The sequence below is a fragment of the Natronocella acetinitrilica genome (assembly GCF_024170285.1).
GTDB lineage: Bacteria > Pseudomonadota > Gammaproteobacteria > Nitrococcales > Aquisalimonadaceae > Natronocella > Natronocella acetinitrilica.
Window position 1 is genome coordinate 1 of the sequence record NZ_JALJXV010000012.1, and the last position, 57294, is coordinate 57294.

General features: G+C 64.6%; 52 protein-coding genes (1 of these 52 only partly in view). 29 read left to right on the forward strand and 23 right to left on the reverse strand.

Features of this window, described 5'->3' with window-relative positions; translation table 11 throughout:
* Window positions 1-117 precede the first annotated feature (117 nt).
* Complete coding sequence (locus tag J2T57_RS20035; protein ID WP_253484309.1) at window positions 118-879, reverse strand: SIR2 family NAD-dependent protein deacylase; 762 nt, start codon at window positions 877-879, stop codon at window positions 118-120.
* 90 nt (window positions 880-969) lie between these two features.
* On the opposite strand from J2T57_RS20035, the gene serB reads away from it, so the two are divergent.
* The 9 genes from serB (at window position 970) to J2T57_RS20080 (ending at window position 12437) form a co-directional block, all read left to right on the forward strand.
* Window positions 970-2190: a phosphoserine phosphatase SerB gene (serB, locus tag J2T57_RS20040; RefSeq protein WP_253484312.1), complete on the forward strand. Its 1221-nt coding sequence runs from the start codon at window positions 970-972 to the stop codon at window positions 2188-2190.
* A 124-nt stretch (window positions 2191-2314) separates the two neighbouring features.
* Window positions 2315-4210 (forward strand): molecular chaperone HtpG, encoded by a 1896-nt coding sequence (gene htpG / locus J2T57_RS20045; protein ID WP_253484315.1) that lies wholly within the window; start codon window positions 2315-2317, stop codon window positions 4208-4210.
* A 186-nt stretch (window positions 4211-4396) separates the two neighbouring features.
* Entirely contained in the window at window positions 4397-4834 is a 438-nt protein-coding gene (locus tag J2T57_RS20050) for a type 2 periplasmic-binding domain-containing protein (RefSeq protein ID WP_253484334.1), read from the forward strand.
* Between the two features lie 13 nt (window positions 4835-4847).
* Window positions 4848-6077 carry a hypothetical protein gene (locus J2T57_RS20055; RefSeq protein WP_253484337.1) on the forward strand — a complete coding sequence of 410 codons (1230 nt, stop codon included), beginning with the start codon at window positions 4848-4850 and terminating at the stop codon, window positions 6075-6077.
* A gap of 3 nt (window positions 6078-6080) precedes the next feature.
* Window positions 6081-8915 carry a bifunctional diguanylate cyclase/phosphodiesterase gene (locus J2T57_RS20060; RefSeq protein WP_253484340.1) on the forward strand — a complete coding sequence of 945 codons (2835 nt, stop codon included), beginning with the start codon at window positions 6081-6083 and terminating at the stop codon, window positions 8913-8915.
* A gap of 105 nt (window positions 8916-9020) precedes the next feature.
* Window positions 9021-10037, forward strand: a complete 1017-nt coding sequence (locus J2T57_RS20065) for a histone deacetylase family protein (RefSeq protein WP_253484343.1) — start codon at window positions 9021-9023, stop codon at window positions 10035-10037.
* On the forward strand, window positions 10030-10680 hold the full coding sequence (locus tag J2T57_RS20070; RefSeq protein WP_253484347.1) for an HAD family hydrolase: 651 nt from the start codon (window positions 10030-10032) through the stop codon (window positions 10678-10680). The genes J2T57_RS20065 and J2T57_RS20070 overlap by 8 nt, the downstream gene beginning before the upstream one ends.
* Before the next feature lie 13 nt (window positions 10681-10693).
* A complete protein-coding gene (locus J2T57_RS20075) occupies window positions 10694-11899 on the forward strand; it encodes a UbiH/UbiF/VisC/COQ6 family ubiquinone biosynthesis hydroxylase (RefSeq protein ID WP_253484350.1) in 1206 nt (401 codons plus the stop codon).
* A gap of 55 nt (window positions 11900-11954) precedes the next feature.
* Window positions 11955-12437 (forward strand): hypothetical protein, encoded by a 483-nt coding sequence (locus J2T57_RS20080; RefSeq protein WP_253484353.1) that lies wholly within the window; start codon window positions 11955-11957, stop codon window positions 12435-12437.
* 4 nt (window positions 12438-12441) lie between these two features.
* On the opposite strand, the gene J2T57_RS20085 is transcribed toward J2T57_RS20080, so the two are convergent.
* From J2T57_RS20085 to J2T57_RS20095, 3 genes are read right to left on the reverse strand one after another with little or no spacing between them, the layout of a single operon-like run.
* Window positions 12442-13155 (reverse strand): pseudouridine synthase, encoded by a 714-nt coding sequence (locus J2T57_RS20085; protein ID WP_253484355.1) that lies wholly within the window; start codon window positions 13153-13155, stop codon window positions 12442-12444.
* A gap of 43 nt (window positions 13156-13198) precedes the next feature.
* A complete protein-coding gene (gene cueR / locus J2T57_RS20090) occupies window positions 13199-13600 on the reverse strand; it encodes a Cu(I)-responsive transcriptional regulator (protein WP_253484358.1) in 402 nt (133 codons plus the stop codon).
* Window positions 13597-16116 carry a heavy metal translocating P-type ATPase gene (locus tag J2T57_RS20095; protein WP_366519134.1) on the reverse strand — a complete coding sequence of 840 codons (2520 nt, stop codon included), beginning with the start codon at window positions 16114-16116 and terminating at the stop codon, window positions 13597-13599. Before J2T57_RS20095 ends, cueR begins: the two co-directional genes overlap by 4 nt.
* Window positions 16117-16268: 152 nt before the next feature.
* Here J2T57_RS20095 and J2T57_RS20100 point away from each other — a divergent pair, with 152 nt between their 5' ends.
* From J2T57_RS20100 to minE, 4 genes are all read left to right on the forward strand, one after another.
* Complete coding sequence (locus tag J2T57_RS20100) at window positions 16269-16832, forward strand: CAP domain-containing protein (protein ID WP_253484361.1); 564 nt, start codon at window positions 16269-16271, stop codon at window positions 16830-16832.
* A 158-nt stretch (window positions 16833-16990) separates the two neighbouring features.
* Entirely contained in the window at window positions 16991-17710 is a 720-nt protein-coding gene (minC, locus tag J2T57_RS20105; protein ID WP_253484364.1) for a septum site-determining protein MinC, read from the forward strand.
* A 63-nt stretch (window positions 17711-17773) separates the two neighbouring features.
* Window positions 17774-18583: a septum site-determining protein MinD gene (gene minD, locus J2T57_RS20110; RefSeq protein ID WP_253484365.1), complete on the forward strand. Its 810-nt coding sequence runs from the start codon at window positions 17774-17776 to the stop codon at window positions 18581-18583.
* 8 nt (window positions 18584-18591) lie between these two features.
* Complete coding sequence (gene minE, locus J2T57_RS20115) at window positions 18592-18852, forward strand: cell division topological specificity factor MinE (RefSeq protein ID WP_253484736.1); 261 nt, start codon at window positions 18592-18594, stop codon at window positions 18850-18852.
* Window positions 18853-18922: 70 nt separating this feature from the next.
* On the opposite strand, the gene J2T57_RS20120 is transcribed toward minE, so the two are convergent.
* Together J2T57_RS20120 and gloB are read right to left on the reverse strand one after the other, a co-directional pair.
* On the reverse strand, window positions 18923-20584 hold the full coding sequence (locus J2T57_RS20120; RefSeq protein WP_253484366.1) for a lytic transglycosylase: 1662 nt from the start codon (window positions 20582-20584) through the stop codon (window positions 18923-18925).
* A gap of 111 nt (window positions 20585-20695) precedes the next feature.
* Window positions 20696-21466 (reverse strand): hydroxyacylglutathione hydrolase, encoded by a 771-nt coding sequence (gene gloB, locus J2T57_RS20125; protein ID WP_253484368.1) that lies wholly within the window; start codon window positions 21464-21466, stop codon window positions 20696-20698.
* A gap of 118 nt (window positions 21467-21584) precedes the next feature.
* On the opposite strand from gloB, the gene rnhA reads away from it, so the two are divergent.
* From rnhA to J2T57_RS20150, 5 genes are read left to right on the forward strand one after another with little or no spacing between them, the layout of a single operon-like run.
* Complete coding sequence (gene rnhA / locus J2T57_RS20130) at window positions 21585-22025, forward strand: ribonuclease HI (RefSeq protein WP_253484739.1); 441 nt, start codon at window positions 21585-21587, stop codon at window positions 22023-22025.
* Window positions 22026-22027: 2 nt separating this feature from the next.
* Window positions 22028-22759, forward strand: coding sequence for a DNA polymerase III subunit epsilon (dnaQ, locus tag J2T57_RS20135; protein ID WP_253484376.1), 732 nt, complete (start codon window positions 22028-22030; stop codon window positions 22757-22759).
* On the forward strand, window positions 22756-23475 hold the full coding sequence (locus J2T57_RS20140; protein WP_253484379.1) for an HAD family hydrolase: 720 nt from the start codon (window positions 22756-22758) through the stop codon (window positions 23473-23475). Before dnaQ ends, J2T57_RS20140 begins: the two co-directional genes overlap by 4 nt.
* Window positions 23472-24233 carry a competence/damage-inducible protein A gene (locus J2T57_RS20145; RefSeq protein WP_253484382.1) on the forward strand — a complete coding sequence of 254 codons (762 nt, stop codon included), beginning with the start codon at window positions 23472-23474 and terminating at the stop codon, window positions 24231-24233. Before J2T57_RS20140 ends, J2T57_RS20145 begins: the two co-directional genes overlap by 4 nt.
* Window positions 24234-24797 (forward strand): gamma-glutamylcyclotransferase, encoded by a 564-nt coding sequence (locus J2T57_RS20150; protein WP_253484385.1) that lies wholly within the window; start codon window positions 24234-24236, stop codon window positions 24795-24797.
* Here the strand turns inward: J2T57_RS20150 and J2T57_RS20155 are convergent, their stop codons facing one another.
* On the reverse strand, window positions 24798-25364 hold the full coding sequence (locus J2T57_RS20155; protein ID WP_253484388.1) for an NnrU family protein: 567 nt from the start codon (window positions 25362-25364) through the stop codon (window positions 24798-24800).
* A 43-nt stretch (window positions 25365-25407) separates the two neighbouring features.
* Window positions 25408-26502 carry an NAD(P)H-dependent flavin oxidoreductase gene (locus J2T57_RS20160; protein WP_253484391.1) on the reverse strand — a complete coding sequence of 365 codons (1095 nt, stop codon included), beginning with the start codon at window positions 26500-26502 and terminating at the stop codon, window positions 25408-25410.
* Window positions 26503-26570: 68 nt separating this feature from the next.
* Here J2T57_RS20160 and J2T57_RS20165 point away from each other — a divergent pair, with 68 nt between their 5' ends.
* The 4 genes from J2T57_RS20165 (at window position 26571) to J2T57_RS20180 (ending at window position 31851) form a co-directional block, all read left to right on the forward strand.
* Window positions 26571-27542, forward strand: coding sequence for a threonine ammonia-lyase (locus J2T57_RS20165; protein WP_253484395.1), 972 nt, complete (start codon window positions 26571-26573; stop codon window positions 27540-27542).
* 113 nt (window positions 27543-27655) lie between these two features.
* Entirely contained in the window at window positions 27656-29986 is a 2331-nt protein-coding gene (locus tag J2T57_RS20170; RefSeq protein WP_253484398.1) for a hypothetical protein, read from the forward strand.
* A 156-nt stretch (window positions 29987-30142) separates the two neighbouring features.
* Window positions 30143-30892 carry a PRC-barrel domain-containing protein gene (locus tag J2T57_RS20175; RefSeq protein ID WP_253484402.1) on the forward strand — a complete coding sequence of 250 codons (750 nt, stop codon included), beginning with the start codon at window positions 30143-30145 and terminating at the stop codon, window positions 30890-30892.
* Window positions 30893-30906: 14 nt separating this feature from the next.
* On the forward strand, window positions 30907-31851 hold the full coding sequence (locus J2T57_RS20180; protein WP_253484405.1) for a ribose-phosphate diphosphokinase: 945 nt from the start codon (window positions 30907-30909) through the stop codon (window positions 31849-31851).
* On the opposite strand, the gene J2T57_RS20185 is transcribed toward J2T57_RS20180, so the two are convergent.
* On the reverse strand, window positions 31823-32842 hold the full coding sequence (locus J2T57_RS20185) for a hypothetical protein (protein ID WP_253484408.1): 1020 nt from the start codon (window positions 32840-32842) through the stop codon (window positions 31823-31825). The two genes, J2T57_RS20180 and J2T57_RS20185, sit on opposite strands and share 29 nt — an antisense overlap.
* The gene (locus tag J2T57_RS20190; RefSeq protein ID WP_253484411.1) at window positions 32839-33516 is read right to left on the reverse strand and encodes a phosphoribosyltransferase; all 678 of its coding nucleotides are present in this window, start codon (window positions 33514-33516) and stop codon (window positions 32839-32841) included. The genes J2T57_RS20185 and J2T57_RS20190 overlap by 4 nt, the downstream gene beginning before the upstream one ends.
* Before the next feature lie 165 nt (window positions 33517-33681).
* Here J2T57_RS20190 and J2T57_RS20195 point away from each other — a divergent pair, with 165 nt between their 5' ends.
* Window positions 33682-35025 carry a nicotinate phosphoribosyltransferase gene (locus J2T57_RS20195; protein ID WP_253484414.1) on the forward strand — a complete coding sequence of 448 codons (1344 nt, stop codon included), beginning with the start codon at window positions 33682-33684 and terminating at the stop codon, window positions 35023-35025.
* A 6-nt stretch (window positions 35026-35031) separates the two neighbouring features.
* On the opposite strand, the gene J2T57_RS20200 is transcribed toward J2T57_RS20195, so the two are convergent.
* Genes J2T57_RS20200 through J2T57_RS20230 form a run of 7 tightly spaced genes read right to left on the reverse strand, consistent with a single transcriptional unit; the run spans window position 35032 to window position 41622 of the window.
* Window positions 35032-36279: a CaiB/BaiF CoA transferase family protein gene (locus tag J2T57_RS20200; RefSeq protein WP_253484417.1), complete on the reverse strand. Its 1248-nt coding sequence runs from the start codon at window positions 36277-36279 to the stop codon at window positions 35032-35034.
* A gap of 14 nt (window positions 36280-36293) precedes the next feature.
* A complete protein-coding gene (locus J2T57_RS20205; RefSeq protein ID WP_253484420.1) occupies window positions 36294-37697 on the reverse strand; it encodes an FAD-dependent oxidoreductase in 1404 nt (467 codons plus the stop codon).
* Window positions 37698-37702: 5 nt separating this feature from the next.
* On the reverse strand, window positions 37703-38629 hold the full coding sequence (locus J2T57_RS20210) for a polysaccharide deacetylase family protein (protein WP_253484423.1): 927 nt from the start codon (window positions 38627-38629) through the stop codon (window positions 37703-37705).
* Window positions 38626-39573 carry a polysaccharide deacetylase family protein gene (locus tag J2T57_RS20215; RefSeq protein ID WP_253484426.1) on the reverse strand — a complete coding sequence of 316 codons (948 nt, stop codon included), beginning with the start codon at window positions 39571-39573 and terminating at the stop codon, window positions 38626-38628. Before J2T57_RS20215 ends, J2T57_RS20210 begins: the two co-directional genes overlap by 4 nt.
* Entirely contained in the window at window positions 39573-40250 is a 678-nt protein-coding gene (locus tag J2T57_RS20220) for an isochorismatase family protein (RefSeq protein ID WP_253484428.1), read from the reverse strand. The genes J2T57_RS20215 and J2T57_RS20220 overlap by 1 nt, the downstream gene beginning before the upstream one ends.
* On the reverse strand, window positions 40237-41157 hold the full coding sequence (locus tag J2T57_RS20225; protein ID WP_253484431.1) for an isocitrate lyase/PEP mutase family protein: 921 nt from the start codon (window positions 41155-41157) through the stop codon (window positions 40237-40239). Before J2T57_RS20225 ends, J2T57_RS20220 begins: the two co-directional genes overlap by 14 nt.
* Window positions 41158-41196: 39 nt before the next feature.
* Entirely contained in the window at window positions 41197-41622 is a 426-nt protein-coding gene (locus tag J2T57_RS20230; RefSeq protein ID WP_253484435.1) for a nuclear transport factor 2 family protein, read from the reverse strand.
* 100 nt (window positions 41623-41722) lie between these two features.
* Between J2T57_RS20230 and J2T57_RS20235 the strand changes: the two genes are divergently transcribed.
* Entirely contained in the window at window positions 41723-42520 is a 798-nt protein-coding gene (locus J2T57_RS20235; protein ID WP_253484438.1) for a GntR family transcriptional regulator, read from the forward strand.
* A 17-nt stretch (window positions 42521-42537) separates the two neighbouring features.
* Here J2T57_RS20235 and J2T57_RS20240 read toward each other — a convergent pair whose 3' ends face one another.
* From J2T57_RS20240 to leuC, 5 genes are all read right to left on the reverse strand, one after another.
* A complete protein-coding gene (locus J2T57_RS20240) occupies window positions 42538-43854 on the reverse strand; it encodes a TRAP transporter large permease (RefSeq protein WP_253484440.1) in 1317 nt (438 codons plus the stop codon).
* A complete protein-coding gene (locus J2T57_RS20245; protein WP_253484443.1) occupies window positions 43851-44360 on the reverse strand; it encodes a TRAP transporter small permease in 510 nt (169 codons plus the stop codon). Before J2T57_RS20245 ends, J2T57_RS20240 begins: the two co-directional genes overlap by 4 nt.
* Before the next feature lie 73 nt (window positions 44361-44433).
* Window positions 44434-45435 (reverse strand): TRAP transporter substrate-binding protein DctP, encoded by a 1002-nt coding sequence (gene dctP, locus J2T57_RS20250; RefSeq protein WP_253484456.1) that lies wholly within the window; start codon window positions 45433-45435, stop codon window positions 44434-44436.
* 10 nt (window positions 45436-45445) lie between these two features.
* Window positions 45446-46099 (reverse strand): 3-isopropylmalate dehydratase small subunit, encoded by a 654-nt coding sequence (gene leuD / locus J2T57_RS20255; protein ID WP_253484459.1) that lies wholly within the window; start codon window positions 46097-46099, stop codon window positions 45446-45448.
* Complete coding sequence (gene leuC, locus J2T57_RS20260; protein ID WP_253484753.1) at window positions 46096-47508, reverse strand: 3-isopropylmalate dehydratase large subunit; 1413 nt, start codon at window positions 47506-47508, stop codon at window positions 46096-46098. The genes leuD and leuC overlap by 4 nt, the downstream gene beginning before the upstream one ends.
* Window positions 47509-47618: 110 nt before the next feature.
* Between leuC and J2T57_RS20265 the strand changes: the two genes are divergently transcribed.
* Window positions 47619-48794 carry an acyl-CoA dehydrogenase gene (locus tag J2T57_RS20265; RefSeq protein WP_253484461.1) on the forward strand — a complete coding sequence of 392 codons (1176 nt, stop codon included), beginning with the start codon at window positions 47619-47621 and terminating at the stop codon, window positions 48792-48794.
* A gap of 77 nt (window positions 48795-48871) precedes the next feature.
* Window positions 48872-49138 (forward strand): DksA/TraR family C4-type zinc finger protein, encoded by a 267-nt coding sequence (locus tag J2T57_RS20270; protein WP_253484464.1) that lies wholly within the window; start codon window positions 48872-48874, stop codon window positions 49136-49138.
* Window positions 49139-49186: 48 nt separating this feature from the next.
* On the opposite strand, the gene J2T57_RS20275 is transcribed toward J2T57_RS20270, so the two are convergent.
* Window positions 49187-49834, reverse strand: a complete 648-nt coding sequence (locus J2T57_RS20275; RefSeq protein ID WP_253484467.1) for a methyltransferase domain-containing protein — start codon at window positions 49832-49834, stop codon at window positions 49187-49189.
* A 150-nt stretch (window positions 49835-49984) separates the two neighbouring features.
* Between J2T57_RS20275 and J2T57_RS20280 the strand changes: the two genes are divergently transcribed.
* The 3 genes from J2T57_RS20280 to J2T57_RS22515 form a co-directional block, all read left to right on the forward strand.
* Window positions 49985-50476, forward strand: coding sequence for an OsmC family protein (locus J2T57_RS20280; protein ID WP_253484469.1), 492 nt, complete (start codon window positions 49985-49987; stop codon window positions 50474-50476).
* A 379-nt stretch (window positions 50477-50855) separates the two neighbouring features.
* Entirely contained in the window at window positions 50856-51821 is a 966-nt protein-coding gene (locus J2T57_RS20285; protein ID WP_253484471.1) for a universal stress protein, read from the forward strand.
* Window positions 51822-51824: 3 nt separating this feature from the next.
* Window positions 51825-57294, forward strand: the 5' portion of a protein-coding gene (locus J2T57_RS22515) for a GH36-type glycosyl hydrolase domain-containing protein (protein WP_253484474.1). The gene runs 2996 nt beyond the window's last position; only the first 5470 of its 8466 coding nucleotides appear in the window; it begins with the start codon at window positions 51825-51827; its stop codon lies beyond the right edge, outside the window.

Genomic DNA, 57294 nt, shown 5'->3' on the forward strand with positions numbered 1-57294 from the left:
GTCCACGGGGTTTCTCCTTCTTGGAATGCCAAGTCCGCAAACTCAGCATCCATCGGAGGGACTCCGTGGACAACCTGTTGAGAGATCACACCTAGGGAAGCGCTGCAGTATTCACGCCTAGTGTGCCTGGGCACTCCCGAATAGCCGCCGGAAAAGGCCCGGCAGCACTTCGCCGGCTTTGCCCCGCAGCGAACTGCTCGCCAATCGTGTGAGTGGGGTTTCCGTTGGATTGATCTCGATTACCCAGGCGCCATGTTCCAGTGCGATCGCCGGCAGGCTGGCTGCCGGATGCACCAGCGACGACGTGCCGATGCTCAGGACGACATCGGCGCTGGCAGCCGCTTGCGTGGCCCGGTTGAGCGCCGCCTGCGGCAACATCTCGCCGAACCAGACCACGTCCGGCCGCCCCAGGCTGCCGCAGCGCGGACATGCGGGCGGCGCATCCAGACTCTCCGGCACAGGGTCGAACAGATGGCGGTCGCTACTACAGACGGTGCGTTGGAGGTTGCCGTGCAACTCCACCACATCCTGGCTGCCAGCCCGCTGGTGCAGCCCATCCACGTTCTGGGTGACCAGCAGGAAATCACCGTCGAAGTGCTGCTCCCAGTTCGCCAGGGCATAGTGGGCCGGGTTGGGCTCCACCTCGGCCACCAGCCTGCGGCGCCACTGGTACCATTGCCAGACTGTGTCCGGTTGCCCCGCGAAGGCCTCCGGCGTGGCCAGTTCCATGGGGTCGTAGCGGGCCCACAGACCACTTTGTGCTTCTCGGAAGGTGGGTACGCCGCTCTCTGCGGAAATTCCGGCGCCGGTTAGCGCGAGTATGCTTTTCGCCTGCCGCAGGCGCTCGAGTGCAGCGACATCAGGTGTGGCGTCCGCCATGGCATCCCCTTGCGAATCGCGGGTCAAGCAAGGATGATAGCCGTCCGCAGCGACGGCGACGAGCATGGCGGCAGCACGACAGGTCTTCCAATGAGCGAAATCATCCTCATCAACATTTCCGGTCAGGACAAGCCCGGCCTGACGTCGTCGCTCATGGGTATCCTGGCGGAATATAACGTCGGCATCCTGGATATCGGTCAGGCCGTCATCCACGACACCCTGTCCCTGGGGATGCTGGTGAAGGTGCCGGAGCAGGCGACCCTCTCGCCGGTGCTGAAGGATGTGCTCTTCCACATCCACCACCAGGGCATGCAGGTGCGCTTTACCCCCGTCAGCGAGGAAGACTATGACGCCTGGGTGCAGGGGGCGGGCAAGCCGCGCTACATCTTTACCCTGCTTGGCCGCCGCATCACGGCTGATCACATTGCCCGCATTGCCAGCGTGATCACGGCCAACGATCTCAACATCGAAGACATCATGCGTCTCTCCGGCCGCGAACCGCTCTACAAGACCGGCAAGGCCAATCGTGCCTGCATCGAGCTGACGGTGCGGGGTCAGCCCCTGGACCTGGACGCCATGAAACAGCGCTTTCTGGAGATCTCCCAGGAGCTGGATGTGGATATCGCCTTCCAGGAAGACAGCGTATATCGCCGCAATCGCAGACTCGTGGTGTTCGATATGGACTCCACCCTGATCCAGCAGGAGGTCATCGACGAACTGGCCCGGCATGCCGGCGTTGGAGAGGAAGTCAGCCGGGTTACCGAGGCCGCCATGCAGGGCGAGATCGATTTCCGCGAGAGCCTGCGCCGGCGGGTCAGTCTGCTGGAAGGGCTGGATGCTGGTGTGCTTGAGACAGTGGCCCGCGAGCTGTCGTTGACCGAGGGCGCGGAGCGGCTGATTCGCACCCTCAAGTCCTTTGGCTATCGCACCGCCATCGTCTCCGGCGGATTCAGCTATTTCGGCCGTTTTCTGCAGAAGCGCCTGGGTGTGGATTACGTCCATGCCAACGAACTGGAGGTGGTGGACGGCCGGGTGACCGGCAAGGTCCTCGGCCAGATCGTTGACGGTGAGCGCAAGGCGGAGTTGCTCCAGGAGATCGCCCGCCACGAAGGGCTGGTGCTGGAGCAGACGATCGCCGTCGGGGATGGCGCCAACGATCTGCCCATGTTGCGCCTTGCCGGCCTGGGGATCGCATTCCGGGCAAAGCCGCTGGTCAAGCGCAGCGCCCGCCAATCCCTGACTACACTGGGACTGGACGGCATTCTCTACCTGATCGGCATCAAGGACGCGGAAGCCGCCGTCGACGATTGAACCCGCCAGGCCTTGAAATCGCCGGCCACGGTTCCTATCTGCCCTACATTGGCGCAGTCACCGATCGCAGCCGCCATGCCCGTCACGATTCCGATTTTCACCGCGAACAGGAGTGAACCCAGCAATGACTGCCGCGGCAGACAAGCAGACCCATGAATTCCAGACCGAGGTTCGGCAACTGCTGAAGCTCATGATCCACTCGTTGTACAGCAACCGTGAGATCTTCCTGCGGGAGCTGATCTCCAACGCCTCCGATGCGGCGGACAAGCTGCGCTTCCAGTCCCTGCAGGACGAGGCGCTGCTGGAGGGTGATGGTGATCTTGCCATCCGGATCAGTTTCGACAAGGAGGCCCGCACCCTGACCGTGGCCGACAATGGTATCGGCATGAGCCGCGACGAGGTGCAGGACAATCTCGGCACTATTGCCCGCTCCGGCACCCGCCAGTTTCTCGAGCAGCTCTCCGGTGATCAGTCGAAGGACGCCCGCCTGATCGGGCAGTTCGGCGTCGGGTTCTATTCCGCCTTCATTGTCGCCGACCGGGTCACCGTGCTGACCCGCAAGGCCGGTGAGGAAGCGGCAGCGGGCGTGCGCTGGGAATCCACCGGCGAGGGCGAATACACCATCGAGAGTGAAGCCCGCGAGCGGCGCGGCACCGAGGTAATTCTGCATCTCAAGGAAGACGCCGACGAATTCCTCGATGGCTATCGCCTGCGGCGGATCATCCGCACGTATTCCGACCACATCGATCTGCCCATCCGCATGGCCAGGGAAGCCGCCGACGAGGAGGGCGATACCGAGGACGAGACCGTCAACAAGGCGAATGCCCTGTGGATGCGCCCGCGCAACGAGATCAAGGACGAGGAATACGTTGAGTTCTACAAGCACGTGGCCCACGACTTCGACGAGCCGCTGACCTGGATGCACAACAAGGTCGAGGGCAACCAGAGCTACGCGTCGCTGCTCTACATTCCCAAACGGGCGCCCTTCGACCTCTGGGACCGGGAAGGTGGTCACGGGGTGAAGCTTTACGTGAAGCGCATTTTCATCATGGACGACGCCGAGCAGCTCATGCCCCGGTACCTGCGCTTCGTGCGCGGGGTGATCGACAGTGACGACCTGCCGCTCAATGTCTCCCGCGAGATCCTGCAGAACAATCGCCAGATCGACCGCATGCGGGCGGCCAGCGTAAAGCGCATCCTCGACACCCTTGAGAAAATGGCCGCTGATGAAGCGGAGAAGTACGCCGAGTTCTGGGGTACCTTCGGTCGGGTGCTGAAGGAAGGCCCTGCGGAGGATTTCGGCAACCGGGAACGTGTCGCCAAATTGCTGCGTTTCGCTTCCACAAGAGGTGAGGGCGATGTCGAGGCGGTCTCGCTGGACGACTACATCGGCCGAATGAAAGAGGGCCAGGAGGCCATCTACTACGTCACCGCGGACAGTTTTGCCGCTGCGCGGAACAGCCCGCACCTGGAAGTGTTCCGCAAGTACGATGTCGAGGTGCTGTTGCTGGGTGATCCCGTTGATGAATGGTGGGTCAGCCATCTGCAGGAATACGACGGCAAGCGTCTGGTATCGGCGGCCAAGGGCGAACTCGACCCGGCGAAGCTCGGCGGCGAAAACGCACCGGACAAGGCCGAGCAGGAAAAGACCGAGACCGAGTTGAAGCCCCTGGTGGACAGGCTCAAGGCTGCCCTCGGCGAGACGGTGGAGTCGGTGCGCGTAAGCAGCCGTCTCACCGACTCCCCCGCCTGCCTGGTGGTGGGTGAGCAGGAGTTCGCCATCAACATGCAGCGCATGCTCAAGGCTGCGGGGCAACCGTTTCCCACCGGCAAGCCGACGCTTGAGATCAATCCTGATCACGCCATTATCCGCAGTCTTGGCGAGGCGCCGACGGACAGCGTCGACGACTGGGCTCATGTTCTCTATGAACAGGCCCTGCTCGTGGAGGGCGGGCAGCTCGAGGATCCGGCGGCCCATGTGAAGCGCGTCAACCGGCTGTTGCAGATGTCCCGCTCCTGATACCAGGGCATGATGTCCCGACATGGCCGAGACCCGAATTCTGTGACGGGTTGCGGCTTTTTCGTGCTTGCGCCTTTCAAAGCTGCGACAACATTCCTAGACTCCCGGCATGACTGCATGTATTGGGGTGGACGATGGCGACTGTGCCCGGGTCCGCGGGTTGCCGCGCAAGGGGGGCGCTTACCCATGCGTTCACTGAGCGCCGGGCTGCTGCTTCTGATCGTGTTTTTCTGCCCCTCATCGAACGGACAGGAAAGCCGGACTGCACCCGTGGTGGTTATTGCCCACGCCGGAGTGCCGGTGGATGCCCTCCCGCGCAACACAGTCCGCGCCATGTTTGCCATGCGTCAGCGCTCCTGGCCGACCGGCTCGGCCGTGCGCGTGTTCGTACTACCGGATCGCGATCCGGTACACGCCCGCTTCGTCAAGGAACAGCTTGACGTCTTCCCGCATCAGCTGCAGTTGTCCTGGGACCGGGTCGTGTTTTCGGGGACCGGCCAGGCCCCCGGACGCGCCGATTCCCAGATCGACATGTTGCAGCGGGTCGCTACCACTCCCGGGGCCATAGGTTATGTGGAACGGACATTCGTCGACGACCGTGTTCGGGTACTCAACCTTGACTAGGAGCCTGTCGGAGTTGAACCCGAACATCCATACCCGCGGCCGACGTGCCTCCGGACTCGCGCTGTCCATAGCCGCGCTCCTGTTCTCGAGCGCGGCGGCGGCAACGCAGGATGACCGGGGTGTCATGGATACGCTTCAGGTTCATGGCTTCGTCTCCCAGGGGTTCATCATCACGGACGACAACAATTTCTTCGGCCCCAGCAGCGGGGGTGGCGGCAGTCTCAAGTTCACGGAAGTGGGTGTGAACGCCTCGTTGCGCCCACTGCCCAATACGCTGGTGTCCGGGCAGGTGCTGAGCCGTCGTGCCGGTGACGAAGGCGAGGATGCAGTGCCCAGGCTTGACCACGGGGTGTTGGACTACCAGTTCCTGTCCGACGAGAATCGGAGCGCAGGTATTCAGCTCGGTCGTTTCAAGAATCCGTTCGGCTTCCACAACCAGACGCGGGACGTGGCCTTTACCCGTCCGGGGATACTGCTGCCACAGTCTATCTATTTCGACCGTACCCGCTCCCTGGGGCTCGCTGCGGACGGTGGTTCGGCTTATCTGTCACAGCGTCTCGCCAGCGGCGACCTGCGGGTCCAGGTGGGTGTGGGGCGCCCCCAGGCTGGGCGGGATCTCGCCCAGGTGCTGGTGCTGGACGAGCAGCCGGGGTCCATCGATGGCCGGACCTCTGCCATCGGTCAGATTCTCTACGAGCATGACGGCGGTCGCTTCGTGGCGGCGCTGAGCGCGGCGCGCGTGCGGGCCCGTTTCAACAGTCGTAGCAGTGGTCCTGGTGATGGCGACTTCGAGTTCGAACCCTATATCCTCTCCCTGCAGTACAACAGCGAGGACTGGAGCCTCACCGGCGAGTTCGCCTTGCGCAAGTCATCACTGAGTGGCTTCGAGGGGCCGCAGTCGGCGCGCAATTTCGATGTCACCGGGGAGAGTGGCTATCTGCAGTACACACGACGCTTCCTCGCCGACTGGCAGTGGTTCCTGCGCTACGATGTGCTGTATCTGGACCGTGACGACCGTGATGGCCGCGACTTCGCCGAAGCTACACAGCTACCGGCGCATTCGCGCTTTGCCAAGGACCTCACCGCCGGTGTGCAATGGCGTTTTCACCCGCAGGTGCTGCTCTCCGCGGAGTACCACCGGGTGGACGGCACCGGCTGGCTGCCCGGTGCCGACAATCCCGATCCCGGCGCCACGGAGCGCCGTTGGAATATGCTGTTGCTGCAGACTTCATTGCGGTTCTAGTCCATGACCGACTCCCCATCCAGATTCGGACTCGTGAGCCTGAAGTGGCGGGTCCTGTTGGCCACCAGCTTGCTGCTGCTCGGTCTGGCTGGGGTCTTCACCTACAACAGCCATGCAGCCCTGTGGGAACGTTTCGAGCAATACCGGGACGTGATGCATGAGCGCCAGGCGCGGGAGATTCAGCTGGCGCTGGATCAGTCCGGAGACGATTTGCGGCGGCTGGCCAGCCTGGTATCGAGCTCCAGCGACCTTGGCATCGGTTTGCTGCAGAACGACTCTGATGAAGTTCATGCGGCGTTTCAGCCGGATTGGCCGACCCTGCAGCTGGACGCCGGGCTGGATGAGGTTGCCATATTCGATAGGGAGGGCGAGCAACTCGGTACCTGGGGAGAATCTCTTGATGAGTCCGTCCGGCCCCGGGTCCGTGACTGGGTTCAGGATGCCGTCAACCAGGAGTCGCCCGCGGGGGGGCTGGTCTGTGCCCAGGACTGCCGCCAGTATGCGGTGGTCCCGGTGCTCTACCGCGGCGAAATCGTGGGGTCGGTGCTGGTTTCCCGAACCCTGGCGGAGGTCGCCCGCAACGCCCGGATGATTTCCGGTAGTGACGTGGCTCTGCTGGTGGCGGATCAGCCCACCCCACAGCCCGAGGATCGCTTTCTCGCCGACTGGGCGCGATCGGTGCGTATGCTCACCCAGGAAGAGACCACCATGCCCGTGCTTCAGCGCGCCAGCGAGCAGATGGCCCTGGATGATGTCACCCGCGGCCGCCAGCGGCTCGATATCGGCGGCGGGCACTTCGAGCTTGCGGCCCTGCCGGTAGCGGGGCCGGCAACGCCCGCGCATTTTCTCCTGGTGACTGACGTTTCCGACGAAGTGTCCGCGATTCGTAATGAGACCCGGTTCACGTTGCTCGCCGGGCTAACCGGCTGGATCGCCGCCGAACTGCTGCTGCTGGGCATACTCTGGGGCCCCATGGCGCGCCTGCGCAGGCTTGCCGACGTGCTCCCCGGCCTTGCCTCTGGCAAGTACGCCTCGGTGCGTGCGGCCACTGGCAGGAACTCCGGCAGATGGTCCGATGAAATCGACATTCTCGACGGGGCGGCCCGTACCCTGTCCGATCAGCTGGAAACCCTGGAGGAGCAAGTGGCCTCCCGGGGGCTCGAGCTGGATCAGCGCATGCGGGAACTGACCCGGGAGAAGGGTTTCGTCGATCGCCTGCTGGACACCGCCCGGGTCATCATTCTGACCCAGGATCATGAAGGTCGGATCACGCTGGCCAACCGATATACCGAGTTGCTGGTGGGTAGCCCGTCGGCGGAGATCCTGGGCCGTCACTTCGCCGACATTTTCCTGCCGGGGCTTGCCCGTCCCCGAGGCGCGGAGTTTGCGCCCGCTCAGGAGGAGGGGGTGATGTTGACCAGTGACGGTCAGCATCGGACCATCGCCTGGTATCACGCACCCATGGAAAGCGAGTCCGGTGGCCCGGCGATGATCTCCGTCGGGCTTGATATCAGTGGCCGCAAGGCTGCCGAGGAGCGTCTGGCCTGGCTTGCCAACCATGATTCGCTGACCAATCTCTACAATCGGCGATTCTTCCAGCATGCCCTGGATCAGGCCCTCAGCAGTCATGCCTGGGGCGCCATGTTGTTCCTCGACCTGGATCAGTTCCGTGATGTGAACGAGCTGAGCGGACACCACTCCGGCGATCAGCTCCTGCAACTGGTCGCCCAGGCGCTGGACGAGGAGCTGCAGGGTGATGGGGTCGTGGCCCGTCTTGGCGGCGACGAGTTCGCCATCCTGCTTGAAGGCGCCGACGCCAAGGCTGCAACTGCGGTAGCGGAGCGCATCGAGCGGATACTTGATGCGATCGTTTTCTCCGCCGGTGGCCGTCGGCATCGGGCCATGGCCAGCATTGGCATTGCCCTGTATCCGGAACATGGGCACACGCCGGCGGACCTCATGGCCAGCGCCGATCTGGCCATGTACAAGGCCAAGGAATCGGTCTCCCAGCGTTGGCATGTGCTCGGCGCCAGTACGGTGACCCGAGAGGAACTCCATGAGCGGGTCTACTGGGTAGAGCGTATACGCAACGCCCTGGAGGTGGGCGGCCTGGAGCTGGTGGCTCAGCCCATCGCCCGAATTGCCGACCAGCGCATGGATCACTTCGAGGTTCTGCTGCGCATGCGCGGCGAGGACGGCAACCTGGTGCCGCCGGGCCTGTTCATCCCCGTCGCCGAGCGCAGCGGACAGATCGTGGAGCTGGATCGCTGGGTGCTGCGGGCCACGCTGAATCTGCTGAACGAGCTGTCCGCCGAAGGCTGGCATGTGCATCTGGCTGCCAACCTGTCCGCACAATCCCTGCGGGACGACCAGCTCTGCGGCTTCCTGGAGCAGGCCTTTGCCGAGACCGGCGCTGATCCTGGCCGTCTCATCATCGAGGTCACCGAAACCGCCGCCGTCACCGACTTTGCCGCCGCCCGTGGCGTGATGCAGCGCATCCGCAGCATGGGCTGCCACTTTGCGCTGGATGACTTCGGCGTGGGCTTCAGCAGCTTCCACTACCTGGGGCAGTTGCCGGCGGACTACATCAAGATCGATGGTTCCTTCATCCGTAACCTCACTACCAGCACCGAGGACCGCCTCATCGTCCGTGCCATCGCCGACATCGCCGCAGGTTTCGGCAAGCAGACGGTTGCCGAGTTTGTCGATCAGGCGGCCATCCTGCCCATACTCCAGGAGTACGGCATCACCTTCGCCCAGGGCTACCATCTGGGCCGGCCGGGCCCGGTGCGCGAGGTCGTGGCGCGCTATGCCGGCACATCCGCGGAAACGCGCTGATCGTCTTTACGGCGGCGAGTTCTGGTGTCAACGTAGCGGGAGTTTCGGCGGCCGGCCATGCGGCCGCCGCCCGTGATTGCCATCGAGCGTTGGAGAGCGTGATTCGTGAAAGCCTTTTTCCACCCCGAGCAGGACAAGCATATCCCCCGATCGTATCTGTCACGTGGGCAGATGCGGACGCCACTGGAGGTGCCCGAGCGCACCGGATTCATTCTGCAGGCGCTGCGGGAGCTGGACTATGCGGTGGAAAGTCCGGCGGATCACGGCATGGCACCGCTGGGCCGGGTGCATAACCTGGAGTACCTGCGCTTTCTTGAGGGGGCGCACCGGCGCTGGAAGGGAATCCCGGACGACTGGGGCGACGAGGTGATGTCCAACATCTTTGTCCGCTCTCCCAATCCCCGCAAGGGCATCCTGGCCGAAGCGGCGTATTTCCTGGCCGACGGCAGTTGCCCCATCGGCCCGGATACCTGGTCCGCCGCCTACTGGTCGGCGCAGAGCGCGCTCAGTGCGGCGCAGGCCATGCTCCAGGGCGAGCGCACCGCCTATGCCGTGTGTCGCCCGCCCGGGCACCACGCCCGGATCGACGCCGCTGGCGGCTTCTGTTACCTGAACAACGCTGCCATTGCGGCGGAGGCACTGCTGCCGGCGTTCCCCCGTATCGCCATACTCGATCCCGACATGCACCACGGTCAGGGTATCCAGGAGGTGTTCTACAGCCGCAGTGACGTGCTCTATGTGTCGATTCATGGTGACCCCACCAACTTCTATCCGGTCTGCTCCGGTTACGAGGACGAGCGCGGCGCCGGCGACGGCTACGGCTACAACATCAATCTGCCCATGCCCCACGGCTCGTCGGAGGACCACTTCCTGGATCGGTTGGACGAGGCAATGACGACCATACGGCTGTTCCAGCCGGATGTGCTGGTGGTTTCGCTGGGTTTCGATATCTACAAGGATGACCCCCAGGCCAAGGTGACCGTGACTTCCGGTGGCTTCCATCGCATGGGGCAGGTGCTCGCCGCCGCCGGTATGCCGGTGCTGGTGGTGCAGGAGGGTGGCTATCATCTGGAGAGCCTGGCGGAGAACACCCGGCAGTTCTTCACCGGGCTGAATGGCTGAGGGGCGAGTTCCGTTGCCGGCGCAGCGTCAAGCGGGTATTCGCGCCGTGGCCTTCGATCTCGATGGCACCCTGATCGACTCCAGGCTCGATTTTGCCGCCATAAGGCGGGAGCTCGATTTTCCGCCGGGCCGGGGGTTGCTGGAACACATCGCAACGCTGCAGGATCCGGCGGCGGTCGCTCGTGCCCACGCCGTCATCGAGCGGCATGAAATGGCCGGTGCCGAAGCGGCTCAATGGATGCCCGGGGCCGAACGGCTGCTGGACCGGCTGGTTGCCGCAGGCATGCCCATGGCCATACTGACCCGCAACATGCGCGCCGCCGCAGATCTTGCCTGCCGCTCCCTGGGCATACCCGTGGAGCTGGTGCTCACCCGGGAAGACTGCCGGCCCAAGCCGGATCCTGACGGCTTGCTGGAGATCTGCCGGCGGCTGTCGGTGGCGCCGGCCCGGCTGGTCTACGTGGGTGACTTCGTCTACGACCTGCAGACGGCTCGGGCGGCGGGCGCGGTGTCCTGCCTGTATCGCTACGGCGATAATGGCCGCTATGCGGTGGATGCCGACTGGGTGGTGGATCACCTGGGTGAACTTGCCGGCCTTCTCGGCGTCGATCTCTCCGGCGGCCATCGTGGCCGCGCCTCCTGATGGTGCAGACAGCATGACCGAACCGGTTGATGTCATCGTGGTTGGCGGCGGCATGGTGGGGGCGACCCTGGCGGCCTTGCTGGGGCGCTCGGGCGTCTCGGTGGCCGTGGTGGAAGGCGGCCAGGCACCCACCTGGTCCGAGGCCGATCCGCCTGACCTCCGTGTCTCCTCTGTCAATGCTGCTGCCCAGCAGGTGTTCGTCGAGTGCGGGGCCTGGGCTGCCATGGAGGCAGGCCGCGCCGCGCCATTCCGGCGCCTGCGGGCCTGGGATGCCTCCGGTCGGGGCGAAACCTGCTTCGAGGCTGGAGATGCCGGCCTGGAGCGGTTCGGCTGGTTCGTCGAGAACCGCCTGATTCGGACCGCGCTCTGGCAGGCACTGGAGAATCTGCCAGCCGTCACCGTGGTCTGCCCCGGCGAGCCGCTTGCCATCGAGCAGGATGTCGAGTCGGTTTGTCTGCGCCTTCGCGACGGCCACGAAATCACCGGCCGCCTGCTGGTTGGTGCCGATGGGGCGCGGTCGAGTATCCGTCGCCTGGCGGGCATTGACATGCCCATGCATGACTATGGGCAGCACGCGCTGATCGTCAATGCCGTGACCACGCTGCCGCAACAGGACATCACCTGGCAGCGCTTCACGCCCAGCGGCCCCCAGGCATTCCTGCCCCTGGTGGGGCACCATGCCTCCCTGGTGTGGTACGACGCACCCGATAATGTCCGGCGCTTGCAGGCCCTCTCAGACCAGGCGCTGATCGAGGCGATCCTTGGCGTGTTTCCGGCCGAGCTGGGTGGCATCGAGGCGATCCTCGGCCGGGGCAGCTTTCCCATCCGTCGGGGACACGCCCGGCGCTATCGGGATCACCGCCTGGCGTTGGTGGGGGATGCCGCCCACGTGATTCATCCCCTGGGCGGGCAAGGGCTGAACCTGGGTATTCTCGATGCGGCGGCCTTGGCCAGAGGGATCATCAGGGCGCAGGGCCAGGGTGCAGATGTCGGTGCCGCCGCGGTTCTGGCCCGCTACGAGGCAAGGCGGCGGCCGCGCAATGCCGCGATGATTGCCGCCATGGATGCCTTCCATCGGGTATTCACCGCACCGATTCCGCAGCTCCGGGAGACCGCCGCCTTTGCGCTTGGTATCGCCAATCAGGCCGGGCCCATGAAGCGCCTGGTCATGCGCCACGCCATGGGTCTGCCGGCCTTCGGTCGTGCAGTCGGGTTGTGATGGCCCCTGTGCTACTATCGCGCCGCAACTGGTTGGGAATGCGGGGATAACCACTGTGAACGATACCGAAGGCGCCGCGACCGAGGCAGTGCCGCGAAGCTGGGCGGAAAAACTGTTCTATGCCGGCCTTTGCGCCTTCAGTGTGATCGCCTTGCACACCGAGCTGCAGGAGCCCCACGGGCCCTGGTTCTGGGTGGTGTGGGCGTCCCTTGTCCTGATCATGGGCTATGGGTTCGTGCAGTCCCTGCGGCGCCCACTGCTGCGGCTGGAGCGTGAGCAGCTGGTCATCTGGCGCAGCCCCTACTCGGCTCCCATGCCTGTCAGGTACGACGCCGTGAAAATGGCGTTCGTGGAAACGGGACGACGCAAGCTCACCATCGAAATCATGCGTACCGACGGCGACACACTGAACTTCATGCCGAGCTTCATCTCCGGCAAGCGCCAGGATCACATCATCGCCTTGTTGCGTCAGCGTCTGTCCGCGGGGCGGGTCGATGTGGATCCCATGAAGCGCATGCGCCGCAGCCTCTGGAAGTAGCCATTCAGGCAATCCCGAGCGCATCAAGCTGCCAGCCCAGAGCCTGCAGGACGCGGCTGAAACCGTCGTCGGGAGGCGCGACTATGTCCAGTGGCTTGCCAGTGACGGGATGAGCCAGCTCCATCCGCCAGGCATGCAGCAGCAGCCGATGGCTGTCGAAGCGCTCCCGAAACAGGCGATTATGACGGCCCTGGCCATGGGTGGTGTCGCCAATCAGCGGGTGGCTGATGTGGGCGAAATGCCGGCGAATCTGATGCATGCGTCCGGTCTCCGGCTCTACCTCGACCAGTGAGTACCGGCTGGTCGGGTAGCGGTCCACAGAGACGGGCAGCTCGGTGATCGCAAGCCGGCGATACCGGCTCACCGCAGCCTGCAGGGCAGCGTCCGCCGACTCCCCTGACAGCGGATAATCGATCACGCCATGTTCCGCGGTGTAGCCACGCACCACGGCCAGATAGCGTTTGACCACCTGGCGGGCGGTAAAGGTGGCACCCAGCGCGCGGGCGGTGTCAGGGTCCAGCGTGAACAGCAGGACGCCGGAGGTGGGGCGATCGAGCCGATGTGCCGGGTAGACGCGCCGGCCAATCTGATCGCGCAGGGTCTGCAGGACAAAAGTGTCATCCTCGCTCAACCGGCTGCGGTGGACCATCATCCCGCATGGCTTGTCCACCGCGACCAGCCAGTCATCCTGATAGAGAATCCGGAGGTGTTGCGTCATGGGCGGCAGCATACCCACGGCGACGGCACCTGTCCCGTGAGATCTACTCGGCAGTGGCATCCGCCGCCAGATCGGCGAGGATCGGGCAATCAGGGCGATGATCCCCATGGCAGTTACGGGCCAGATGCTCCAGGGTGCCGCGCATGGTCTGCAGTTCGCGAATCTTGTTGTCCAGTTCCTCGATATGACTAAGGGCCAGCGCCTTCACCCGCGCGCTGGCACGGTTGCGGTCCTGCCAAAGGGCCAGGAGGTCGCGCATCTGTTCCACCGAGAAGCCCAGATTGCGTGCCCGGCGAATGAAACGCAGCGTGTGTACATCCGCGTCGCCGTACACGCGGTAGCCGGCCTCGGTGCGGTGCGCCGCCGGAATGAGGCCGACCCTTTCGTAGTAGCGGATCATCTTTGCCGACACGCCGGAGGCGGCGGCTGCTTCGCCAATGTTCATGTCTGCTCCGTTGTGTGGTCGGACCCGGCCAGGCGTTGATCCGCACGGCGGGATGTTCCCGTCAGCGGCGGCGTGAATCGACGCAGACGCAGGGCGTTGGTCACCACACTGACGCTGGACAGCCCCATGGCCGCTGCCGCCAGCACCGGCGATAGCAGGATCCCGAAGGCCGGATACAGCACCCCCGCGGCTACGGGGATCAACGTGGTGTTGTAGGCGAACGCCCAGAACAGATTCTGGCGGATATTGCGCATGGTGGCCCGGGACAGGGCTATGGCATTGGGCAGGTTCGACAGGTCACCGGAAATCAGCACCAGATCGGCGCTTTCGATGGCGATGTCCGTGCCCGTGCCGATGGCGATACCCACATCCGCCTGGGCCAGGGCCGGCGCGTCATTGATCCCGTCACCAACGAACACCGTGCTGCCGTCGCCCTGCAGGCCGCGCAGGGCGTCGACCTTGCCCTCCGGCATCACCTCGGCAATGACGGTATCGATCCCCAGTTGTCTGGCAATGGCCTCGGCGGTACGGCGATTGTCGCCGGTGATCATGGCGACCCGCAGACCAAGCTGGTGGAGCGCCGCAAGCGCCCCAGGGGCGCTTGCCTTGATGGGGTCTGCCACGGCCAGTATCGCTGCCGGCTCTCCGTCCACCGCGGCGTAGAGCGGCGTCTTGGCCGCATCGGCGAAGCGGTCTGATTCAGTTGCGAAGCGGTCGATGTCCACCCCGATCTGGGTCATGAACCGCGCTGCGCCCACCTGAACTAGATGCCCCGCTACCCTGGCGGTGACACCCATGCCGGCTACCGCTTCGAACTCGGTGGGCGTTGGCACTTCAAGACCGTCCTGTTCCGCGGCGCGGACGATGGCCTCGGCAATGGGGTGTTCCGAGCGGCTCTCCACGGCGGCGATCAGCGGCAGCAGACTGCGGCGCTCCATGCCTGCAGTCACCAGATCGGTGAGTTCCGGCCGCCCTTCCGTCAGGGTGCCAGTCTTGTCCAGGGCCACAACCCTGGCGTCGCGCAGACTCTGCAGCGCCTGGCCCTGGCGGAACAGGATGCCCATCTCGGCACCCTTGCCGGTGCCCACCATGATGGAGGTGGGTGTTGCGAGGCCCATGGCGCAGGGGCAGGCAATGATCAGCACAGCCACCGCATTCACCAGTGCGAAAGTGAGTGCCGGGGCGGGGCCGAAGGCGAGCCAGATCAGGAAGGTCAGTGCCGAGGCCAGCATGACGGCGGGTACAAACCATGCCGTGACGCGATCCACCAGGCCCTGGATGGGCAGCTTCGCCGCCTGGGCCTGTTCCACCATGGCCACGATGCGGGCCAGCATGGTGTCGGCGCCGACACCGGTTGCCTCGAAACGCACGCTGCCGGTGCGATTGATTGTGCCGCCGACCACCGAGTCGCCATCACCCTTGGCCACGGGCACCGCTTCACCGGTGATCATGGACTCGTCCACGAAACTGCTGCCGTCGACGATGCGGCCGTCTACCGGGACTTTCTCGCCGGGACGGACCAGCACGATATCCCCCACCTGGACCTGCTCGATGGCCACGTCCATGGTGCGCCCCTCGCGCTCGATGCGGGCGGTGCGGGCCTGTAGCCCCAGCAGGCGCTGGATGGCGGCACTGGTCCGGCCCTTGCTCCGGGCTTCGAGATAGCGTCCCAGCAGGACCAGCGTGATGATCACCGCGGCCGGCTCGTAATAAACGTTCACGGTGCCGGCGGGCAGCAGGCCGGGGGCAAAGGTGGCGATAACCGAATAGCCATAGGCTGCCGTCGTGCCCAGCATGACCAGGGAGTTCATGTCCGGGGCCCAGCGGAGCAGGGCGGGGCCGCCGGTGCGGTAGAAGCGCAAGCCCGGGCCAAACTGCACGGCGCTGCCGAGCACGAATTGAAACAGCAGCAGCGTCATCAGGCTGAATTGCCCCATCAGCCAGTGGTGCAGCCCCGGGATCATGTGGGAGCCCATTTCCAGCACGAAGATGGGCGCAGTCAGCGCGGCTGCGATGAGCGTGCTGCGGCGCAGCGCCTCCTGCTCTGTCTCCCGGTGGCGTCGGGCGGTCTCGTGGCTGTCCTCGCCGCTGGCGTCGGATTTATAGCCGGCCTGCTGCAGTGCGTCGCGCAGACCCTCCGGACTGGTCAAGCCGTCAATGAAATCCACCCGGGCGACGCCACTTGCCAGGTTGACGCTGGCTTGCTGCACGCCCGGTACATCGAGTAACGCTGTTTCCACGCGGCGCACGCAGGAGCCACAGTTCATGCCTGAGACGTGCAGCTCTGCCGACGTTACCGCCGGTTTAAAGCCCGAATCGCGCACTGCGGACATGGCCGCCGCCATATCGAATGCGTCGTTCACGTCCAGGCTTGCCCGCTCGGTGGCGAGGTTGACGCTGACTTGGTCGACGCCGGGGACTGCCTGCAATGTGCGCTCGACGCGGCCGACGCAGGAGGCGCAATGCATGCCCTCGACGCGGAAGCTCAAAGTCTGGGAATGCTGTTCAGTGGCCACATCCGCGTCCCTTGGTGAAGAATCTTTTCCAGTTTATAAACCTTCTAACAATTGGAAGGTCAAGCCTGCTGTCGTGTGATCGAGACAGCTGACGCACACCGGCCAAGGCGATAGGCTGGCAACATCATGGACACCCCGGGGCAGGAAACGGCATGAAGCTGGTTCGACGGATCTCGATTGCAGCACTGGTATTGCCCCTGGCGGCCTGCAACCTTTCAACCGGGATGCGTGCGTCCGGCGGCGAGACAGCGCCAACGTCGCCGCCATCAGAGCCGCCGTCCGAGTTGCATGGCACGGCGGCGGTACAGGCCCTGAACGCGATCAGATCAGACGCCCGGGACTGCGGCGGCGAGTTCATGCCGGCGGTGGCCGACGTCGGCTGGAGCGACGCTCTGGAGGACGCGGCCCAGGGCCACTCGGACGACCTGGCCGAAAATCTCCACGACAGCCTGAGCCATACCGGCTCCGATGGCCTCGGGGCCGGGGAGCGTATCGCCAACGTGGGCTACAATGCCGCCTCCTGGGCCGAAAATATCGCCGCGGGAACAAGTTACGACACGGTGGACGCGGTCATGGTGGGCTGGCTGGAGAGCCCCGGGCATTGCCGCAACCTGATGAATCCGAACGTGACGGAAATCGGTCTTGCGCTGACAACGGCAGCCGAAACCCGTTACCGCCACTACTGGACGCTCAAGCTGGCCCGCCCGCAGAACTGAACGACCTGCTGTTGGGTTGTGGCGACGCCTTGAACAGGCGTAGGCTGCGCGCTATAAAGGCGCATCGGCGCTCACCTCCCGTGAGCGACATCCGCAACGACGCGTACAGGAGGCCGCATAGAGCCCCCGGCACGCGTAGTTCAAGTTCTGGACAGGGGATGACCCAGGCAAAACAGCGACGTAATCCTGCGCTCGAACTCAAGGGTCGCATGATGACCCTGACCGTGCTGCGTCTGCTCGACCCGTCGGTCGAGGTACTGGCTCGGGAGCTTGATGAGCGCATGCGGGATGCCCCCGACTTCTTCCGTCACCTGCCCGTCATCCTCGACGTCGAAGCCGTCGATGACTCGGATCTGCACCTGGATCTGCCCGGTCTGGTGGGGTTGCTCCGCGCACGTGAGTTCCTGCCCGTGGGTATCCGCGGTGGTGCCGACCATTGGCGTGAGGCGGCCCGTGAGGCGGGAATTGGCGTCTTCTCCGGTGGCTCCGACGTGCCGGCGGCGAAAGCGCAGGGAGCCAGACCCCAGGCGGTGCCGGAGCCCGGGGCAAGCGCCACCATGTTGGTCAAGCAGCCGGTTCGATCGGGGCAGCAGATCTATGCCCGGGGCGGTGACCTGGTCGTGCTGGGTGCGGTCAGCCCCGGTGCCGAGCTGCTCGCCGATGGCAACATCCATGTCTATGGCAGCCTGCATGGTCGGGCCCTTGCTGGCGTGCGTGGCGACAGGGAAGCCCGGATTTTCTGTCAGAAGTTCTGGGCGGAGTTGGTGTCGGTGGCTGGAACCTACAGTGTCAGTGAGCAGTTTGAAGAGAGTGTCCGTGGGGCTGCCGTGCAGATCGCGCTGCGCGACGGCGACATACTCGATATTCAGCCGCTCTGACAATTACGAGTACCACAGCGTTGGGCGACGCCCGCGACGCGCGGGCAATGGGAGGATTTGGAAGTGGCGAGAATCATCGTGGTCACCTCCGGCAAGGGCGGGGTGGGCAAGACCACCACCAGCGCAGCCGTGGCTACTGGCCTGGCCAAGGCCGGGCATCGTACGGCGGTAGTCGATTTCGACGTCGGCCTGCGTAATCTGGACCTGATCATGGGCTGCGAGCGACGCGTGGTCTATGACTTCGTCAATGTCATCAACGGGGAGGCGACCCTGAACCAGGCGCTGATCAAGGACAAGCGCGTACCGGGGCTGTGCATCCTGGCCGCCTCCCAGACCCGCGACAAGGACGCGCTGACTGACGAGGGCGTGGCCAAGGTGCTGGCGGAACTGTCTGAGGACAACGACTACATTGTCTGTGACTCGCCGGCGGGTATCGAGCGGGGTGCCTTGATGGCCATGTACCACGCCGACGAGGCCATCGTGGTGACCAATCCCGAGGTGTCTTCGGTGAGAGACTCCGACCGGGTGCTGGGGATCCTGTCGAGCAAGTCCCGGCGTGCCGAGGAAGGCCGAGAACCGGTGCGTGAGCGCCTGTTGCTGACGCGGTATTCGCCAGAGCGTGTGTCCCAGGGGGACATGCTCAGTCTCGAGGACGTGCACGAGATCCTGGGTATTGACCTCCTCGGCGTCATTCCCGAGTCCAAGGCCGTGCTGAACGCCTCCAATGCCGGGGTTCCGGTGATTCTGGAAGAGGACACCGACGCGGGGCAGGCCTACCAGGATGCCGTTGCCCGTTTCCTCGGCGAAGAGCGCCCACACCGCTTTCTGGACGTCCAGAAAAAGGGCCTGTTCGGCCGCCTCTTCGGGAGCTGATCGATATGATGAGCCTGCTCAGCTATTTCCGTTCGCAGCGCAAGAACACGGCCCAGGTGGCCAAGGAGCGCTTGCAGATCCTGGTCGCCAGAGAGCGCTCCCAGCGCGGCGGGCCGGATTATCTGCCGGCCATGCAGGATGAATTGCTCCAGGTCATCCGCAAGTACGTTACCGTGGACGACGACGCCGTGCAGATTCACCTGGACAAGGAAGGCGACTGCGAAATCCTCGAGCTCAACATCACCCTGCCGGAGCATCGCGAGTCCTGAGACTGCAAGCCAGGGAAGCGTGAATATTTCAGCGCTTCCCTGGGTTTTGCCTGGTTCGCAGTATGATGATTCAGCTTCCGCTCTGGTTGCGAACGTCCACATGCAGGGTGAGCTGCTGCCCCGGCTGCAGATAGCGCTGTCCCGACAGGTTGTTCCAGGCTCGCAGATCATCCACGCTAACCCGGAAACGCTGCGCGATCCGGTAGAGCGAATCCCCCTGACGCACCGTGTAGCGCACCCGCTGCACAATGGGCTGCCCCTGGGCGGGGCCATTGTTTCCGGCCTGTCGTCCGTTGCTGTCAGAGGCCCAGATCACCAGGGTCTGGCCCGGCCGCAGGGTGTCCGCCGGAGCCATGTTGTTCCACTGCGCGATCTGCCGAACGCCCACGCCGTAGCGGCGTGAAAGACCCCAGAAGGTATCGCCTCGCTGCACGCGGTGCTCCACCCGGTTGCCGTTGCGGGAGCGGTTCTGGTTGCGCGTCAGGCGCTGATCGGCGCTAAGCGCGTATTGCTGGGATGGCCGGCTCGACGTCGGCACGATGAGATGGGAGCCGGCGCGAATCACGTGGCCATTGATATTGTTGGTTTCCTGCAGGACGGACACCGTGGTGTTGTAACGCCGGGCTATCTGTCCCAGGGTCTGCCCCGGCTCCACCCGGTGGCGCGCCCACTGAACCCGCTCTGCGGGAGGAATGGATTCCAGGTTGCCGGCAAAGACTTCGGCATTGTCGATGGGCACGACCAGGCGGTGGGGGCCTTCCGGGTCGGTGGCCCAGCGATTGAAGCCGGGGTTGAGCACGTAGAGTTCGTCGATGGTCAGATCGGCCAGGTCTGCCGCCAGGGCGAGGTCGATCTGGGAGCCCACTTCAACCACTTCCAGGTAAGGTTGGTTGGGGATGGAGCGCATGGCCATGCCGTGTTCATCCGGGGCATCGACCAGTTCACGAATTGCCAGCAGGCGTGGCACGTACTGCCGGGTTTCCTGGGGCAGACGCAGGCTCCAGTAATCCGTGGGCAGCCCCTCGGCCTGATTGCGGCGAATCGCCCGCATTACCGTGCCTTCGCCGGCGTTGTAGGCTGCAAGCGCCAGCTGCCAGTCGCCGTCGAACATGTTGTTCAGGCGCTCAAGGTAGGTGAGTGCGGCCTCGGTGGAGGCGATGATGTCCCTGCGGCCGTCATACCACCAGGTCTGTTTCAGCCCGAAATGCCGGGCCGTGCCGGGAATGAATTGCCAGATTCCGGCAGCCCGGCCATGAGAATAGGCGAACGGCTGGAACGCGCTTTCCACCACGGGAAGCAGGGCGATCTCCATGGGCATGCCCCGGGCTTCCACCTCGGAGACGATGTGGTAGAGATACGGCGTGGCGCGCTCGCTGACCCGGTCGAGGAACACCGGGTGGCGCTTGTAGTAGGCGAGTTCCGCGGCGGTGCGCTCATGGTCGACACCGTCCATCGCGAAACCTGCCCGCACGCGTGCCCAGAGATCGTCCGGATAGGGCGAGGCCTGCTCGGAAATGGCAGGTGGCACGGCGGCGGAAATCGCGTCCGGTGCATCGAGGAAGTCGGCCCATAGCTTGACGTCGGCGGTGGTGTCCTCCGGTGTCTCCGGGGTGCTTTCCGACTGAAGCTGGAACTGGGCGCAGCCAATCACGCCACTCAGGGTAAAACCCAACAATAGCAACCGAGTGGGGGTCACCGGTCGATCTCCCGTATTGTCCTTGTTCGTGTTCATCCGCGTCAGGCATGCCGCAAGGACACGCTGCGGATCGGGAACCCGGATGCACAAGTGCCTGCGGCCGGGGGTGGTGCAAAGTGTACGCCGCGCGTTGCGGTCGCCGCGCGGTTAGCCGGTATCCTTCCAGCGTCGGACGGCGGCGAATACGTCGACCGGCCCAGTCAAGCCGTGTCCGACATGTTTTTCTGCGGACTGCTTCACGTTAGGCACATCTGCCCGCAGGAACGGATTGGTTTCCAGCTCCTCGGCCAGGGTCGAGGGCAGAGTGCATCGATCATCGGCGCGCAGAGCGCGGACTGACTCAAGACGCGCCCGCAGCGGTTTGTTGTCTGGCTCGACGCGACTCGCGAAGCGCAGATTGGCCTCGGTGTACTCATGGGCACAATAGACCCGGGTCTCCTTAGGCAGCTTTGCCAGTTTCCCCAGGGAGGTGTACATCTGCTCCGGCGTTCCCTCGAACAGGCGCCCGCAGCCTCCGGCAAACAGGGTGTCTCCACAGAACAGCATGCCGTCGCCGGCATAGGCGATATGCCCGGCTGTGTGGCCGGGCACATCGAATACGTCGAGATCCAGATCGAGGAAGTCGATCCGGATGCGATCGCCCTCGGACAGGGCGTGGGTGCGCCCGGGGATGGTCTCCCCCGCTGGCCCATAAACGGGCACCTGCCAGCGTGACAGGAGTTCTGTGACGCCTCCCACATGATCGCCGTGATGGTGCGTCGTGATGATGGCACCGAGTTCCAGCCCGCGGGCATCCAGTGCCTCGACCACCGGACCTGCGTCGCCGGGGTCGACCACGGCGACACGGGTCTCGCCCTGACACTCAAGCAGCCAGATGTAGTTGTCCGAAAAGGCGCGAATTTCTGTGATAGTAATCATGGCGCATAATCCTACCGCGCTGGTTGCAGTGGTCAATGTGTTGGCAAAAACCGTCAGCTGGATCAGTGAACGGCATGCGATAGACTACAGCGCCGACACAATCGACTTGGAACGTTTCATGGCCGAGGTAAGGATCTACAGCGACGGCGCCTGCCGGGGGAATCCGGGGCCGGGAGGCTGGGGTGCGCTGCTGCAATGGAATGGTCGCGAGAAGGCCCTCTACGGGGGCGAGGCGGAGACCACCAACAATCGCATGGAACTCACGGCGGCAATCAGGGCGCTTGAGTCCCTGAAGCGGCCCTGCGACGTGGAACTGGTGACGGATTCGGAATACGTGCGCAAGGGCATCACCGAGTGGCTCGACGGCTGGAAGCGCCGTGGCTGGAAGACGGCAGCGAAAAAACCGGTCAAAAACGCCGATCTCTGGTTGGCGCTCGACACGCTCAATCAGAAGCACAGGGTCCGCTGGCGCTGGGTCAAGGGCCATAGCGGTGACCCCGGTAACGAGGCGGCGGATGCCCTCGCCAACCGGGGTATCGACGAATTGAACAGAGGTTAGTCATGCGGCAGATCGTGCTGGACACGGAAACCACGGGCCTGGAAACGCGGGATGGCCATCGCATCATCGAAATCGGTGCGGTGGAGATGGTGAATCGCCGCCGTACCGGGCGGACCTTTCATCAGTACCTGCAACCGGATCGGGAGATCGACGCCGGCGCGGCGGCGGTCCACGGGATCACCAACGACCAGTTGGTGGGCAAGCCCCGTTTCGCCGATGTCGCGGAGGATTTCCTGGCGTTCATTCGCGACGCCGAACTGGTGATCCACAACGCAGCCTTTGACATCGGATTCATTGACTACGAGTTCTCGTTATTGCCCGAACCGGGTCCCCGGGTTGCCGATATCTGTGCTGTCATTGATACGCTGCTGCTGGCCCGCGGGCGCCATCCCGGCCAGCGGAATAGCCTCGATGCGCTTTGCAAGCGCTACGACATCGACAACTCGCAGCGCGAACTCCATGGCGCGCTGCTGGACTCGGAGATCCTCTGCGACGTCTATCTGGCAATGACCGGGGGCCAGGGTGCCCTGCACCTGGGCAGTGCCGAATCAGATGACGACGGTGGTGGCATGCGTCGCCGGGAGCCGCGCCGGGTCAAGCGTAGCGGTGACGCGTTGCGGGTCATTGTCGCCACCACGGCGGAGCGGGAAGCCCATGAAGCATGGCTGAAACGGCTCGACGAGGCAGCCGGTGGGCGTTGTCTATGGCGGGAACTTGAGGAGTCACCTTCATGAGTCGCCTGCGCGCGTTGAGTTTCGATCTTGATTACACCCTCTGGAGCCTGGATCAGGTCATCGAGCGGGCAGAAAGCCGGGTGCATGATTTCTTGCTGCAGCACTACCCCGTGGTTGGTGAACGGTATTCACCTGAGCTTGTTCTGCGTGAGCGCCAGCGGGTGCTGGAGGCGGCCCCGGACATTGCCCATGACCTGGGAGAAATACGGCTGCGTACATTCCGCCGGATCACCGACGCCGCCGGAGCGCCGGCCATCGCCGCCCGTCAGGCAATGCGGATTTTCATGGCCGGTCGCAACGACGTTCAGCTCTACGATGAGACGCAGCCGCTGCTGGATGCGCTGCACGGCCGCTATACGCTGATTGCGCTCACCAACGGCAACGCGGATGTGCACCGTATCGGCATCGGCCACTACTTTGCCGCATCCATCCTTGCCAGTGACGTGGGCGCCGCCAAGCCCGCCGCTCCCATGTTTCAGGCCGCCATTCGCACGGCGAACGTGGCTGCCGCAGAGATGCTGCACATCGGTGATGATCCGGAAACAGACGTCTTCGGTGCCGCGCAGGCCGGTATCGGTGCTGTCTGGCTGAACCGTGAGGGCATGCCGTGGCCGGACCGCCTGCCCCGGGTGCCCTACGTGGAGATCCGCACCCTGTCGCAACTGCCCGAGATCATCCAGTCACCCGCCGGCGCGTTCGGGAGATCGGCATCGTGAGTCCGCAATCAACGCCACGTTTTGGCGCCATCATCATTGGCGACGAGATATTGTCCGGTAAGCGCCAGGACAAGCACATGCGCACCGTTATCGAGCTGCTTGCGGCCCGGGGGCTCGAGCTTGCCTGGGCACGTTACCTGGGGGACGATCCCGCCATACTGACGCAGAATCTCCGCGAGACGTTCGCCCAGGGGCATGTCGTCTTCAGTTTTGGCGGTATCGGTGGCACCCCGGATGACCGCACGCGGCATTGCGCGGCAGAGGCGGCGGGGCTGTCGCTGGAGGCGCATCCTGAGGGATTGCGTCTGCTGGAGGAGCAGTTCGGGCCGGAAGGAGTCGATCGCCGACGGCGCATGGTGGAGTTCCCGGCGGGTGCCGAGTTGATCCCCAATCCGGTGAACCGGGTGCCCGGGTTCAGCCTGCAACGCCATCACTTCGTACCGGGCTTCCCCAACATGGCCTGGCCCATGGTGGAGTGGGTGCTGGACGCGCTCTATGCCGATCGCCACGCGGTGGGCAGTCGCAAGGAAGAGACCGTGACCGTGATTGGCGTACGGGAAAGCGACATGACTCCCGTGCTGGAGGATTTCACCACCCGTTACCCGGCTCTGCGGGTGTCGTGCTTGCCGCGCTGGTGTCCGCCGGACTACGAGCTTGAACTCGGGCTGACCGGTGACGTCGGAGAGGTTGATCGCGCCATGTCCGAACTCAGGGCCGAACTGGATGGCAAGGGCTGGCGGTATCGGGATGCCGGTTGAATGCTGGATGCCGCCAACACGATCACGATCAATCAGCGCAGGCATGCCCTGCAGGACGGCATTCCGGTCTGGCTGTTCGGCTACGGATCGCTGATCTACAAGGCCGACTTCCCCTGGCTGCTGCGCCGGCCGGGATCCATCTCCGGCTGGGTGCGGCGCTTCTGGCAGGGCTCCCACGATCACCGCGGCACGCCGAAGGCGCCCGGTCGCGTGGTGACGCTGGTGGAAGAGCCGGGTGCTGTCTGCCACGGCATGGCCTACCAGGTTACGCCGGAAGTCTTCGATCACCTGGACCGGCGTGAAAAGAACGGCTACCTGCGGCTGTCGCTCCCTTTCCAGCTCGATGACGACGAGCGGGTCGATGGTCTGGTCTACATTGCCCGGGCGGACAACCCGGCCTATCTCGGGCCCGCCCCCGACACCGCCATCGCGGCACAGATTGCCGCATCGGCGGGCCCCAGCGGCAGTAACCGCGACTACCTGCTGCGCCTCGCCGAGGCCCTGCGCGCGCTTCGCGTGAACGACCCTCACGTCGAGCGGCTCGCCGGGCTTGTCGACGCCTAGTCAGCCCATGACGGACACACCGGCGACGATGCGATGCAGGTAGAAGGCGAACACCAGGTAGGCAACCAGGCCGACAACGACAGTGGTCACCGTACCCACGGCGGTGGGCGCGACATCCGGGGCAGGACGCCGCCGGGAGACCCGGAACAGAAGCACCGCCCAGACCAGAAAGGCGCCGAAGAAGATGATATCGCCCAGGCGGCCGTTCACTAGCAGGTGCGACAACGCCCAGACCTTGACGGCCAGGACCATGGGGTGGCCAAGCTTCGCCTTGATGTGGTTGCGCGGCACGTAGGCCGCCGCGAGCAGAATGAAGGCGGGGATCATTAGCAGGGCGGTCAGGTGGTAGAGCCCGCGGGGCGGGAACCAGACGAAGACCGCGTCGATCCGCGTCATGCCGTAGCCATAAATGGCGATGATCAGCCCCAGAATGGATACCGCTGCGTAGATCGCCTTCCAGCCACCTTCACCGAAGCGCGCAATCTGGGCGCCACGCCAGTCATCGGCAACTATGCGCACCGAGTGTGCACCGAGAAAGATGACCAGCCCCAGAATCATGACCAGCATATGCGCGCTCCCCGTCGGAATGTGTACGAAATGAGCCGAGAGTCTACCCGTTTCCCTGCAGATCCGGCAGTGCCGCACGGGCTGTGTCGTACTCCTGCAGGAGGCGCGCCATCAGGTCGGCGGCCGGAAGGTCCCGGACCAGTGCTGCCGCCTGTCCGGCCCAGAGCGACATGAAGTCACCGGTGCCAGCCCTGGCAGACGCCGCACGCAGTCCGCCGGTCAACTTGTTCTGCACCGGAAATGGCAGATACGGCAGCGAGCGGGCGGCGCTGTCAATCGCGAAGCGATTGGTCACGGTGCGAGCGGGTTTGCCGGAGAAGTGATGGGTGATGCGTGTTCCCACCTCGCCGGCCGTGGCCAGGGCCGCCTTGTGCACCGGTGAAGCGCCGGATTCCGGGCAGGCGAGAAACGCCGTGCCCAATTGCACGCCGGCTGCGCCGAGAGCCATCGCCGCAGCCATGCCGGCGCCATCCATGATGCCCCCGGCGGCCACCACCGAGGTACCGTGATCGCGCATCTCGGCAACCAGTAGTCGGGTCAGCGCCATGGTGCCGACCATGCCGGATTCGGTGTCGCCGAGAAATGTGCCCCGGTGACCCCCGGCCTCGGCGCCCTGGGCGACGATGAAGTCGACGCCGCTGACCAGCAGGGCCCGGGCCTCAGCGGGGCTGGTGGCGGATGCGCCGACAACCATGCCCGCAGCCTGCAGGCGGCCGACCAGGGCCGCCTCCGGCGCCGCCAGATGAAAGGTCACCACCTCGGGGCGGAGGTCGAACAGGCAATCGAGCTGCGCCGCGAAATCCGGCGCATAGGGTGCGGGCACCCCGCTCGGCGGCTCCGCGCCGAGCGCACTGAAATACGGCTTCAGGGCGTCGATGGCGGCGTCCACTATCGCATCGTCCGGAGTGCGCGACTCCGGGTAGATGAACAGGTTGGCGTTGATCGGGCCGTTGGTCAGCGCCCGCGCGCGCTGGATCAGCTCGCGCATGTCCCCGGGCTGCGTCGACGCCAGCCCGAACGAGCCCAGGCCGCCGGCGTTACTCACCGCGGCCACCAGTTCCGGCGTGGTCGGGCCGCCGGCCATGGGCGCCTGAATGATCGGATAGCGGATCCCGAGCCGTTCGCACAGGGTCTGCATGATGTCTCCTCCTGACCGATGTGCGGGCCATGCTACTACGCCAGCGCTTCCTTCCGTATGATCGGCCGATGACTTCAATCGAAAGTGTCGTGGCGGCCGCACGTCGTCTGGATGGCGTGGCCCGGGTGACTCCCCTGCTGGAGTCACCGTTCATCAACGAACTGGCAGGGCGCCGCGTGCTGGTCAAGGCCGAGTGCCTGCAGCACACCGGCTCGTTCAAGTTCCGGGGGGCCTGGTCAGCCCTGTCGGCGCTGGATAGCGCGATCCGGTCCCGCGGCGTGCTGGCCTACTCGTCGGGCAACCATGCCCAGGCGATCGCCCTGGCGGCCCGGATGCACGGCGTGCCAGCGGTGATCATCATGCCCGCGGACGCCCCGGCGCTGAAAATCGACAACACCCGCGCCCTGGGCGCCGAGGTGGTGCTCTATGACCGGGATACGGAAAGTCGCGAGGCACTGGGCGAGGCACTGGAACGGGACCGTGGGTTGACCCTTGTCCGGCCCTACGATGAACCACTGGTGATCGCCGGCCAGGGAACGGTGGGGCTGGAGATCGCCCGGCAGGCGGAGGAATTCGGCATCACCGAGGCGGATGTGCTGGTCTGCTGCGGCGGCGGCGGGCTCACCGCCGGCATCTCGCTTGCGCTCGCCGCTCGCGCCCCGGGCCTGCGGCCCCGTCCCTGCGAGCCGGCGGGCTTCGATGACACAACGCGCTCACTGGCCGCGGGGCGACGGGTCGGGAACGAGCCCGGCGCCCGCTCCATCTGCGACGCCATCGTGACGCCCATGCCCGGGGCGCTGACCTTCCCGATCCTGCAGCGGCATTGCGGCCCCGGTCTGGTGGTGAGCGATGACGAGGCCCTGCGTGCCATGGCCGTCGCATTCTCCCGGCTCAAGCTGGTGCTGGAACCCGGTGGCGCCGTGGCGCTGGCCGCCGCGCTCTGTCGCTCCCAGGCCATCGACGGCGACGTGGTGATCGTTGTGGCATCCGGCGGAAACGTGGATTCCGCGCTCTACCAGCTTGCGCTTTCAACCGCCTGACTGCCGCAGGTACTACGCCGAAAGCTTGATTTTATTTCCTGAATCCTCCTTCTACGGTCAGGGGCAATAGCACGATACGATCGGCAAAAATGCCGGCGAGGAGGAGAGCAATCATGGCGACGCCTTCGCCCAATCCGAATAATCATGTCAACCATCCCACCCCCAATCAGCAGGTTCCGCCGTCTTCCCAGACGCCGGATTCCGTCAATCGGCAGGTGGGGGAGTTCAGCGAATCCCTGAACCGTCAGACCGAAGCCGGCTCCAAGCATCCGGTGCTGGACAAGCACCGGACGCTCGGCGAGGTGGATGGCAAGCAGTGGCCGCATCGCGCGGGTGACGCCTTGCCTGGCCGTCTGGTCAGCGCCCGGGAGACCATGGAGAACATCACCGAGGCGGTTGAAGAGGGTGAGGTCTCGACACCGGGGGGCGTGAAGACCGGTACGGGCAGCGAGCCGTCCTCTGCCCAGGGCGTCGAGCAGCAGATCTACCAGCTCAAGTCCGAGATCCACCTGCAGGAGGCGGGGCGCCTGGAGCGACGGCACGATCTCGTGGCCGGTTTTGACGGTGTGCGCTCGGTCTTCCAGGGTGGTTTCGATAACGATGCCCACCGGAATAACGTCGAAACGCTGGAAAAGCTGGGCGAGATCCGGGCGGACCTGCGGGCCGGTGATCTGGATGTGGCAACGGCACAGCGTCAGATCGGGCAGGTCGTCGCAGACTGGAACGACGAGCATGAGCGCACCCTGCAGGCGCATCGGGAGACCGCGCTGACCGTGCAGGGCATCGGCAAGACGATGTACGGCGCCGGCAAGGGCATGGCGGTGGTGTCCGTTGGCGCCCTCGGGTTTGCGGCAGGCGGCACCGCAGGCTTACCCACCGGCCCCGGGGCCATTGCGAGCGGTATCGGCACTGGTGCGACGTTCGGCGCCGGTACCAACCTGGTCCTGAGTGACATCGAGCAGGGGCTTGATACCTGGTTTACCAATAACTTCCTGCCGGGTGTGGAGAGCGAAAACACCTCGATCACCTACAGCGCGTTGAGCATGGCCGGACTGCTGGAGCGCTCCAACACCGACGCCGGTGACCTGACGCAGACGAAGCTCCTCGATGGCCTTGCCGGTGGCGTGCTTGGCGGGACGGGGGCCGTTGGCAAGGCCATGCTGCCGGGGCTGGTTGAAACTGTCAGCGCGCCGGGCGCAACTCTCAAGACCAAGGCCATCGAGGGCGCCAAGATCCATACCGCCATGGGCGGCACGGCCAACGGTGGTTTCCTCGCCGTGGACTCCCTGGCCGCGGTCATGGATGACGAAACCGACCGCGCCGAGACGCTGCAAGCCATCGGCGATGCCGCCAAGGTGCGCGGCACTGCGTTCGGCGTCGGCCTGCTGGCGACACCCATCAACATCAATCTGCCCAATGAGCCGTCCAAGATGGTGCTGGATGCCGTCGTCAGCGGTGGCCAATACATGGCGGAGATGGCCGCCGACGGACGCGCCGACGAGATCAACCTCGGCCACGCGGGCCTGTCCGCCTTCCAGTCCATCCTCGGCTCAGGTCCTGGTACATTGAAGGCCATTCGGGACGGCCAGTCCCAGTCAGTACCCCTGGGCAATGCATCGGTGAGTTTCGATCCGGCCGAGGCCGCCCGGCTGCAGCGTGAAAGCGAAGCCGCCCGCGTATTGCGGGACTTCAACGAACAGGTGCCCTTCATGGCCGAACGCGACGTCAACGCCAGGGTGGGCAACACGACCTTGCGCATGAACGTGGCGGAGACTGCGCGGGAGCAGGGTCTTGGCATGCCGCCCCCGACGCCGACCATCAACCGGGATGTAGACTCTTTCACGACGCCGGATGCACCGCAGCCAATCAGCTCCGTTGAAGGCATGTTTCCCGATCGCACCATGACCGCGCCGCACATTCCGGAACCCGGGATGCCCGAAGTAACGGCCATCGTGCCAGTGGCGCCGGGTAACACGGGTGCCACTTCCCAGGGGCAGCCCGGTGCGGGCATACCCGAGCTTGATTTCCAGGCGCTGGTCAGCGGCATGCGTGGTGACCAGCCGAACGACCCCGGTGGTGCGCTGCTCCAGGGTCGGCCCTGGGAGGCCCCCGGTCCCCTGGCGCCCACGCGATCCGCTGACGGCGGAGGGGTGATGGAGCCGGGTCAGGCCATCGTGCCGCTGCCGGAGGTCTTCATGGGTGATGCGCCACCGTCGCGACTGCCGGGGGGCGAGCCGTTGACGCCGCTTTCCAGCGCGGCCAACGAGTTGCTGGTGCAGACCGCCAGCGGCAGTGACCGGCCCGAAGTCTGGGTAACCGACCGCGGGCCCATGGGGCCGGTGCGGCAGATCCAGGATATTCCGGAGGGCTTCGATCTGTCCCCGGGTTGGATCATGGGAGATGGCACGCTCGGGCCCCTGCGCTCAGGAGCTGACAATCAGTAATGGATTCCGTCTGGCCGTCATGCAACCGGTTGCGCTGATTCGGTCGCAACCTGTTGCATTTGTTTCCGGGCACTCTATATAAAGAGGTAAACACGTATTCGGAGAGCACCGCAGTGTCGGTGCTATCGTCGTGTCTGTCATCGCTCGGGAGGCGTTGTGCACAGGGGCTTTGTCGCCGTCTGTCTGTTCATGATCTGTGTGCTCGGTCAGAAGGCAATCGCCGACGAGACGGGCAATGCGCCGCCGTTGTGGAGTGCGCAGGATATACTCGGCGCTGTGGTCCATGACGCCGATGGCGAGAGGCTCGGCACGGTCAATGACGCTATTTTCGACCGCCTGGATCTGCATGCCGTCGTGCTGTCGGTCGGTGGTGTGTTCGGCATTGGCAGCAGTCGGCTGATTCTTGAGTACGATCGCCTGACCGCCGAATGGCACGACTTCGGTCCCAGCTTCCAGAGCGATCTCGGCCGCGAAGAGATCAACCAGCTGGCCACCTACGAGCGAGACTCCGTGCGCCCGCACAATCGGCTCAACTGGTTGCTGTCGGAGCCGATCTGGAATGCCAGGGGCGAATGGATCGGCTTTATTGATGACCTGCTGATCGCCGATCGGCGTATGGTGGCCGTGATTATCCCCGTGGGCGGTTTCCTGGGGATTGGCACCCACAAGGTCGCGGTGCGCTACGATGACCTGGATGACGATGGGGAATCCTTCCTGCTTGATACCACACGTGACGAACTGCTGCAGGCCGAGCCCGTGGATTACGCCAGGATGAAAGATGGTGAACGGCCGCGGTTTCTCGACGGCAGCCTCATTCCCATTGGTCCCCGCAACAGTTCCGGCGGCCATGGTCTGCGTGCGGGCGCGTTGCCCGTCGGCCTGACGCCACGGTACCCGCGCCGTTGAGTGGTGATCACGGCATGCTTGTTTTCGCGCCCGGTGAGTCCGCCGGGTTCCGCGAGAGCATGGGTGAAGCACTGGGTATCGAACTGGCTCCCCTGGAGGAGCGCCTGTTCGAGGACGGGGAGCACAAGATCCGACCGCTGGTGGATGTCCGCCATCAGGATGTCTACATCGTCGCGCGACTGGCCGGCTCGGCTAACGATGGCGTCAATGACCGGTTGATGCGCGTGCTGTTGCTCGTTGCCACGCTGCGGGACGCCGGCGCGGCCCGCGTCACCGTGGTGGCCCCCTACCTGCCCTACGCCCGGAAGGACCGCCGCACCAAGCCCCAGGACCCGCTCACACTGCGGTATCTGGCCGCGCTGTTCGAAGCAATGGGTACGGCACGTATGGTTGTGCTCGATGTGCACAACGTGGCCGCCTTCGAGAATGCCTTTCGCTGCGAAACCGTGCATCTCGAGGCGCGCCACGCATTCGCGCAGAAGCTCGCGGAGCTGCCGTCAGCGCTGCCCCTGGCCGTGGTCTCGCCGGACACTGGCGGTGTCAAACGTGCCGAGCTTTTTCGCGCCGCAGTCGAGGAGGCCACGGGGCAAACATCCCATCTGGTTTTCATGGAGAAGCACCGTACTGATGACCATGTAACAGGGGACGCGGTGGTCGGCCGACTGGACGGCTGCCGAGCGGTCATCGTTGACGACCTCATTGCCGGTGGAACCACCATGGCAAGGGCCGCGGAAGCCTGCCGGCAGGGTGGCGCGGCGGAGGTTGTCGCCGTGGCCAGCCATGGGCTGTTTGCGGGTGGTGCAGGCAGTTTGCTGGGACCGTCCCTGGTGGATAGATTGTGGGTCACCAACTCCGTGGAAAGCTCGCTGCTGGAACAGCCACCAGAGCACCTGCAGATCATTCCGGTGGAGCCGCTCCTGGCTTGTGCCATCAAGGCGCTTCGAGCACCCTGCGACTGAACACGCCCATGCGGCCCAAGCCACGGTTCAGGTAGTCGTACGCACGTTGGTGCCAGTGCCTTTCATCCCCGGTAGTTGTTGCCAGGTGCCTCGCTGCCAGCAAGGCCCAGAGCAGGGCCCGTCCCGCCTCGTAGTAGTTCTCCAGTCCGGACAGGCGCTTGTCTCCCGTAAGGGCCGCATAGCGGTCGAGGAAACGCTCGCCCACCCACCTTCCCCCAAGGCGGTCGCATTCCAGCCGCAAGAAGCAGAGTTCCTCAACGGGGTCGACCAGCCGCAGCCGTGCATCGAATTCCAGTCGGTCGATCAACAGTGGGCGCTTGCCGAGGTAGACATGCTGTGGGCGCAGGTCGCCATGGGCGTCGACCCTATGGCGTGTTGTCAGGGTTTTGGCCTGACTGTCCAGCCAGCTCGTCAGCGCATCGCACAGTGCATCGGCTGGCGGACAGCGTCCCAGGTGGTCATGGATTTCGTCACGCAGGCTTTGGTGGCGGTAGTGGCGCTCCTCCAGCTTGAGTGGCCGGCGTCGCTTTCCCCTGGCGTAGAATGCCGCCAGAGTGTCGGCGGCGCGGTCGACCTCGTCGGCTGCTGGGCCATCGTGGCGAAGCTGATAAGCCAGATTGTCGCACTCGTCCAGGCGCCTCATGTGCACGAGATAGTCCACCGCAACGCCGGCCGACTTCAATGAGAGGCCCGTGTTCGTACTCCAGAGCAGCGGTACCACGCCCAGATAGACGTCGGGAGACAGCACGCGATTGACGCGTGTCTCCATCAGGCAGTTTCTGTGGCGTGCGGCCAGAGTGGACAAGTCCAGCGAGGGGAATCGCTCGGGCTTCTTCAGCTTATAGACGTGCCGGTCGGTGAGAAACACGTGGGAGAAGTGGGTCTCGATCGTCGTGACCGACCGGGGTGCTTCCGGATAGTGGTCAGCCACACTCAGAAAGGCCACTTTCTCGGCCATGGTGACGGCCGGTGGGTCTGTGGCTGAATTCATGGTTGCCTTGCTGGGCGTGATGTCTCATCCGGTGTTTGCAGCAGTCCTGCTTGCGCTGCCTGACGCAGGGCCTGCACCACTGCCTCGTCATTCACCTGACTGAAATCCGTGAAGAACTGTCCCACCGCCATGAGGTGCTCCGGCGATTCCAGGCAGACGACTTCATCGGCCAGTGTCTCGAGGTCCCGTAACACCTCTGGCGGCGCCACCGCAAGGGCCGCAATGAGGCGGCGAGGGTGCCGCGCGCGGGCGCTGCGCAGCGCCATGGCCATGGTGGCGCCGGTGGCGCTGCCATCATCCACCACCACGGTTACCCGGCCTTCCGGGTCAACGGACGTGCGAACCGGTGTGTACATGGCCCGGCGTGTCTGCAGTCGCTGTACCTGCTCCTGTGCTGCCTGGTCCACATAATCCGAGCCGTAGATGGCTCGCATCTCCGGGGAGCAATACACGGCACCGTCCTCGCCCACAGCGCCGATTGCGTATTCGGGATTACCCGGTGCCGGTAGCTTGCGGACCAGCACGATATCCAGCTCGCCACCAAGCGCAGCAGCGACGATAGCGCCCATGGGGACACCGCCCCGTGGAATGGCCAGTATCAGGGGGTTCAAGCCTCGCAAGTGGCGCAAAGCACCAGCGAGCCTGTCGGCGGCATCGATCCGATCTCGAAACATGGGTGCTCTCCCGTGGCTGTGCAGCCAACGTGACGCTGCATGCTACGCCTTCCGTACCCTGCGCGGCTTGACGCCGGTCAACGCCGGTTGCGGCATCCGCGTTTCCTCGCCCAGGGTCTATCGTTACACTGCCGGCACCTGACCGGCGGAGCGGATTGTCCCGATATGCACACTCTCTGGCCGCAAAGCGACGAACTCGCCTTGCTGACCGACCTCTACGAACTGACCATGGCCCAGGCCTACTGGGCAGAGCGCATGCATGAGCCGGCGGTGTTCAGCCTGTTCTTCCGCAAGCTGCCTGCGCACCGCAACGTGATGCTGGCCTGTGGCCAGGAGCACGTGGCGCGGCTGGTGACAGAGCTGCACTTTCCCCGCGCTCAGCTCGATCGTCTGGATACCCTGGGACTGTTCAAGGGCGACTTCCTCGCCTGGTTGGAAGGCTTCCGCTTCAGCGGCGATATCCATGTGCTGCCGGAGGGTACACCGGTGTTTCCCCATGAGCCCTTGCTGGAGGTGCGGGCGCCGGTGATCGAGGCCCAGTTGCTGGAAACGCTGGTGATGAATTACATCAACCTGGAGACGCTGCTGGCATCCAAGGCGATGCGGGTGGTGCTGGCGGCAGATGGCCGTCCGGTGGTGGATTTCGGCATGCGACGGATGCACGGCATGGACGCTGCCCTGCGCGGTGTCCGCGCGTATCAGGTGGCCGGCCTCACCGCCACCAGCAATGTGCTGGGCGCACTGCGCTATGGGATGCAGGCCAGCGGCACCATGGCGCACTCCTTTATCCAGGCTCATCACGACGAGGAGGAAGCATTTCGCCTCTACGCCCGACTTTATCCGGGCACCACCCTGCTACTGGATACCTACGACACCCTCGCCGCGGCGGACAAGGTCATCCGGCTGGCGCGGGACGAGGGGCTGGATATTGGCGCCGTGCGACTGGACTCCGGCGATCTTGGTGCCCTGGCCAGACAGGTGCGGTCACGGTTCGATACCGCCGGCCTGCAGCGGATCCGCATTGTCGTCAGTGGCGGGCTTGACGAGCACGCCGTGCAGGCACTGCTGGCTGCGGACGCACCCATCGACGGATTCGGAGTCGGCACCGAGATGGGCAGCGTTGCCGACGCCCCGACGCTGGACCTGGCCTACAAACTCACCGAGTACGCTGGCGAGCCGCGGCTGAAGAACTCCCCGGGCAAGCAGCTCGTCCCAGGCGCCAAGCAGGTCTGGCGGTTCCGTGATGGCGATGGGCGTATTACCCACGACGAAATCACCCGCCGCCATGAGCAGCGCGACGCCGAGCCCCTGCTGGTGCCGGTGGTGGAGCAGGGTGCCATCGTCAGGCCGGAACAGCCTGTCGCATCAGCCCATGATCTTGCCTGGAACACGCTGCAGGCCATGCCTGCCGCAGTGCGTGGGCTGCGGGACGCCGAACCGGCCTACCGGGTGGACACCAGCGCTGCCTTGTTGAAGCTGCGCGATCAGGCGTTGGCGGAGTTCGATTGACGGCCGTCAGATGACGCCATCGCCCTGCAGGCGGTCCAACGCGTCGTCGCCCAGCCCCAGTGTCTCGGCGAGAACCTCCCGGGTGTGCTGGCCGAGGCCGGGTGGTGGATGACGGTAGCGCACCGGCGTCTCGGACAGTCGGATCGGGCTCGCCACCAGTGGTGTGCTGCCAGCCACCGGATGGGGCAAGCTCACCTGCATGCCCCGTGCCTGCACCTGGGGGTTGGCAAAGACTTCGTCAATCCGGTTGATGGGGCCGCAGGGCACACCGGCGGCTTCCAGTTGCGAAATCCAGGTCTCCCGCGTTCGCATCACCGTGGTCTGGCGGATCATGGGGACCAGCACCTCCCGGTGCCGCACCCGTTCTGCGTTGGTGGCGAAGCGCGGGTCGTCCGCCCACTCCGGGTGATCGGCCACGGTGCAGAAGCGGGCGAACTGGTCATCGTTGCCGATGGTAAGAATCAGGTCGCCGTCCGCTGCCGGAAAATCCTGGTAAGGCACGATATTCGGGTGGGCATTGCCCATGCGCCCCGGCGCCTTGCCGGTGGTGAGATAGTTCATGTTCTGGTTGGCCAGGCAGGCGATCTGCACATCAAGCAGGGCCATATCGATGTACTGGCCCTCGCCACTGGCCTGGCGATGATTCAGCGCGGCTAGTATGGCGATGCTGGCGTAGAGGCCGGTGACGATGTCGGTGATGGCGACACCGGCCTTCATCGGTCCGCCACCGGGGGCATCATCCGGGTGTCCGGTAATGCTCATCAGTCCGCCCATGCCCTGGATCAGGAAGTCATAACCGGCTCGATGGGCGTAGGGGCCGTCCTGCCCGAAACCGGTGACCGAGCAGTAGATCAGCCGCGGGTTGAGCGCCCGCAGCGATTCCTGATCCAGGCCGTATCGCTTGAGCCCGCCGACCTTGTAGTTCTCGATGAGCACATCCGATCTCGCTGCCAGCTCCCTTACCAGGCGCTGACCCGCCTCGGTGGTGATATCGATGGTCACCGACCGCTTATTGCGATTGGCGCTCAGAAAATAGGCCGCTTCGCTGGTGTCGTTGCCGTTGCCGTCCCGCAGATAGGGAGGACCCCAGCGGCGCGTGTCATCACCCCGCCCCGGGCGTTCCACCTTGATGACCTCGGCACCCAGGTCGGCCAGGTTCTGCGCGGCCCATGGGCCTGCCAGTATGCGGGACAGGTCCAGCACGCGAACGCCGGACAGTGCCCCCTTCGTTGTCGTGTTGTCTGACTCGTGCATGGTGAATGACTCGCTCAGGCCGCGATCTGCCGGGCCGCGCTGCCACCGGCAATGGCGCCCATGACTACGGCGCTCAGCAGGCCGTTGCCGGACAGGTAGCCGGCGTCCCCGGTGCCGGAAATCCCCCGGGCGGCGCCGCCGGCGGCGAACAAATTCGGGAAGCGTTGTCCCGCAGTGTCGAGTACATGCCCGCCGCTGTCGATCACCAGTCCACCCTGGGTGTGGAACAGCGCACCGGTCACCTGCACCGCGCGATACGGCGGTTGCAGCAGGCTCTCCGTGGTGAAGCGCCGGCCAAAACGGTCCGGTTCCCCGGTCCGGGCATGGTGGTTTGTCTCCCTGATGGTGGCCTCCAGGGCCTCGGCAGGAAGGCGCAGCGTCTGCGCCAACTCGGCAACGGTATCGGCCCGTTTCACCGCGCCCGCTGCCACCGCGTTGCGGTAATCCTCGAAGCCTTCCTCGGCGAAGGCATGAATGCGCTCGTCATAGATGTTCCACACCTTGCCCTCGGGCTGCTGCAGCACCCGGGCGGCCTGCTCGGAGTAGCCGCCGTGTTCATCGGAGAAGCGTTCGCCGCGGCGGTTGACCTGTACACCCCCCTGCATCATCAGCGCCCAGGTGATCAGGGTCTGGTGAGGCCAGGCCAGCGAGCCGTGCCCCTGGAAGGACTCGAGATCGGCAAGCTTCGCACCCAGGGCCTCGCCCCAGAGCAGGGCGTCACCCTGGTTACCCTCGTGGCCGTAGTAGACGGCGCTGGTCATGGACGGCAGGTAGCGGGCCACCAGTTCCGGGTTGGCACCGAAGCCGTTGCAGGCGAGCAAGAGTGCATCACAGCCGATCTTCTCCTGTTCGCCATCCGGGCGCGTGATCCCCACGCCGGCAATGCGCTTGCGGTCACCCACGTACAGGTCGGCAACGCGGGCATTGGTGACCACATGCACCCCAGCGGCCTCGGCGGCGTTGGTCAGGCAGGCGATCAGCTCCTCGCCGGTGCGGCGCGGCGTGCTGTGCATGCGCATCACCGAATGACCCGGGTAGAGAAAGCCGTCCACTACGTCCAAGGGAATGCCGTGACGATCGGCCAGCCATTCGATAGTGCCGGAGCTGGCCTCTGCGAGCGTTCGCACGATGTCCGGATCGGCCTGGTCATGGTTCTTGCGGTGGATGTCCGCCGCCATGGTCTGCACCGAGTCACTGATCCCCTTTGCGGCCTGAAAGCGGGTGCCGGCGGCGGGAATGAAGCCGGAGGACATGAAGGTATTGCCCCGGGGGATGGGGTCGCGCTCCAGTACCGCGACCTCGCAGCCCGCATCGGCGGCGGCCAGGGCCGCTACCATGCCGCAGGCTCCGCCGCCAACGATCAAAAGCGGCAGCGAAAAATCCATCTCGCCGGCGGTGGATACATCGCGTATTGCCATGCCGGTTACTCCTGGGATGCCTGACAGCGGGCGAGAATGTCGCTGGCCGAGGCGCTCCAGACCTGCCCGCTGCCCATGACGTGTGCCAGTACCTGCTCCAGATAGCCGATTCGGTGGGGTTGCCCCATGAGCCAGGGGTGGATATTGAGGGCGAGCAAACGCCCACCCTGCTGCCGTGCTTCCGCCAGCAGGAAATCACAGGCGTCAGCAATCTGTTCCGCCCAGGAGGCCTCCGAGTGCAGGTTGTTGCAGAGGATGAACTGATCCTCCAGCTCCGTGGACAGCGGGATCGCGTGGAGCACGCCCTTGTCCGTCCGGAATGGGTAGGGCATGTCATCGTTGACCCAGTCGCCGAACCACTGGATGCCGTTTTCCACCAGCAAACCCGGCGTGTTGGGGCTGTGCACCCTGGCCGGACTCAGCCAGCCGCGAATATCGCGCCCGGTGAGGTCGCGCAGCCCGCCCACGGCCCGTTTCACCAGTTCAGCCTCTTCGTCGCGATCCTGGCCACCGTAATGCTGGTGATCCATGTTCCAGCCGTGGCAGAGAATCTCGTCGCCGCGCTCCACCAGCGCATCGCGCAAGTAGGGCATGCGCTCGGCCACCTGGGTGTTCACCGCGAAGGTGGGCGTCACGCCGTAGTGATCCAGTGCCTTCAGCACGCGGTAGATACCCACCCGGTTGCCGTATTCCCGCAGCGAAAAATGGCGCAGGTCCGGGTAGGGCATGGTCATGCCGTTGGGCACCTTGAAGGGAATGTTGCGCTGGTTCAGCGGGAAGAACTGCACAGAAACGTTGAGCCACAGGGCCAGGGGCTTGTTCTCCGGCCAACGGACTGCCGGGCGCTCGTGCAGCATGGACCATTCATACCAGTCATGGTCGTAACCATGGCGGCGCCAGGCGTAGCGCAGATAGTCATCATCCAGGCTCATGCCGTCCTCCCGCCCTGCTTGGTGGCAATGTCTGCAACCGCCGCGTCGTAACAGTGCTGCAGATAATATTCGGCGATCTCCCGGCCCGTGGTCACCCACACGTCTCTGTGACCCGTGATGTACTCCAGGGCCTCCTCGAAGGCCTTGATGCGATGCGGGCAGCTGACCTGGTAGTTGTGGGTAGGAATGCACATCACCGTCCCGGATTCCGCGCCCTCGGCGTACAGCCGGTCGAAATTGTTTTTCAGCATGGTGAGGTAGTGCCGGGGTTCGACCTTGTTCACGGCGTAGACGATGGTGTCGTTCATCTCCAGGGAGTAGGGCACCGAGACGAAGCGCTTGCCGCTTCGAAGCCGGATGGGTGTGGGCTGATCGTCGTGAAACAGGTCGCAGGTATAGATGCCCGCGTCATCGCCGAACAATTCCGTGCCGACTTCGGCGAACAGGTCCAGCGTGTGCTCGGAGTGAGAGAGTGCCGGCGCCAGGTAGCCGGCGCACTTCTGCCCGGTGTGTCGGTGGATGGACTCCATGGAGTCGCGGATCATGGACCGTTCCTGATCCTGTGACAGGCCGTAGGTGTAGCGGGTGTTGTAGATGCCGTGGCTGAAGATCTCCCAGCCCCGGTCCCGGCACATGGCAATGATTTCCGGGTGGTGGTCGCAGAGGGCCACCGACAGGGACACCGAACCCTTGATGCCGTACTTGTCCAGCAGTGCCATCTGCCGGTGGTGGCCCACCCGGTTTCCATAGTCGCGGATGCTGTAGCCCGGCACCGCAGGCGTGGGGTGTGGCCATGCGGCTCGCTGGGGGTTCTTCGGCGGGTCCAGCTCGTAGTACTCGATGTTGGGCGCCACCCAGAACGCCAGCCGGGCGCCACCGGGCCAACGGATTGATGGTCGATTCTCGTAGGGCCAGTAGTCGTAGTAGTCGGGGGCTTCCTTCATCACCGACCTCCGTGGCTCGCCTGTTCCGCCAGCCAGTCCAGCACGGTCTGCACCTTCACCACGTCGGCGTACTTGAGATGCAGGTCGGTGAGGTTGGCGTAGTGATAGCTCTCGTGCTTGTCGGCGACACACTCCTCGGGAACGATGGTGCGATAGCCCCGGGACAGGCTCTCCACGGCGGTAGCGCGGATGCAGCCCGAGGTGGAACCACCGGTGACAATCACCGTATCCACCTGGTGCCAGACCAGCAGGGATTGCAGCGGCGTCTCGAAAAAGGCCGACGGCATGCGTTTGGTGTACTTGATGTCCTGGGGTTGCACGTCAAGGCGGTCGTCGAGTTCGGCCCGCTCGGTTCCGTATTTGATGTTCTGCAGTGAATCCGGTGTATCGGTGCGGGTGCCCCAGACGCCGGCGTCCTCTCCGGACTCCACGAAGGCGACATTGGTCCAGACGATGGGCCAACTCAGGCGGCGAAATCCGGCGGTCAGCTGGTTGACGTAGTCGAGCTGCTTCGGATCTGTCTCGTAGGCAGTCTTGAACAGATCGGTCCGGGTATAGGCTTTTTGCAGGTCGGTGTTCAGCAGCACCGCCTTTTGCCCGAAGCCGAAGGGGACGCGTTGCGGGTTCGCCATCACATCGTGGAAGATCTCCCGCGCGGTCTTGTCACTGTGAATCATGGTCTGCCTCCATCGAATAAGCGGTCTCGTTCATCTCGTAGCGCTTGCCCAGCGCCAGCAGGTCGTCGGTGCCGAGCAGGGCGTTCAGGGCAGTGAAGTCGAGCATCTGGTCGCGGAAGGGATCGGTGCTGCCATGGGCCCTGAGGCTGCCGAAGAAGCGCTGGGCCATGTGGGTGAAGGCACGCACCAGCGCACCGGGGAAAATCACCAGCGAGAAACCCAGTTGCTGCAAGGTCGCGGCGTCCTGCAATGGAGTCACGCCGCCTTCCACCATATTGGCCATCACGGGGATGCGCCGACCGAAGCGCTCCATCACCCGCCTTACCTCCTCATCACTGCGGATTCCCTCGACGAACAGCATGTCCGCGCCGGCCTCCAGGTAACGCTCGCCGCGCTCCAGGGCTGCCTCCATGCCTTGCACGGCCAGGGCGTCGGTACGGCCGATAATCAGGGTGGCGTCGGACTGCCGTGCGTCTACCGCCGCCTGGATTTTTCCCGCCATCTCGCCGGCACCGATGAGACGCTTGCCCTTCAGGTGGCCACAGCGCTTCGGGAACGACTGGTCTTCGAATTGCAGGGCCGAGGCGCCGGCGCGCTCCAGCACCTGGACGCAGCGCATGACGTTGAGCGCGTTGCCGAAGCCGGTGTCGCAATCGACGACGATGGATGCACTGATGCGCTCGCGCAGATGCGCCAATGTATCGGCAATTTCGTGCAGACTGAGCAGGCCGATGTCGGGGCGGCCGAGCTTGGTATAGGCCAGGCTGGCGCCGGACAAGTAGACGGTATCAAAGCCAGCCTGCTCGGCCAGGGATGCACTCAGGGCGTCATAAACACCGGGTGCGACCACGATCTCGGGGCCACGGAGCCGGGACGGCAGATCGGATGTAGGGTGTGGTTCAGCCATGGGTTTGAAGTTCCATGAGATGTCGTGGGAGTGGGTGGCTCAGTCCGCGGCGGAGGCTGTCTCTGCCAGATCGTTCCAGACCTGCTGGTCGGTGAGCAGGCCATTGCGGACCTCGAAGCGGTCGATGAATCGCACATCCCTGAACACGCTGCCATCGGGCCAGGCGCCGGACAGGGTGCCGCGGCAGTAAACCACCGTGGTTTCGGTGTCCTCGAGTATGTCGGCTGCAGTGAACTGCTTGTGTACGGAGCGGTATCGCCGGCTTGCCCAGCTGACCAGGTCCTCCAGGCTTCGCAGCCGGGCACCGCCGGGGAAAACCATCGTGAATCCCGGCGCAGTCAGAGCGCGGGCCTGCTCCAGTCGACGTGCCTCCATGGCCCGAAGAAACTGAAGCACCAGGTCCAGGGCGGAATGATTGGCCGATCCCGCGGGTGTGACGAGGAGCTGGTTTCGATCGGCTGACATGGTCTGAACTCCGCTGGTCCGGGTTTGGCAGTGCGAGACGGCGAATTGTATTATTCAGGATACAACTGCGGCGTTTGGCCGCCATTGGGGGAGAGGTCCATTGGTCCAGCCGGCACATCGTGTCTCCGTGGAGGGCGCCAAGTCCCATCGGGTCTATCTGGCCTTGCGCGACGAGATCATCAGCGGCGTTTACCCGCCGGGGGAGAAACTGCCTGGTGAACTGCGGCTGGTGGAGCGTTTCGGCGTCTCCCGGGTCACGGTGCGCAGGGCGCTGGCCGCCCTGGAGGACGCAGGCATGATCCGGCGCACACCGGGCGTGGGCACCGTGGTGCTTGATCAGGCATTGAGCACCACCCTGATCACGGCGGACTCCTCCAATCTGCTGCCCAATATCATGCGCATGGGCAAGGACTCCCAGATCCGCCTGCTGGCCTTCAATTACATGCCGGCGCCGGAGTCGGTGCGCCAGCAGCTCGGCCTGCCCGCCGGTGCCCGTGTGCAGCGCTCGGTGCGGCTGCGGCTGATCGATGGCAAACCCTTTTCCTATCTCACCACCTACGTGCCGGAGGCGATCGCCCAGGGTTATTCCGAGGCCGATCTGGCCGCCAGGCCGCTCTACGCCCTGCTCGAGCGCAGTGGGGTGAAGCTTGATTCCGCCACCCAGACCGTGTCGGCGACACTGGCCAGCCAGGAGATCGCGGAGGCCCTGGAGGTGGCGGAGGGTGCGCCGCTGATTGCGCTGACCCGCCTGGTCTACGACGTCAACGGCGATGGCATCGAATTGCTGCAGGCGCTGTACCGCCCGGATCGCTACCGCCTGCAGATCAACCTGAGCCGCGCCGGGGACAGAAATGCCCGCTACTGGCGTCACGTGACCGAGCCGCCGTCCGGCAGTTGAGTCTGAATTCCACCGTGTCATCGCAGCATGCTCGGCAGCCAGAGGGCCAGGGACGGAAATGCGATCAGCAGCGCCACCAGCAGCATGGAGCAGAGGATGTAGGGAATGGCGGCGGCGTAGATTTCCGTCATCCGGGTACCTGGTGGCGCCACGCCCTTCATGACAAACAGCAGCAGGCCGAAGGGCGGCGTGGTAAAGCTGATTTCCAGCGCCAGCAGAATGATCAGGCCGAACCAGATCAGGTCAAAGCCCAGGCTCTGGGCCAGCGGGAAGAAGATGGGCACTGTCAGCAGCATGATGGAGATCTGCTCCATGAAGGTGCCCAGCAGCAACAACACCGCGAACATGGCCAGCAGCATCATGATGGGTGCCAACTCATAGCTGGTGGCCCAGTTGATCAGGCCGCTGGAGGCCCCGGAGAAGGCCAGCAACTGGCTAAAGGTGGCTGACCCGAAGACGATGAGAAAGGCCATCAGTGTGATGCGCAGCGTGCCTTCCAGGGATTGGCGGATCGCCTTCCAGGTCAGGCCGCGGAAAATCGCCCCCAGGATCAGCACACCCAGGGCGCCAAAGGCCGCTGCCTCCGACGGTGTGGCGAAGCCGGCCAGCATCATGGCGACGATGATCACCATCACCGAGATCATTGGCAGGATATCCCGCAAGATGAGCAGCAGCTTCTGCCGCCCCGGGATGGGCTCCATGTCGTAGGCGGGCGCGGCGGAGGGGTCGAGTTTCGTGCGCAGCCAGATGGTGCACATGTAGAAGGCGGCGAGAATGAGCCCGGGTATGAGCCCGGCTACCAGCAGGGCGCCGATGTTGATCTGCGCCAGCGTTGCCAGCAACACCGCCAGGGCGGAAGGCGGAATGATGATGGCCAGGCCGCCGGTGCCGAGGATGGGGCCGATGGACATGTGCTTCTTGTAGCCGCGACGCTGCATCTCCGGGACCATCAGCGAACCGAGCAGGGCGGTGGAGCCCATGCTGGAGCCGCTGAGGGTGGAAAAGCCGGTGCCCCCGAGCACGGTCACGTAGGACAGCCGACCCGGCACCCGCCCCATCAACGCATCAATGGCGTTGAACATGCGCATGCCGAGCCCGGTTCGGAAGAACAACTCGCCCATGAGCAGAAATAGCGGTATGGGCACAAGGCTGTATCGCGATAACGCCCCGAAGCCGTTATTGAGCAATTGGGTGACGCCGCGCTCGCCGCCCATGAAGATCCATGCGCCGACGATGTTGGCCGCGATGAAGGCCACGGCCACTGGCATGCCCAGTGCCAGCAACACGATAATGATGCCAAGCAGAAGCCCCAGGGCCTGATACCATTCCATCATTCCGCGATCCCCGCCTGGCCGCTATGCAGCAGGTCGCGCCCGACCACGAAGCGGAAGAATTCGATGGCCATCAACCCGAAACAGATGGGGTAGGCCGACGTGAGTATCCACCGTGGGATGAAGTAGCCCCCACGGGTGTCGGTCGAGCCGCGCTCGATGTGGGTCATCACCAGGTCGAAGCCTTTCCAGGCCAGCACCGCGCAGGCCAGCACGCAGAGCAGCGCCACCAGCCGACTGACGACCTGCAGCATGGTCGGCGGTAGTGCCGCGGTGAGAAGCTCGATATGCACATGGCCCTTTTCCCGCACCAGCCAGGGAGCCCCCAGCAGGGTCAGGTAGAACATGCCGTACTCGGTGGACACGAACAGCCAGGACCAGGGTTGCAGCCCGAAGTTGCGCATCAGTACCGACAGCACCACGGCCACCATGAGCCACACCAGGGTCAGTGCAGCGACGACGGCCATGCCGTTCAATAGCCCACGGTAGAGCTGGCTGGCGTAGTGCATGGCAGGGGGACTCCGTTCGCGGCATGGGTGCGACCCTGCCATCACCGGTGGTAACGGCAGGGTCGCATCGGGCTCAGAGGTCGTTGAACTTCTCGATGAGGTCTTCGTAGTGGGTCAGTCCCATGGAGTGACGCTCCATCTGAGAGCGCATCCGCGCCCAGCTCGCCTCACGGGCACCTTCCAGGTAGCGTTCGGCAGCCTCGCCTTCCAGCTCGACGACCGTCATGCCGTCTTCCTCCAGCTCGGCCATCTGCTCCCGGGCTACATCGCGGAAACGCTCGGCGCTGCTGCGCTCGTGCTCGATCGCCACCTCCTGGAGGATCTGCTGGGCTTCTTCGCTCAGCGCGTTCCAGCTGTCCAGGTTGATGATGGCGCCCATGTCGGTGGAGTAGAAGCTGGGCTCGATGCGGTAGTTGAGAAACTCGTCCCAGCCCAGGTTCTTGAGGCCGATCTGGGTCCAGCCGGTGGCATCCACCACGCCGCGCTCCAGCGCGGAGTAAACCTCGGTGGTGTCGATGCTGGTGATGCGTGCCCCCAGGAAGTCGGTAAAGAAGGCGTCGTAGACGGGGTTGCTGCGCAGGCGCAGGCCGGAGACATCCAGGTTGCCGTCGCTATCCAGGCTGGGCTCGTTGCGGGTGTAAAGGTTGTAGCTGACACCGCTGTCGAACCAGCCCAGGTAGTAGACGCCCATCTTCTCCTGATGAATCTCGTTCATCAGGTCGAGGCCACCGGTTTCCCGGGCATGGATGGCGTTGGCGTTGGAAGAGATCATGGCATCCCGCTCCGGCAGGGAGCCGGCGTAGAAGCTTGCCGCGGTGTAGGCCATGTCCACCACTCCGTCGCGCACCGCATCGGGCTGCTCCGAAAGGCCGATGGCTTCCGGGCCGCCACGGACATCGATCTGGATTACACCCTCGCCGCGTTCGTTGAGCTTGTCCACGAACTCGAGGAAGCTCTGGGTGTAGATCAGGCTGGTGGGAAAGGCATGGACTGCGGTGATGCGTTGTTCCGCCAGGGCGGTGCCGGAAGCCACCAGGATGGCGAGGCCGAAGGCGCATAGCTGGGTCTTTTTCATTGTTCCCTCCTCAGGAATCTGCTGGTTTCTGCGTAACGGGGTCGGGACTGGTGCGTGCAATTGACTGGGCCCAGGGCCGTCGGGTGGCGTCCTGCCGGACAAAGCGGTTGATCTCCGCCGCATACTGCGCGGTCAGGTCGATGTCATCCCAGCCGTTAAGGAGCTTGCGCCGTGCGGTAGGATCGATCTCGAAAGCAAAGCCGGTACCTTTTATACCGATCTCCTGCCGTTCCAGGTCAACGGAGATGGTGCCCACGGCGCCGTCGAGTTTTTTCAGTATGGCCGCGCAGTCGGATTCCGCGACCCGGGCCGGCAGCAGGCCATTGTTCACCGCGTTACCGGTGAAAATGTCACCGAAGCTGGGGGCGATGACGCAGCGGAAGCCGAAGTCCACCAGGGCGTAGACGGCAGCCTCCCGCGAAGAGCCGCCGCCGAAGTTGCGCCGCGCCACAAGAATGCGACAACTGTCGGCCTGCGGCATGTTCAGGGGGAAGTCGGGCACGGCAGCCCCGGCCTGGTCGAAGCGCAGATCATGTAACAGGAACTGGCCATAGCCCTCACCCCGGGATCGCTTCATGAAGCGCGCCGGAATGAGCTGGTCGGTATCCACGTTCGACAGGCCCAGGGGGCAGGCCATGGCCGTCAGTTGGTTGAGGGGCGTCATGCCGGCTCCCTCCCTGCCATCAATTCTCGGACGTCGGTGACGTATCCGGTGACGGCTGCGGCGGCCGCCATGGCCGGGGACATGAGGTGGGTGCGCCCACCTGGCCCCTGTCGGCCCTTGAAATTGCGGTTGGTGGTAGAGGCACAGCGCTCACCTGCCGGCAGAATGTCGCCGTTCATCGCGACACACATGGAACAGCCAGAGCCCACCCAGTCCAGGCCAGCGGCGGTGAAAATCCGATCCAGCCCCCGGGCCTCTGCCTGCTGCTTGACCAGGCTGGATCCCGGTGACACCAGTCCGGGCACGCGGGCGTGGCGACCACGCAAGACTGCCGCGGCCGCCTCCAGATCCTCCAGCCGTGCATTGGTGCAGGAGCCGATGAAAACGCGATCGATGGCGATGTCGGTGATCCGCTGTGCGGGGCGAAGACCCATGTAGGCCAGGGCGTCCCGCATATGATCTGCGTGGGCGGTGTCGCCTGCGTCGTCCGGATCTGGCACGGATTGATCCACCGGCAGGGCGTCTTCCGGCGAGGTGCCCCAACTGACAGTCGGGGCGATCTCCGCTGCGTCCAGTATCACTTCCCTGTCGAAGGTGGCATCGGCGTCCGAGCGCAGGGCGAGCCATGCATCACAGGCTGCATCGAAGACCTTGCCGCGCGGTGCATGGGGTTTGTCCCGCAGATAGTCGATGGTGACGGCATCGGGGCCGACCATGCCACAGCGGGCACCACCCTCGATGGACAGGTTACACAGCGTCAATCGGCCTTCCATGGAGAGCCCCCGAACCGCCTCGCCGGCGTATTCGATGGCGTAGCCCCGGGCGCCGTCGGCGCCCAGCCGGGCGATCCAGTTGAGAGCGATATCCTTCGCGCCCACGCCTGGTGAGGGACGACCATTGATGGTCATGCGCATGACTTTGGGCTTGCGCTGCCAGATCGTCTGCGTTGCCAGTACGTGGGCCACCTCGGATGCGCCGATGCCGAAGGCGATGCTGCCGAAGGCGCCGTGGGTGGATGTGTGGCTGTCGCCGCAGACGATAAGTAGCCCGGGAAGGGTGAAGCCCTGCTCGGGGCCCAGGACGTGAACGATGCCCTGCCGGGGATCTTCCAGCCCGAAAAGGCGGATATCGTGATTGGCTGTGTTGGCGTAGAGCCTGTCTACCACGCCCCTGATGTCGGCGTTGGCGATGGGAAGGTTGCGACCGCGGGTGGGGACGTAATGGTCGGCAACGCCGATGGTCAGATCGGGTCGGGCAACCGCTTGCTGCCGGGCTGCCAGCTTGGCGAAGGCATGGAAAGAGCCTTCATGCACGAAATGGCGGTCCACCCACAGCAGGCTTTGCCCGTCCTCGTCGCGCACGATTTCATGGCTGTGCCAGACTTTGTCGAATAGCGTGCGCCCCGTCACCGTCTCCACCGCCACCATTTGACTGACAGACAGGAATTTGTATTACTGGTAATACAACCTATCAAGGGTGTCAAGGGACGCCCGCCCGCCCAGGCTTGAGGTTAGCAGCCATGACGCGATTCCAATGGGATGATCCCCTCCTGCTCGAAACGGCCCTGAACGACGACGAGCGCATGGTGCGTGATACGGCCCGCAGCTATTGCCAGGACCAGCTCATGCCCCGTGTGCTTGAGGCCAATCGCCACGAGCACTTCCACCGGGAAATCATGAACGAACTCGGTGAGCTAGGCCTGCTGGGCGCAACCCTGCCCGAGGAATACGGCTGCGCCGGGGTGAACCACGTCTGCTATGGGCTGGTGGCCCGGGAAGTCGAACGGGTCGACTCCGGGTATCGCTCGGCCATGAGTGTGCAGAGCTCGTTGGTCATGCATCCGATCCATGCCTATGGCAGCGAGGAACAGCGCAAGCGTTTCCTGCCGCGGCTGGCCACGGGCGAACTGGTGGGCTGCTTTGGTCTGACCGAACCTGATCACGGCTCGGATCCGGCGGGCATGAAGTCCCGGGCGCGCAAGGTGGACGGCGGCTACCGGCTGTCCGGCTCCAAGATCTGGATCACCAATTCGCCAATCGCCGATGTGTTCATCGTCTGGGCGAAGCTCGACAATGTCATTCGCGGTTTCATTCTCGAGAAGGGCATGGAGGGGCTCTCCGCCCCCAAGATCGAGGGCAAGTTCTCCCTGCGGGCGTCCATCACCGGTGAGATCGTGATGGACGACGTCTTCGTGCCGGAAGATAACCTGCTGCCCAACGTGGAAGGCCTCAAGGGCCCGTTTGGTTGCCTCAACAAGGCGCGCTACGGCATCGCCTGGGGTGTGCTCGGTGCCGCCGAGTTCTGCTGGCATGCGGCCCGGGGCTATACCCTGGAGCGCAAGCAGTTCGGCAGGCCCCTGGCTGCAACCCAGCTCGTCCAGAAGAAGCTGGCAGACATGCAGACGGAGATCACCATCGGCCTGCATGCCGTGCTGCGCCTTGGTCGGTTGATCGACGACGGTGTCTGGTCGCCGGAGATGATCTCGCTACTCAAGCGCAACAACTGCGGCAAGGCGCTGGATATCGCCCGCGTGGCCCGGGACATGCACGGCGGCAACGGGATCGCCGACGAGTATCACGTGATCCGCCATGTGATGAACCTGGAAAGCGTGAATACCTACGAGGGCACCCACGACATCCACGCCCTGATCCTGGGCCGGGCGCAGACAGGTATTCAGGCGTTCATGGCAGAGTAGGGCGCCAGCGCGCCAGACTGGTGGCCTGACTACTATACTGGTGACAGCTTGGTGGACTGGTCTGGCTGGAGGTGTGTATGGCCGGTGGTTGGTCCAGAGATGGCGCCGTGCAGGATCAGATCGACAGCACTGTTGATGACGCCGTGCGGCGCGCCCGCAGTCAGTTGCCGGTGGGCGAGAGTCTCCACCACTGCGAGGAATGCGACGCCGAGATACCCGAGGGGCGACGCCAGGCAGTGAAGGGCGTACGTCTTTGTGTGGTCTGCCAGGGAAAGCGGGACGCCGAGCAGGGCGGGCACGCCGGCTATAATCGTCGTGGTAGCAAGGACAGTCAGTTGCGTTAGGGAGACACTGATTCATTCGCGCGTTCGCGCGAATGAATCAGTGTCTCCTTAGCTTTTCGGCGCTTCCTGGTCGGCGCTTTGCGACCGCAGATCGCAGTCATCACGGGTAAACCGCACCGCCTGGGTCGGCGACCCCAGTGCCGGATGCGCCTCGCCGATATTGCCGAATATCGTTCGATAGCCATAGCTGCGGGCGATACGCTGCGCCCAGGACCGGAACTTCAACCGCGTCCACTCAAAGCGATGATCCGGATCCCGGAATTCATGATCGGCCAGCCCGTAGAGTTTGTTGTACTCCTTGTTGGGCGTGGTGACGATGACCGTCTGTGGGCGATAGGCGACGAACAGCGTTCTTTCCAGGGTGGAGAGCTTTCGCGGGTCCAGATGCTCGATGGTTTCCACCAGCACCGCGGCATCGAATCCGGCAAGCTCCTGCTTTTCTTCCAGGTAGGATCCGTGGATCAGCGTTAGCTTACCGTCCGCCATCCCGGTGTGGCCTGCGAGTTCCCGCCTGGCAACAGCAAGCGCCTCGTCGGACGCTTCCACGCCGACAATGCGGGCGAATTCTCCGCGACCGATGGCACGCTTCAGCAGCGCTCCGGAGCCACAGCCCAGATCGAGCACCGTCTCGGCCCCGCTATCCAGCAAGCCACCGATCACGAAGCTCAGGCGGGCATCATGCAAACAATCGTCCATTCGTAAACTGTGATACTGCGATAGTGGAGCCTGCCGCCCCGGCGACGGGCGACTGAATGCTCTGAGAGATGTTGCAGAAACTACACGATCGGGTGCTGGTTTTGTAGTTGCTCTGTTGATGCAATGGCCGCAAGGCAGCGGGGTGTAGTGATGGCAAAAGATCACAAGTACGCAGTGACGGTGGAGTGGACAGGCAACACGGGTGAGGGAACGCGGGATTACTCCGGCTATGGGCGCCAGCATGTGATCCGGGCTGGTGGAAAGCCCGATGTGCCGGGTTCGGCAGACCCACAGTTCCGCGGCGACCCCGAGCGATGGAATCCGGAGGATCTACTCGTGGCGTCTTTGTCCGCCTGCCATCAGCTCTGGTATCTGCACTTGTGTGCGGATGCGGACATTACGGTGGAATCCTACCTGGATCGTGCCGAAGGGACCTTGCGCCTTGGAGATGAAACCAACCGATTCGTTGATGTCGTATTGCGGCCCCACGTGAGTATTCGCGAACCTCATCGTATCGATGATGCTGTGGCCCTCCACCATGAAGCCCACGCCCGTTGCTTCATTGCCCGGTCGGTGGCCTTCGAGGTTCGGTGCGAGCCGGTCATGGCCGTCGCCACCGGACAGCCGACGCGTCCGGGGTGACGGTGTCGTCGTGTCCGGGCCTTATCGAAGGCCGAGAAAGCCGAGAATGACAAGGACGACAACAATAAGGCCGACGATGTAAATGATGTTGTTCATTTGCTTCCCTCGCGTCTTCGATCACCATGCCGCGAAGTCGCGACAAACTATCCGCGAAGGCTACGCGCATGTCGACGCATGTTCTGTGCGCCTGGGTACACGAGTGCCGTAATGCGCTCGGGGTCTCCCCGACCCACGCCTTGCCTGTGTCCGTTATCGCACTGACGTGCCGCCTCCCCTCCGGCTAGCCTGCTCCTCGGTGCTTGAATGCACCGAGGCTGCGGATGTGCCGCAGATCTGCAGCTCTTTTCAGCGTGCTCGACGTGAATCCCGGGGGTGAGAAATGTTCAGGCGTGTCGTTCTGCCACTGGATGGATCCGTCACGGCGGAACGCGCGCTACCCCATGCGGTGTCCGCTGCGCAAGCAATGGACGCCCGCCTTGTGCTGCTCCGGGTCATCGACCATCAGGCCGGGAGTGATACCAACCGTCCCGCCGACCCCCTGGAGTGGGAATTGCTGAAAGCGGAAGCCGGCGCCTATCTCAATGCGGTGGCCGCCCGTCTGGCCCAGTTGGGAGTGGAGACCGAGACGGCAACCGCCGAGGGCGATGCGGTGGAGGAAATCGTCAACTGCGCCCGCGCCGGCCCCCGGACCCTGCTGGTGATCTGCAGCCATGGCAGCAGCGGGACAAGCGCGTGGGTGCTTGGCGGGGTGGTGCAGAAAACCGCGCTTCACGCCAACGTTTCCTTCCTGGTTGTGCGCGCCTACAGCACCGAGCAGCCGGATGCTGGCAGCCTGGTTTACCGACGAGTCCTGCTGCCGCTGGATGGCAGCCGTCGTGCCGAATGTGTTCTCCCCATGCTGGAGACCCTGACCCGTCGCCATGGCAGCGAGGTTGTACTGGTGTCCGTGGTCAACGCCCTGGCCACTTGCGCTGGATTGGCCGACGACGACAGCAGACTTGGCGTGTTGCGCGAGCTCGATGCCGAGCGGGTTGCCGGCGCCGGCCGCTATCTGCAGTCCCTTGCCCAGCGCCTGGCGGGAGAGGGAATGAGCACGCGTACGCGGGTGGAGTTGCAGGCCTCATCCGATGTGGCGCTGCGGGAGATCGCTGCCGAAGAGCAGGTCGACCTGGTCATTCTCGCGGCCCACGGCGGTGCCTGTGGCGCGCGGCTACCATTTGGTGCCGTGCCCATGAACTTGCTGATTTACGGTGAGACACCGCTGCTGGTGATACAGGATCTGCCACCCGAGGAGATCGAGCTATCCCGAGCGGCGCGATCGGCGCGCGAAGTGTCGGGGCACTAGGGCGTGGCTGGCGAGGCCGCAGCCGTTTCGGACGAGAGGGCTGCGCAAGATCGGCTGCGTTCGGGGTCCCGCGCAACCGTTCGTCCGATTCGCGCCAGCCTGCGGCGCTATGAGAGTTCCCTGGACAAGAACCATGAGGCCATCCTGTCCCTGCGCTCGAATGCCACCACTGCGGCAGCGTGGATGGACTGGTACCTGGACAACGAGTATCTGGTTCGTCGGGTCCTGGCAATGCTGGGGCGCAGTCTGTCGGCCGAATTTGCGTCACGTCTGCCTGTTCTGGTGGCGGGTGCAGACTCGGGCAGCGCGCGTGCCAGCGTCATCGCCCGCCAGGGGCTTGCGCGAACGGAGCATCTGTTCGACCTGAATGCGACGGAGGCCCTGGTTCTCGAGCGTCTGGAAACGGCGGCACTCAGCACCGCGGAACTCTGGGCCTTGCCCTTGCTACTGCGCTTCGAGAGTCTCCGGGCGATCTTCGAAAGCGTGGAACAGTTACTGGCCGCATCCGCGGCATCTACCGCTGCCACTGACCAGGACAATGGTCAGGCGGCCGCGCTGCAGGCCGCCCTGGTGGCGAATGGCGTTCGCAGCCTGCACCGACTGGAGAAAACCGACTGGCGGGGATTCTTCGAGCGCACTTCGGCGGTGGAGCGAACCCTGGTGGGCGATCCGGGGCGGGTCTATCCGGCCATGGACTTCGAGACCCGGGACGCCTACCGCAGCGCCGTGGAAAAGCTCTCCCGACTTGTCGGCTGTGACGAAGTCACGGTCGCCAGAGCAGCGATCGAGCTGGCGCGGCGCGATCCGACGGGGCAGCCCTTGACCGGCCACGTGGGTCATTACCTGGTCGGTGATGGGCGCAGCCAACTGACGGAAAGCCTGGCATTCCGACCACCGCTGCACCTGCGGTTACGCGACCGGCTCCGACCCCATCGGCAGGCGCTCTTTCTGGGGCTACTGGCCATCACCAGTCTGCTGTTCGTGTTCATTCCCGTCCTCTATGCCCTTGATCGGGGGTCTTTCCTGTGGGCGGGGATGACGGCCGTGCTGGTGTCCGTTCCCGCCATGATCATCGCGTCCACGCTGCTGCATTGGGGTATTACCCTGGCACTGTCGCCGCGCGTCCTGCCCCGGCTCGACTTCAGCCGGGGCATCCCCCGGGAACACCGGGCGGTGATCTGCATCTGCGCGCTGGTCAACAGCACCGCCGACGCCACCCGGTTGCTTGAACAGGTAGAGCGCCACCATCTGGCCAGTACCGACGCCAGTCTGCGCTTCGGCCTGGTCACGGGGCTGTTCGACGCGGCGACGGCGACCACCGACCGCGATGCTCCGATACTCGACGCCCTGCGCGAGGGCACCGACCGTTTGAATCAGCGCTACGGCGAAGGCGGTGACTCTCCTTTCTTCTGGCTGCACCGCCAGCGCCTGCTCAATGAGCGGGATGGTGTGTGGATGGAGTGGGAGCGCAAGCGGGGCAAGTTGCGGGAGTTGAACCGCTTCATCCTCAGGGGTGATCGGGGCACGTTCAGTGACGAAGCCGGTAGTGTCTCCGATCTTCGGGGGGTGCCCTATGTGCTGACCCTCGACAGCGATACGGTCCTGCCCGTTGACGCCGCACGCCGGCTGATCGGCACCATCGCGCATCCGCTCAACAGACCGGTCGTGGACGCGGGGACCGGCACTGTTACGTCCGGCTACAGCATTCTCCAGCCACGTGTGGAGATTGACCCCGTCACGGCAACGCGCAATCTTTTCACCCGCGCATTCTCCGGCGACCGCGGGCTTGACGTCTACACACTTGCCGTGTCGGACGCGTATCAGGACCTCTTCGGCGAGGGCATCTACACGGGCAAGGGGCTCTACCACGTCAATGCGTTCGAGGCCAGTCTGCACGATGCCGTGCCCGAAGCCGCGGTTCTGAGCCATGATCTGTTCGAGGGCATTCACGGGCGAACCGCGCTGGTCAGTGATGTCGTGGTCTACGAGGACTACCCCGTGGACTACCTGGCCTACCTGCGGCGGCTGCACCGCTGGGTGCGGGGCGACTGGCAGCTATTGCCCTGGCTGGGTCGCTGGGTGCCCACGGCTTCTGGTTCAAGGCGCCGCAACCGGCTTGAAGCGCTGGACCGCTGGCAGATCTTTCACAACCTGCTTCGCAGCCTGCTGGCGCCCGTGCTGGTGGTGCTGCTCCTGTGCGGCTGGTTCCTGCTGCCCGGTTCACCCTTGCATTGGACCATCCTCGCCCTGCTGACGCTGCTGGTGCCGTCCCTTGCAGGAGCGGTGGGCCTTGTCCGCAGCACGCTGCGCCGTCGCCGAGCGTCGCAGTTGCTGTTCGGCCTTGGTGGTGATCTGCGCCGCTGGCTGCTGGCGGTTGCCCTGCTGCCCCATGAGGCGCTGACCGTCGCCGATGCGGTGTGTCGCTCGCTGTATCGCACGCATGTCAGCGGTCGACACCTGCTTGAGTGGACACCCGCCGCCACCGACGCCGCCGTCGGCAACCGTTTTTCGGCCGGTGGCCTGTGGCGCGCCATGGGACTGGTCAGCGGCCTGACCTTGGTCGTTGGACTGGCCCTGGTGGCGTGGCGTCCCGAGGCACTTTGGGGTGCAACGCCGGTCCTCTTGCTCTGGCTGGCGGCGCCGGCGATTGTCGTCGCGTTACGTCGGGAGCCTGCATCGCCAAGGGAGCGTATTCGGGCCGAGGACCGCACCCACCTGCGCCGCGTTGCCCGCCGCACCTGGCTGTTCTTCGAGCGTTTTGTCGGGCCGGAGGATCACTGGCTGCCACCGGATCATTTCCAGGAAGACCCCCGGGGCGTGGTGGCGCACCGGACTTCGCCCACGAATATCGGGCTTCTGTTGCTCTCCAATGCGGCGGCCTATGACCTGGGCTACATCGACGCCGAGGAGTGCCTGGTGCGCTGCCGAAACACGTTGCGGACTATCGAGTCGATGACGCGTTTCCGCGGCCACCTGCTGAACTGGTACGACACCCACAGCCTGACGCCGCTGCCGCCGGCCTACGTGTCAACGGTGGACTCCGGCAACCTGCTCGGCTGCCTGCTGACGGTGAAGAGCACGGCTGCCGAGATCCGCGCCGTAGCAGCCTGGCGGCAGGAGCTATTCGAAGGGCTGCTGGACGCCACCGGGGTGATGGAAGACTCCGTTGCCAGGTCCGCATCGGCGGGATCCCTTGAGGCGCTGGGCGGCGAATTGCAGGCGCTGCGGAATCGGGTGCTGGAGACGCGCCGGTGGCCCGCGCTGTGGCCTGCGCTGGTGGATGAACTGACGGAGACGATCCGGTCGCGGATAGACCCGAGAGTGGAAGCCGTGCTCCACGAGCCCGGTGGCTTGCCGCCAGAAACCTTGACCGACCTGCGGGTGTGGCTGGAGCGGTCGCATCATCACATGCTCCGCATCCGGGAGTGCCGCGATCGCTTCATGGCCTGGTGGCCGCTACTCGCTGCAATGCCTGCCAATCTGACGGCGGAGGATGCGCCAGCCGAGGTTCGTGATGCCGTGGCCCGCTTGCGTGCGTCACTGGAAGGGGCACCAAGCTGTATCGAACTCGAAGGCCTGCCATCGCGCATAGCGCCGGAGGCAGATGCGCTGCGGGCCGCGCTGGTCGCAGCGCCGGAGCCGGCGTGCGGCGAGGCCGAGGCCTGGCTGGACGATCTGGAGGCCGCAGTCATGAGGACATCGACTGCGGCCAGCGGAATACTGGCGATTGCCGGCGAGGTGGAATCCAGTTGCGAGCGATTGTTCGCCGAAACCGACATGCGGTTTCTATATGACGGGGTTCGTCACCTCTTTCGTATCGGCTACGATGTGGACCGGGGCCGGATGGATGACAACGCCTACGACCTGCTGGCCTCTGAATCGCGACTGGCGAGCTTTCTCGCCATCGCCAAGGGCGACGTGCCAGCGCGCCACTGGGCGCATCTCGGCCGTCCGCTGACCCGGGATGGTCCGGACGTGATGCTCCTGTCCTGGAGCGGCACCATGTTCGAATACCTGATGCCCGGGCTGCTCATGCCGGAGCCACAAGCGGGGCTGCTGGCCCGCAGCGCTGAGGGTTCCATCGCCAGTCAGATCCGTTTCGCTGCCAGCCGCGGTATTCCATGGGGCATTTCGGAGTCCGGATACTACCTGTTCGATCCGGCCCGCAATTACGCCTATCGCGCCTTTGGCGCGCCGTCGCTGGCCTTGCAGGCGGCCCGTGGTGTCGAGGATCTGGTGGTCTCTCCTTACTCCACCTTCCTGGCGCTGCCGTGGCGCCCCCATGCAGCAACGGACAATCTCAGGTATCTCGAGACCTTCGGCATGCTGGGCCGCTATGGCTACTTCGAGGCGCTGGATTTCACGCCGCGGCGACTGGATGTCGGCCAGTCCCACGCCCTGGTCCGCAGTTACATGGCGCACCACCATGGCATGTCGCTGGTCAGCGTCGCCAATGCCCTGACTACACAGAACGCGATCACCCGCTTCAGTGCCGAACCACGCTACGGTGCCTGCAAGCTATTGCTGCAGGAACGCATGCCACCGGACCCGGAGCTGGAATATCCGGCTTCGCCGTCAGCGACGCCCCGGCAGGTTGCCCTGGATACCGTGCCCGCCCTCGATCCCTGGAACGTCCCGGTGGACACGCCAACGCCCCGTGTCCACCTGCTGTCCAACGGCCGCTATGGCGTGCTCGCGACCAACGGCGGCGGCGGTGGAAGTTTCTGGAACAACATCGCACTGACCCGCTGGAGTGCCGACTCCACCAGTGACGACAGAGGTTGCTGGGTCTACCTGGAGGACGTCGATGCTGGCGATACCTGGTCGATTGCCCGGCAACCGTCATCAATCCGGGAGGGTGACGAACAGGTTCGTTTCCATGCCCATGCGGTGGAGTATCTGCGGCATTCACGGGGTCTGGTCCAGACCCTTGAGGTCACCGTGTGTCCCCGGGACGATGTCGAATTGCGCCGCATCACGCTCACCAATCACGGTGAACAGGTTAGACGCCTTGTATTGACCACCTACGCGGAATTGGTGCTCGGAGACGCCGCCGCCGATCGGCAGCACCCGAGATTCAGCGGCCTGTTCGTGCAGTGTTCCTACGATGCCGAGCAGTCGCTGCTGCTGTTCGAGCGGCGTTCCCGGGAGGGGTCCGCCGATGCGGGACCGTTGCTGGGGGAGTTTCTGGTCGGCGTGCGCGGTGTCATCAAGCCCGATGGCGTCGAGACCGATCGCGGGGCGTTCCTGGAACGGGATGGTTCGCTGGCCAAGCCGCCCAAGGCTGGGCATGACCAGGGCATTGGTGCTGCCGTCGGCAGTGGACTTGACCCCATCGCATCCCTGCGCAAGACGCTCACGCTGGAGCCGGGCGCCACCGTCCGGCTCGCCCTGGTGCGGATTGTCGCGCCGACTCGAGAGGCGCTCATGCAGACCAGGCAACGCTTTGCCTACTGGGCCAATGTGCAATACG

Excerpts from the sequence above, each read along its gene's own strand:
- J2T57_RS20050 (WP_253484334.1), top strand. The coding sequence starts at position 4,397 with ATGCGTTCACTGAGCGCCGGGCTGCTGCTTCTGATCGTGTTTTTCTGC.
- J2T57_RS20120 (WP_253484366.1), bottom strand. The coding sequence starts at position 20,584 with ATGAACACGAACAAGGACAATACGGGAGATCGACCGGTGACCCCCACT.
- cueR (WP_253484358.1), bottom strand. The coding sequence starts at position 13,600 with ATGAACATTGGCGAAGCAGCCGCCGCCTCCGGCGTGTCGGCAAAGATG.
- dnaQ (WP_253484376.1), top strand. The coding sequence starts at position 22,028 with ATGCGGCAGATCGTGCTGGACACGGAAACCACGGGCCTGGAAACGCGG.
- minC (WP_253484364.1), top strand. The coding sequence starts at position 16,991 with ATGACCCAGGCAAAACAGCGACGTAATCCTGCGCTCGAACTCAAGGGT.
- J2T57_RS20100 (WP_253484361.1), top strand. The coding sequence starts at position 16,269 with ATGAAGCTGGTTCGACGGATCTCGATTGCAGCACTGGTATTGCCCCTG.
- J2T57_RS20280 (WP_253484469.1), top strand. The coding sequence starts at position 49,985 with ATGGCAAAAGATCACAAGTACGCAGTGACGGTGGAGTGGACAGGCAAC.
- J2T57_RS20170 (WP_253484398.1), top strand. The coding sequence starts at position 27,656 with ATGGCGACGCCTTCGCCCAATCCGAATAATCATGTCAACCATCCCACC.
- J2T57_RS20035 (WP_253484309.1), bottom strand. The coding sequence starts at position 879 with ATGGCGGACGCCACACCTGATGTCGCTGCACTCGAGCGCCTGCGGCAG.
- J2T57_RS20140 (WP_253484379.1), top strand. The coding sequence starts at position 22,756 with ATGAGTCGCCTGCGCGCGTTGAGTTTCGATCTTGATTACACCCTCTGG.
- J2T57_RS20205 (WP_253484420.1), bottom strand. The coding sequence starts at position 37,697 with ATGGCAATACGCGATGTATCCACCGCCGGCGAGATGGATTTTTCGCTG.
- minE (WP_253484736.1), top strand. The coding sequence starts at position 18,592 with ATGAGCCTGCTCAGCTATTTCCGTTCGCAGCGCAAGAACACGGCCCAG.
- J2T57_RS20200 (WP_253484417.1), bottom strand. The coding sequence starts at position 36,279 with ATGCACGAGTCAGACAACACGACAACGAAGGGGGCACTGTCCGGCGTT.
- J2T57_RS20195 (WP_253484414.1), top strand. The coding sequence starts at position 33,682 with ATGCACACTCTCTGGCCGCAAAGCGACGAACTCGCCTTGCTGACCGAC.
- J2T57_RS20060 (WP_253484340.1), top strand. The coding sequence starts at position 6,081 with ATGACCGACTCCCCATCCAGATTCGGACTCGTGAGCCTGAAGTGGCGG.
- J2T57_RS20240 (WP_253484440.1), bottom strand. The coding sequence starts at position 43,854 with ATGATGGAATGGTATCAGGCCCTGGGGCTTCTGCTTGGCATCATTATC.
- J2T57_RS20265 (WP_253484461.1), top strand. The coding sequence starts at position 47,619 with ATGACGCGATTCCAATGGGATGATCCCCTCCTGCTCGAAACGGCCCTG.
- J2T57_RS20070 (WP_253484347.1), top strand. The coding sequence starts at position 10,030 with ATGGCTGAGGGGCGAGTTCCGTTGCCGGCGCAGCGTCAAGCGGGTATT.
- J2T57_RS20275 (WP_253484467.1), bottom strand. The coding sequence starts at position 49,834 with ATGGACGATTGTTTGCATGATGCCCGCCTGAGCTTCGTGATCGGTGGC.
- J2T57_RS20285 (WP_253484471.1), top strand. The coding sequence starts at position 50,856 with ATGTTCAGGCGTGTCGTTCTGCCACTGGATGGATCCGTCACGGCGGAA.
- J2T57_RS20215 (WP_253484426.1), bottom strand. The coding sequence starts at position 39,573 with ATGAAGGAAGCCCCCGACTACTACGACTACTGGCCCTACGAGAATCGA.
- J2T57_RS20225 (WP_253484431.1), bottom strand. The coding sequence starts at position 41,157 with ATGGCTGAACCACACCCTACATCCGATCTGCCGTCCCGGCTCCGTGGC.
- J2T57_RS20270 (WP_253484464.1), top strand. The coding sequence starts at position 48,872 with ATGGCCGGTGGTTGGTCCAGAGATGGCGCCGTGCAGGATCAGATCGAC.
- J2T57_RS20190 (WP_253484411.1), bottom strand. The coding sequence starts at position 33,516 with ATGTTTCGAGATCGGATCGATGCCGCCGACAGGCTCGCTGGTGCTTTG.
- J2T57_RS20210 (WP_253484423.1), bottom strand. The coding sequence starts at position 38,629 with ATGAGCCTGGATGATGACTATCTGCGCTACGCCTGGCGCCGCCATGGT.
- J2T57_RS20180 (WP_253484405.1), top strand. The coding sequence starts at position 30,907 with ATGCTTGTTTTCGCGCCCGGTGAGTCCGCCGGGTTCCGCGAGAGCATG.
- J2T57_RS20155 (WP_253484388.1), bottom strand. The coding sequence starts at position 25,364 with ATGCTGGTCATGATTCTGGGGCTGGTCATCTTTCTCGGTGCACACTCG.
- J2T57_RS20165 (WP_253484395.1), top strand. The coding sequence starts at position 26,571 with ATGACTTCAATCGAAAGTGTCGTGGCGGCCGCACGTCGTCTGGATGGC.
- J2T57_RS20245 (WP_253484443.1), bottom strand. The coding sequence starts at position 44,360 with ATGCACTACGCCAGCCAGCTCTACCGTGGGCTATTGAACGGCATGGCC.
- gloB (WP_253484368.1), bottom strand. The coding sequence starts at position 21,466 with ATGATTACTATCACAGAAATTCGCGCCTTTTCGGACAACTACATCTGG.
- rnhA (WP_253484739.1), top strand. The coding sequence starts at position 21,585 with ATGGCCGAGGTAAGGATCTACAGCGACGGCGCCTGCCGGGGGAATCCG.
- J2T57_RS20230 (WP_253484435.1), bottom strand. The coding sequence starts at position 41,622 with ATGTCAGCCGATCGAAACCAGCTCCTCGTCACACCCGCGGGATCGGCC.
- J2T57_RS20160 (WP_253484391.1), bottom strand. The coding sequence starts at position 26,502 with ATGCAGACCCTGTGCGAACGGCTCGGGATCCGCTATCCGATCATTCAG.
- J2T57_RS20185 (WP_253484408.1), bottom strand. The coding sequence starts at position 32,842 with ATGAATTCAGCCACAGACCCACCGGCCGTCACCATGGCCGAGAAAGTG.
- leuD (WP_253484459.1), bottom strand. The coding sequence starts at position 46,099 with ATGACGCCCCTCAACCAACTGACGGCCATGGCCTGCCCCCTGGGCCTG.
- J2T57_RS20150 (WP_253484385.1), top strand. The coding sequence starts at position 24,234 with ATGCTGGATGCCGCCAACACGATCACGATCAATCAGCGCAGGCATGCC.
- dctP (WP_253484456.1), bottom strand. The coding sequence starts at position 45,435 with ATGAAAAAGACCCAGCTATGCGCCTTCGGCCTCGCCATCCTGGTGGCT.
- htpG (WP_253484315.1), top strand. The coding sequence starts at position 2,315 with ATGACTGCCGCGGCAGACAAGCAGACCCATGAATTCCAGACCGAGGTT.
- J2T57_RS20085 (WP_253484355.1), bottom strand. The coding sequence starts at position 13,155 with ATGACGCAACACCTCCGGATTCTCTATCAGGATGACTGGCTGGTCGCG.
- J2T57_RS20075 (WP_253484350.1), top strand. The coding sequence starts at position 10,694 with ATGACCGAACCGGTTGATGTCATCGTGGTTGGCGGCGGCATGGTGGGG.
- serB (WP_253484312.1), top strand. The coding sequence starts at position 970 with ATGAGCGAAATCATCCTCATCAACATTTCCGGTCAGGACAAGCCCGGC.
- J2T57_RS20220 (WP_253484428.1), bottom strand. The coding sequence starts at position 40,250 with ATGATTCACAGTGACAAGACCGCGCGGGAGATCTTCCACGATGTGATG.